Here is a 57,671-nt window from a genome sequence, read left to right as displayed (position 1 = left end):
TACCGGACGGCCTCGCTGCAGCATGGGCAACTCGTCAGCGTCAGCGGCGACCGTGTCGATCTGGGGATCCTCGCCGAATTCAGTCGCGCGCTGCCTCTGCCGCCGCGTTTGCTGAATAATCTCTTACGCTTCAATCCACGCGGACTCGTGGCGAACTATGTGATCGAGGTCGAACGCGGCAAACCGGAGTCGGGCGAAGCAGGCGTCGAACACCCGCCAAGCGGCGCCGAGCCGATCGAGCGCTATCGTTTCAAGGGCGATCTGCAGGGCATCAGCGTCGCCGCGCAGGAACCGCCGCCGGGGCTCACCCCATTGAATCACCCGCGCGCGGGTATTCCCGGTATCGAAAATCTGTGGGGCAGCGTCGACGCCGACGAAAATCACGGCACCGCCATACTCAACACCTCCAACGTCGCAATTACGCTGCCGGGGGTATTCGACGACCCGCGCCTGAAACTCGACCGTCTGCATGGCCGGGCAGACTGGACCATCACGCCGAAGGCGCCGGGCGAAAATCACCCTGCGTTCACCGTCAAGCTGGCCGACTTCGGCATCTCGAACGCGGACGCCGATGCCACCGCCACCGCCAATTACAGCAACCCGGGCCATGGGCGCGGCTCGCTCGACCTGAAAGCCGACTTCCAGCGCGCGCAGGTCACGCGCATCGTCCGCTATCTGCCCACCAGCATCAGCGAAAAGCTGCGCATCTACCTGGGCCACGGGCTGCAAGCCGGTGTATCGCGCGGCGCGACGATCGAAATACATGGCGATCTGACCAAATTCCCCTACTCCCGTGCGCCTGACGCCGGCATCTTCCATATCGTCGCGCCGTTCAAGGGCGGCAAGTTCGACCCTTCGCCGTACCCGCCGCGCAAGATGAAGAACGGCACACCGAACGTGTGGCCGCCGCTGGATGGCATCGACGGCGTGTTCGAACTCAAGCAGAACCTGCTGCGCTTCGACATTGACCGCGCCCATTACAAGCAGGTTGCACTGACCAGGGTGAACGGCAAAATCGACGATCTCGGCACTAAGGCGTCCAACCTCGTCATCGATGGCAACGGCCGGGGGCCGCTTGCGGACATGCTCGACTACGTCAACGAAAGTTCGCTCGGCATCATGGCCAAACATGAGACCGAGAAAGTGCGGGCCGAAGGGTCCGCGTCGCTGGCGCTCAAACTGACCGTGCCGCGCACGCCGCAGCCGCATATCGGTGTGGAAGGCGCGGTCGGCTTCCAGAACAATCGCCTGACTGTCGACAACGTGCCGCCGTTGTCGCAACTGAACGGCAAGGTGCGCTTTACCGAACATACCGCGCAGGTCGACCGGCTCTCGGGCCAGTTCCTCGGCGGCGACGTGCACGCGAACGGCGGCCTGAAACAGGACGGCACGTATGCGCTCGACCTCGGCGGCCACATCGCGGTCGACGCCGCGCGTGGCCTGAATCTGCATGGCCCGGCGGCGCAAGTGCTGACGCGCATGAGCGGCAGCGCGCCCTATGCGCTCAACGTGCGCGGCGCCAAGGGGCGGTTGCCGCAGGTCACGGCGAACTCCGATCTGAGCGGCCTCGCACTCGACTTCCCTGCGCCGTTCAACAAACCGGTCGGCACGCCCATGCCGCTGCACTTCGCGGTCAGTCCGTCCACCGACGCGAGCGAAGCCGGCCTGGAACGCGCCGACCTCACTTTCGGCCCGATCGCCGCCACTTACTTGCTGCGTTACCAGCCGAAAACGCCGCCGACGGTCGTGCGCGGCGCGATCGGCGTCAATAAGCCCGCCGACTTGCCGTCCGACGGCGTGATCGCCGCCGTCGATGTCGAAGCGTTCGACGCCGATGCCTGGCGCGCGCTTGTCACGCAGATGCGCAACAAGGATGCGCCAACGCCTGCGCCCGCAGCCGCCGCAGCCGCGCCGGCTGTGCCGAATCCGACCCTCGCGCAGTTCCTGCCGAGCCGCTTCGCGTTGCACGTCGGCACGCTGACGCTGCTCAAGCGGCACTGGGACAGCGTGATCGTCGGCGCGTCGCACGCGGACAATAAATGGCAGGCCAATATCGCCTCAAACCAGGTGTCGGGTCACGTTTCCTGGCTGCCGGGCGCGAACAAGGAATCTCCTGGCACGTTGCAGGCGCGCTTTGCTCGTGTAGTGATTCCGTCGGCCACCGACAAGGACCTGCTCGGCCAGGCCATGTCGGCGCCGGCGCAGAACATGCCGTCAATCGATCTGGTGGTCAACGAGTTGATCGTGCGCGATCGCGACATAGGCCGGCTTGAAGTGGACGCGCACAACTTCGAAGAAGACGGCGTGCCGGTCTGGCAACTCGACAAGCTCGACATCACCAACCCCGCCGCCACGCTGACCGCCACCGCAAACTGGCGTACTTCGACCGGCCTCGGCAACAGCGCCGACGAAACAACACCGCGCCGTACCGTGTTCGATTTCAAACTCGATATCAAGGACGCCGGCGGGCTGCTGGAGCGCTTCGGCCAGCCGCACACGCTCAAGGCCGGCAACGGCACGCTGTCGGGCAAGGTGGTGTGGCGCGGCGGCCCGACCACCATCGACTATCCGACGCTCAACGGCAATCTGGCCGTCGACCTGCGCCATGGTCAGATTCTCAAGGTCGACCCGGGCGTCGCGAAACTGCTGGGCGTGCTTAGCCTGCAAAGCCTCGCGCGCTTCGCCACCCTCAATTTCCGCGACGTGGTCGGCGAAGGGCTGCCATTCGAACGCGTCACCGGCACGGGCCAGATCCACAATGGCATTGGCCGCACCGAGAACTTCGAGATGGTGACAGCGCCGGCCCGCGCTGAAATGAAGGGCTCGGTGGATCTGGCGCAGGAAACCCAGGATCTGCACGTGCAGATCGTGCCAACCGTCAGCGCCGGCGCCGCCGTGATCGCCGCGACCGTGATCAATCCGCTACTCGGGCTCGGCGCGCTGGTGGCCGATCTGGCGTTCAGCAAATCGGTCTCCACGGCGTTTGCGCGCGAGTACGCGATCACCGGTCCGTGGTCGAAACCGCACATCGAGCGGGTGAAGAGCGATCGCGGTAAGATGGACGCTCCAGCTTCGACCGTGGAAGCGCACTGAGCTCGATCCGATCCTGTGTTTGATCAGAAGAGCGCCGTGGCGCGCCGCAGGCCCAAGCCAGTCTTGAACGACGTATGCGGTGCCAGCGGTTCGCGCCGCCGCCTTGCCGGGAGTTTTTCGAAACGCTCATGAGCGAAACACACGTCTTTTCATCCTCGTCCACCGCCTCGCCCAATGCGGCGTCCAGCGGGTCTTCCGAAAGCCCGTTCCGGGTTGCCGCGCTGCAAATGGTGAGTACGCCGGATCGCGAACGCAATCTGGCTGAAGCAGAGCGCCTGATCGCCGAAGCCGCCGCCGACGGCGCGCAACTTGTCCTGCTGCCCGAATACTTCTGCTTCATGGGCTTCAAGGACACGGACAAGCTCGCCGTGCGCGAGCCCTACCAGGACGGCCCGATCCAGCGCTTTCTCGCCGACGCCGCGCGCCGCCACAAGCTATGGGTGATCGGCGGCACCTTGCCGTTGATGTCGCAGGAACCGGCGCGCGTGCTGAACACCACGCTGGTGTTCGACCCGCAAGGCAACGAGGCCGCGCGCTACGACAAGATCCATCTGTTCAACTTCGAAAAGGGCGAGGAATCGTTCGACGAGGCGCGCACCATCTGCCCCGGCGGCGAAGTCCGCACCTTCGAGGCGCCGTTCGGCCGGGTCGGCCTGTCGGTCTGCTACGATCTGCGCTTTCCTGAGCTTTACCGGCGCATGGGCGACTGCGCGCTGATCGTGGTGCCGTCGGCATTCACCTACACCACCGGCCGCGCGCATTGGGAAATGTTGCTGCGCGCCCGGGCGGTCGAAAACCAGTGTTACGTGCTGGCCGCCGCACAGGGCGGAAAACATGAAAACGGCCGCCGGACATGGGGCCACAGCATGCTGATCGACCCGTGGGGCGAAATCGTCGCGGTGCGTGACGAAGGCGCCGGCGTGGTCGCCGGCAATCTCGAGCGTGCGCGCATCGACGAAGTGCGGCAGAGCCTGCCCGCCTGGCGTCACCGCGTGCTGAGTTGCTGATGTGTTACCTGACATTGAAAGTGCGGCGCCTGTCACTCATATAGTGATCGTGGTGCTAACCGAATCCTTCGTATCGAGCAGAACATACTTCGCATGAACATCATCGAACCCGGTATCCGTAATCTCGCCACCGCCAAGGACATCCTCCTGACGCCCTACGGTCTCGACGAATCCCTGCTGACCCGCACGCTCGCCGAAATCTTCACGCACAAGATCGATTACGCCGACCTGTACTTCCAGTACACGCGCAGCGAAGCGTGGAGTCTCGAGGAAGGCATCGTGAAGTCGGGCAGCTTCAGCATCGACCAGGGCGTTGGCGTGCGCGCCGTGTCGGGCGACCGCACGGCCTTCGCCTATTCGGACGACCTGTCGCCCGAAGCGATCCGCCAGGCGGCGCTCGCCACCCGTTCGATTGCCAAGGCGGGCGGCGGCAAGCAGAAGATCAAGGCGGCCTCGTCGCTGACCGGCATTGCCGGGCGCGATCTGTACCTGCCGTCCGATCCGCTGCATTCGCTCGACGCAACCGCCAAGGTCAAGCTGCTCGAGCGCATCGAAAAGATGGCGCGTGGCCGCGACCCGCGTATCCAGCAAGTCATGGCAGGCCTCGCCGGCGAATACGACGTGGTGCTGGTGGCGCGCAGCGACGGCGGTTTTGCAGCCGATATCCGTCCGCTGGTGCGTGTGTCGGTCACGGTGATCGCCGAACAGAACGGCCGCCGCGAAATCGGCAGCGGCGGCGGCGGTGGCCGCTTCGACTACGGCTACTTCACCGACGAAGTGCTGTCGAGCTATGTCGACGACGCGGTGCATGCCGCACTGGTGAATCTCGACGCCCGCCCGGCTCCGGCCGGCGCAATGACCGTCGTGCTCGGACCGGGCTGGCCGGGGGTGCTGCTGCACGAAGCAATCGGTCACGGCCTTGAAGGCGACTTCAACCGCAAAGGATCGTCGGCGTTCGCGGGTCGAATCGGCGAGCAGGTTGCCGCCAAGGGTGTCACGGTGGTCGACGACGGCACGCTGCCGAATCGCCGCGGCTCGCTGAACATCGACGACGAAGGCAATCCAACCCAATGCACGACGTTGATCGAAGACGGCATCCTGAAGGGCTACATCCAGGACACGCTGAACGCGCGCCTGATGAAAATGCCGGTCACCGGTAACGCGCGCCGCGAGTCGTACGCCGCCCTGCCAATGCCGCGCATGACCAACACGTACATGCTCAACGGCGACAAAGACCCGCAGGAAATCATCGCGTCCGTGAAGAACGGCTTGTACGCGGTGAACTTCGGCGGCGGCCAGGTCGACATTACGAACGGCAAGTTCGTGTTTTCGGCGTCCGAGGCGTACATGATCGAAAACGGCAAGGTCACCTACCCGGTCAAGGGCGCGACGCTGGTCGGCAGCGGCCCGGAATCGCTCAAGTTCGTCAGCATGATCGGCAACGACATGAAGCTCGATTCGGGCGTCGGCGTGTGCGGCAAGGAAGGCCAGAGCGTGCCGGTGGGCGTCGGTCAGCCGACGCTGCGCATCGACCGGATGACGGTCGGCGGTACCGCCTGATTTCGATGTAGACGCATACTTCGTGCACGCAATGCGCAAAGTATGCGGATTTACCGCATTTTTGTACCTTGCAGCTTGCCAGCCCAGCTTGCCCGGGTTATAAAGTCATTCACCCTTTTTGACCAGCGACCTATTTCGCCATGTCCGCCAAGTTTTACTTTTACTTTTTTTGGCATCTCAGACCGCTGGCGGATCGAGAGGGGTGTTAGTGCACGCAAGACACCCAGAATTCACGAAAACCGCCAGCTAGCCTGGCGGTTTTTTTTCGCCTCACGTCTTTGAAATTTTTGCCGTTGAAATCTTTTTGATTGTTGTTCGCCGTGGCATCGCTGCCTGATTGCCGTCTGATCGCAGCCTTCATTGCCCGCGCGAACACGCTACGACCGATTCAGGAGAACAAGCATGCCCCCGCACAACACCGACGATGTCCGCATCCGCGAATTGAAAGAACTCACGCCGCCCGCTCACCTGATCCGCGAATTCGCTTGCGACGAAACGGTGTCCGACGTGATCTACAACTCGCGCAACGCGATGCATCGCATCCTGCACGGCATGGAAGACCGTCTGATCGTCATCATCGGACCGTGCTCGATTCACGATACGAAAGCGGCGATGGAATACGCCGGGCGTCTAGTCGAACAGCGCAAGCGCTTCGCCGGCGAACTCGAAATCGTGATGCGGGTGTACTTCGAAAAACCGCGTACGACGGTGGGCTGGAAGGGTCTCATCAACGACCCGCATATGGACAATAGCTTCAAGATCAACGACGGCCTGCGCACCGCGCGCGAGTTGCTGCTGCGTATCAACGAACTCGGCCTGCCGGCCGGCACCGAATACCTCGACATGATCAGCCCGCAGTACATCGCCGATCTGATCTCATGGGGCGCAATTGGCGCGCGTACGACCGAATCGCAAGTGCACCGTGAACTGGCTTCGGGACTGTCGTGCCCGGTCGGCTTCAAGAACGGCACGGACGGCAACGTCAAGATCGCCGTCGACGCGATCAAGGCCGCCTCGCAGCCGCACCATTTCCTGTCCGTCACCAAGGGTGGCCACTCGGCGATCGTCTCGACCGCCGGCAACGAGGATTGCCACATCATCCTGCGCGGCGGCAAGACGCCGAACTACGACGCGGACAGCGTCAATACGGCATGCGCCGATATCGGCAAAGCGGGTCTCGCGGCGCGTCTGATGATCGACGCAAGCCACGCCAACAGCTCGAAGAAGCACGAAAACCAGATTCCGGTGTGCGCGGATATCGGCCGCCAGATTGCTTCGGGTGACGAACGGATTGTCGGTGTGATGGTGGAGTCGCACCTGATCGCGGGGCGTCAGGATCTGCAGGAAGGCTGCGCGCTGACATACGGCCAGAGCATCACCGATGCGTGCATCGGTTGGGATGAAAGCATCGCTGTGCTGGAAGGTCTCGCCGAAGCGGTCAAGCAGCGACGTGTGGCGCGCGGCAGCGGCAACTAGAACGTCGCTTCGCGCCCCTGCGCGATTGCTGAAGTTGGCTCAACGAAAACCCGGCTCAAGCAGCCGGGTTTTTTATTAGCCGAACGGACGAATGGTGCGCCATGCGCCGCCTCTGTACCGTAACAACTCGTTGCCGGGTCGGATACGACTTGACCAGGCTGGGTGTTGCGTATAATATTTTGTACACGAAGGGCGGCTATGGAGCAGGAAAAAGAACTCCGCTGGATGGGCTCCAGCTATTGCGATTTACTCGCCTTTCCCGAAGAACCGCGTCGTCGGGCCGGATTTCAGCTTGGCAAGATTCAGGCAGGACTGGACCCCGACGATTGGAAGCCGTTTGATTCGATCGGCGCTGGAACACGCGAGATTCGCATCAAGGAGGCTGACGGTATTTACCGCGTGATGTATGTCACCAAGTTCGTGGAGGCGTTGTATGTGCTGCACTGCTTCCAGAAGAAAACGCAGAAGCTGGGGCCGCAGGATAGAAAGATTGCCGAGATGCGGTACCGCGCCATTATTAATGATAGGAAAACTTAGCAAATGACGATCGACACGAAAATCCGTCACGTAACAAAGCCTGGCGCGAACCTGTTCCTCGAACTCGGTTTCTCCGCCGCAGAGGCGAAGCGCTTGCACGCGGCGTCGCAGAAACAGATCAACGACACGCGGCTGCTCAAGGAGCAGTTGATGACCGAGCTGTCCAGCTGGATAGAACAGCATCATCTGAAGCAGGCTGAGGCGGCTGAGATTCTGATGGTGTCGCGTCCGCGCGTGTCAGATGTGGTCAACAAGAAGACCACCAAGTTCACTATCGATACCCTGGTCGAAATGATGAGCCGGATCGGCAAGCCGGTCACCCTGGCTGTCGGGTAAAGCGCACGCACGCCCTCGCGTGCTTTCACACGTAGCTCGCCATGCGTCCTCGCTTCACTGCACCACGCCTGAACCGAACACTTCGGTATGAATCCGCGCAGCATCCACACCGAGCGTGGCCAACGCCTCGCATTGCGCGCGCATGAACGGAACCGGCCCACAGATGTAGTAATCCGCATCGGAAACGATCACCTTGCCGGCGACTTTCGCGAGATCGAGGCGGCCTTCGAAGTCGTAGTCGGTACCAGCGCGATCACCTGCTTCAATGGCTTCGTAGAACACCGCACGCGTCACGTTGGGATGCACCGCAACCGTATCGTTCAGCCACTGCCGGAACGCATGCACGCGGCCATTGCGGCAGGCGTGCACGAAGCTCACATCGCGCTCGCTCCGATCGGCGAGTAACGTGGACAGCATCGAGGTCATTGGGGTCACGCCTACGCCGCCGCTCATCAGCACCACGGGCGTCGTCTTTTTGCGGTCCAGCGTGAAATCGCCCGTTGGCGCGCTGACGTGCACCACCGCGCCCACGTCCACATCGTCGTGCAAGAGATTCGATACATGGCCGGGCGCCGTGTCTTTGTGACCGGCCTCGCGCTTCACCGAAATCCGCAGCCAGTTACCGTTAGGTGCATCCGACAAGCTGTACTGCCGCGGCTGATCGACGCCGAGTTTATCCACGAAACGCTTCACGCTCAGATATTGGCCTGGCTCGAAGTCGCAGGCCGGCGAGCCGTCGGCGGGCGTCAGATAGAAAGATGTGATTTCATCGCTCTCCACTTCCTTGCGCGCAATCCTGAACGGCCGGAAGCCGCTCCACGCCGCACCTTCGTAGAGCTTTGCCTCCGCGCCGATGAAAATATCCGCGAGCTGCCCATACGCGACTTCCCATGCGCCGAGCGTCTCCTGATCGACTGCGTCGCCGAGTACATCGACCATTGCGCCCAACAGGTGGCGTCCGACGATCGGATACTGCTCCGGCCGGATATTCAGACTCGCGTGCTTATGAGCGATTCGCGAGACGGTCGGTCCCAGCGCACCGAGGTTGTCAATATTGGCGGCATACGCATACACCGCCTTCGCCAGCGTTTCCGGCTGATTGCCGCTCGTCTGATGAGTCTGGTTAAACACATTCTTCAACTCAGGATGGTGCGCGAACATGCGCTTGTAGAAGTGTTTGGTGATGATCGTGCCGTGCACGGCAAGCACGGGAACGGTGGCTTTGACGCGGGCGATCTGGTCGGCGGTGAGAGCGGTCATAAAACTTCCCCTTAAAGATTCATTTACAATACCTTTTTAAGGGGAAGTTTTATCCCGGACAGATTGTCGCAGCGCTTAAGGGACTAAAACGCGGACTAAAACGTGGACCAAAGCGCGGCGTTAGCCGGCGCCGCGATCGTGCTGCCATAACACGTCGCTGCCGCCGTCCGCGCGATTGAGCACGCGCGCGAGCACGAACAGCAGGTCGGACAGCCGGTTCACATACTGGCGCGGTGCTTCATTGACAGCCTCGCCTTCACCGAGGGCGACGATCGACCGTTCGGCACGCCGGCACACCGTGCGGCACACGTGCGCAAGCGCGGCCGCGCGCGAGCCGCCCGGCAGAATGAATTCCTTCAACGGCGGCAGGGTCGCGTTGTAATCGGCCAGCCAGTTGTCGAGTTGGCCAAGATGCTTGTCGGTAATTATCGTATGGCCGGGGATGCAGAGTTCGCCGCCAAGATCGAACAGGTCGTGCTGAATCGCCACCAGCGCTGCCCGCACGTTGTCGGGCAGCATTTCGCACAGCAGCACGCCGAGATTCGAATTGAGTTCATCGACGTCGCCGATTGCCGCGATACGCACGCTGTCTTTGCGCACGCGGCGGCCGTCGCCGAGACCGGTGGTGCCGTCGTCGCCCGTACGGGTAGCGATCTTGCTCAAGCGATTGCCCATGGTGTCTCCGATCCATTCATTCAGTGACGATGCGCCAACGCGGCGCCGGTGAGTCCATCCAGCGAACCCGGCAAGTCAGCCAAGGGGGGTCACCGCGTTAGCCACCGCGTTTATCCATATTGCGCGCATCGTGGGGTCGCCGCCATTATAAAAGCGGGGAGCCGCCTCCGACGCCGGTCCGTGGGCGATCGGCGTAAAATGAAACACAAGCTGCAGAACAGCTCCGCCCCAATATCAGGAGACATGCGTGAATCATCCCGTGCCGCCGGCCCCGCTACGCCGGCCGTTTCCCGCCGAGTTGCTGACTGCACTCAAAGCCGCTTTCGGCGAACGCGTGTCCACGGCAGAAGCCGTACGCGCCCATCATGGCCGCGACGAATCGCCGTTCGATCCCCAACTGCCCGACGCCGTCGTATTCGCGCGCAATACGGAAGACGTGCAAACCATCGTCAAGCTGTGTGGCCAGTACAACGTGCCGATCATTCCCTACGGTAACGGTTCGTCGCTCGAAGGACATCTGCTGGCGGTGCAAGGCGGTGTGTCGATCGATCTGTCGGAAATGAACCGCGTGTTGTCGATCAACGCCGAAGACCTGACCGTCACGGTCGAACCCGGCATCTCGCGCAAGCAGTTGAACGAAGCGCTGCGCGACACCGGCCTGTTTTTCCCGATCGATCCGGGTGCTGACGCGAGTATCGGCGGCATGTCGGCTACGCGCGCCTCCGGTACCAATGCCGTACGCTACGGCACGATGCGCGAAAACGTACTCGGGCTGACGGTGGTTCTCGCCGACGGCCGCGTGATCAAAACCGGCACGCGCGCGCGCAAGTCGTCGGCCGGTTATGACCTCACACGTCTGTTCGTCGGCTCGGAAGGCACGCTCGGCGTCATTACCGAAATCACCGTCCGGCTGTATCCGCAGCCGGAGGCGGTCTCGGCCGCGGTCTGCACGTTCCCGTCGATGGGCGATGCGGTGCGCGCGGTCATCGAAACGATTCAGATGGGCGTACCGATTGCGCGCGTCGAGTTCGTCGACTCGCTCGCGATCCGCTCGATCAACCGCCATTCGAATCTGACCTTACGTGAAGCGCCCACGCTCTTCTTCGAATTCCACGGCACCGAAGCCGGTGTGAAAGAGCAAGCCGAACTGGTGCAGGAGCTTACCGCGCAGAATGCCGGCGAAGATTTCGAATGGGCGACCCGGCCGGAAGACCGCAGCCGTCTGTGGAATGCGCGTCACAACGCCTATTTCGCGATGCTGCAACTGAAACCCGGCTGCCGCGCCGTCACAACCGATGTCTGCGTGCCGATCTCGCGTCTCGCGGAATGCGTGGTGGAAACCGAGCAGGATCTGAAGGCGTCGCCGCTGCCCTGCCCGATCGTCGGCCATGTGGGCGACGGCAACTTCCACGTCGCGATCCTGATCGACCCGAACAAGCCTGAAGAGCTCGTCGAAGCTGAGCGCCTGAACCGTCGCATTGTGCAGCGCGCGCTGCGCATGGACGGCACCTGCACGGGCGAGCACGGTGTCGGTCTGCACAAGATGAACTTCCTGCTCGAAGAACACGGTGAAGCCGCCGTCGACACGATGCGCTCCATCAAGCATGCGCTCGATCCGCGCAATCTGATGAACCCGGGCAAGATCTTTTCCTGGGCAGCTTGAGGCGTCATCAAGACCGGGATACGGCAGTGGCGACGCCGGCTGCCGTATCACCCGGCTTGACCGGGCACGCAGGGTGAAAGACACGAGGAGACAAGTCATATGAACGCACCCGTCGAACTGACGGCCGAAGTTCTCGCCCAGCGCCAGCGCGAAGTCGTGCAGGCGCTGATGGCCGTGCTGCCAACCCACTGTCTGCTGTATCGCGAAGAAGACACTGTCGCCTACGATTGCGACGGCCTCGCCGCCTATCGGCGTCTGCCGCTCGCGGTCGCATTGCCCGAGACGGAATCGCAGGTGCAGCGCATCGTGCAGATCTGTCATCGGCTCGATGTGCCGATCGTGCCGCGCGGCGCGGGCACCGGTTTGTCCGGCGGAGCGATGCCGATTCGTCACGGGGTGGTGGTGTCGCTCGCGCGCTTTCGCAAGATCGTCGAAGTCGATTCGTACGCCCGAACCGCCACCGTGCAACCGGGTGTGCGCAATCTGTCGATTTCCGAAGCCGCCGCGCCGTATGGCCTTTACTACGCGCCCGATCCATCGTCGCAGATCGCCTGCACGATCGGCGGCAATGTCTCCGAGAATTCGGGCGGCGTGCACTGTCTCAAGTACGGCCTCACCGTGCACAACGTGCTGCGTGTACGCGCCGTGACGATGGAAGGCGAAATCGTCGAATTCGGTTCGCTCGCGCCCGACGCGCCAGGGCTCGATCTGCTCGCGGTGCTGATCGGCAGCGAAGGCATGTTCGCAATCGTCACCGAAGTCACCGTCAAGCTGATTCCGAAGCCGCAAACGGCACAGGTCATCATGGCCAGTTTCGACGACGTCGTGAAAGGCGGCAACGCGGTTGCTGGCATCATTGCAGCGGGCATCATTCCGGCTGGCTTGGAGATGATGGACAAACCGGCTACGCGCGCCGTCGAAGAGTTCGTCAAAGCCGGCTACGACCTCGACGCGGCGGCAATCCTGCTGTGCGAATCGGACGGCACGCCGGAAGAAGTGGCCGACGAAATCGTGCGCATGACCGCGGTGCTGCGCGAACAGGGCGCAACGCGCATCCAGATTTCACGTTCGGAAAACGAACGGCTACGCTTCTGGTCCGGGCGCAAGAATGCGTTTCCGGCAGCAGGCCGCATCTCGCCTGACTACTACTGTATGGACGGCACCGTGCCGCGCCGCAGTATCGGACCGTTGCTGGCGCGCATTGAAGTGATGGAGAAGAAATACGGCTTGCGTTGCATCAACGTATTCCACGCCGGCGACGGCAATATGCACCCGCTGATTCTGTTCAACGGCAACGATAAGGATGAGTGGCACCGGGCCGAAGCCTTCGGTTGCGACATTCTCGAAACGTGCGTCGAACTAGGCGGCACGGTGACCGGCGAGCACGGCGTGGGGATCGAGAAAATCAATTCGATGTGCGTGCAATTTTCACCCGAGGAGCGCGACGCGTTTCACGCGGTCAAACGCGCCTTCGATGCGCCGGGCTTACTCAATCCCGACAAGGGCATTCCCACCCGCGCCCGCTGCGCCGAATACGGCAAGATGCATGTGCGCGGCGGTCTGCTGCCACATCCGGACCTGCCGCGGTTCTAAGGCGTCTGCGGGCTTGCCCGCGCACCGCGCGGCTGGGGGCGCCTATGACGGGGGCGCGCCGCCGCGCCGCCTATTCCCCCCGCCCGGCGCAGTTCCTTCACCCCGCTCTTACTGCTCCCACGCCTCTCCGACGCACCGCGCATAGCCCGCGCTGGCGCTTCTTCCCAGCTCCCACCCTGATTACCCGATGCGGGTCCGCTCCGGGTTGCCAGCGCGCCGCCGCCCGGTACAATCAATCGAAACACAACGAAGCAGGACACCATGGAAGAGGACGACATCGTCGCCGTTTGGTCTGAACGCGTGCGTTCAGCCAGCGCCGAAGGGCGCACACTGCGCATCCGTGGCGGCGGCACCAAAGACTGGTACGGTCAGACGCTGGAAGGTGACATCCTCGACACGCGCGCTTATCGCGGCATCATCGCCTACGATCCGGCCGAACTGGTCATCACGGCGCGCGCGGGCACGCCCCTGCTGGAGATCGAGGCCGCGCTGGCCGAACACGATCAGATGCTCGCCTTCGAGCCTCCACATTTCGGGCCGCAGGCTACCTTCGGCGGCTGCATCGCGGCAGGCATCGCCGGCCCGCGCCGGCCGTCCGCCGGTGCGGCGCGCGACTTCGTGCTCGGCGCGGTCATCATGAACGGCCAGGGCCAGAAGCTGCATTTCGGCGGCCAGGTGGTGAAGAACGTCGCCGGTTATGACGTCTCCCGTTTGATGGCGGGCTCGCTGGGCACCCTCGGACTGATCCTCGAACTGTCGGTCAAAGTGCTGCCGCTGCCGCAAGCCGAAGCCACGCTCAAATTCGATATGAACGGCACGGACGCGGTCCGCAAGCTCAATGAATGGGGCGGCCGTCCGCTACCGATCACGGCGAGCGCATGGCGCAACGGCACGCTGGCCGTGCGCATGGCCGGCGCGGAAGCCGCGGTCAAAACGGCGCGCACCGCGCTCGGCGGCGAAGTCGTCGATGCCGTTGAGGCGGAGCGCTTCTGGGCCGGCCTGCGCGAACAGACCGACTCTTTCTTTTCTGCCATCCCGCCGAAGGCCGCACTGTGGCGCCTAGCGCTGCCGTCGATCACCGAGCCGCTGCAATTACCCGGCGCACAACTGATGGAATGGGGCGGCGGCCAGCGCTGGTGGATCACCGACACCGACGCGCAAACCGTGCGTATCAGCGCCAAACAGGCCGGCGGCCACGCCACGATTTTCCGTACCGGCCACGGCTACGACCGCAGCGCCGGGGTGTTCACACCGCTGCCCGCACCGCTGATGAAAATCCATCGCGGCCTGAAAACCGCCTTCGACCCGGCCCGCATCTTCAATCGCGGCCGCCTCTACCCCGACTTCTGAGCGACGCGATGCAAACCAACCTCGCGGACTTCATTCGCAACACGCCCGATGGCGACGAAGCCGACGCCATCCTGCGCAATTGCGTGCATTGCGGTTTCTGCACCGCAACCTGTCCGACGTATCAGATACTGGGTGACGAACTCGACGGCCCGCGCGGTCGCATCTATCTGATCAAGCAGATGGTGGAAGGCGCCGAGGTCACGCGCAGCACTCAGGTCCACCTCGACCGCTGCCTCACCTGCCGCAGTTGCGAGACCACCTGCCCATCCGGCGTGCAATACGGCAGGCTGGTCGAGATCGGTCGCAAGATCACTGAGGAAAAAGTCACGCGCCCGCTCCGTCAGCGGATGGTGCGCCGACTGCTCGCGAGCTTCGTGCCGAACAGCGCGCTGTTCACGCCGGTCATGCGCCTCGGTCAGCACTTCCGCCCGCTCCTGCCCAGAAAACTGCGCGACAAGGTGCCCGCGCGGCAGCGTCCGCTCGAATGGCCAACCGCGAAACATCCGCGCAAGATGCTGATGCTCGCAGGCTGCGTGCAACCGTCGATGATGCCGAACGTCAACGTCGCGACGGCACGGGTGTTCGATGCACTCGGCGTGGAAACGTTGATCGCGCCCGAAGCAGGCTGTTGCGGTGCGATCCGTCTGCACCTGGGCTACAACGACGAAGCGCTCGACGACCTGCGCGCCAACATCGACGCGTGGTGGCCGTATATCGAACAAGGGGTGGAAGCAATCGTGATGAACGCGTCCGGCTGCGGCGCGACGGTCAAGGAATACGCGCATCTGCTGCGCAACGATCCCGCGTATGCAGAGAAGGCACGCCGCGTGACCGAGCTGACGCGCGACGTCGCGGAGATCCTGCCGGAGTTCGAAGAGGCGCTCGTCGCCGTGACGCGCCGCCGCGCGATCCATACGGTGGCGTTCCATCCGCCGTGCACGTTGCAGCACGGTCAGCAGGTGCGCGGCAATGTCGAACATCTGCTGGCGGCACTCGGCGTAGAAGTGCGCCTGCCCGCCGACAATCATCTCTGCTGCGGCTCGGCCGGCACGTATTCGCTGACGCAGCCCAAACTCTCGTACGCGCTGCGCGATCAGAAACTCGAGCGGCTGCAGGCGCAGGAGCCGCAAGTGATCGTGTCGGCGAACGTCGGCTGCATTGCGCATCTGCAAAGCGGCACGTCGACGCCGGTCGCGCATTGGATCGAACTGGTGGAACATATGCTGTCCGCCTGAGGCGCTCCATTTTTGACGCAAGCGTGGCACGTGCTTGCTGCCCGTCACGGTGTCCGCCTTCGCCGCGCCTGCCGCAGGCCGCCACCCAGTTTTGCAACGGAGTTCGCGACCCGGTTGGCCACATTGCCGATCTGGCCACAACGGCATGAAGCGGTGGCATCCGTATAATTCACACATTGTCTTTCGCTGGACTTCCGGTTCTGCCCATGCCCGATCTGATCCACAACCTCGAAGCGGTGCAGCAGCGCATCGCCCTCGCCGCGCACGTGGCCGGACGCGATGCGCGTTCGATCACCCTGCTCGCCGTCTCGAAGACGTTTCCAGCCGAAGACGTGCGCGCCGCCTACTCAGCCGGCCAACGCGCGTTCGGCGAAAACTACGTACAGGAAGCCATCACCAAAATCGAAGCGCTGGCCGATCTGCGTGCGACGCTCGAATGGCATTTCATTGGGCCATTGCAATCGAACAAGACGCGGCCGGTCGCCGAGAGCTTCGATTGGGTGCATTCGGTCGACCGCCTGAAGATCGCGCAGCGGCTGTCGGAGCAGCGCCCGGACAACCTGCCGCCGTTGAACGTGTGTCTACAGGTCAACATTAGCGGGGAAGCGTCGAAAAGCGGCGTGAGCATTCCCGAGGCCGTCGAGGTCGCGCAGGAAATCGCCGCGCTGCCGAAGCTGAATCTGCGCGGTCTGATGGCGATTCCGGAACCGGCTGGCAATATCGAGGAGCAGCGTGTGCCGCATCGGCAACTACGCGAGCTGTTCGAGCGCCTGCGCAATGACGGCCTTGAACTCGATACGCTCTCCATGGGCATGTCGAGTGACCTCGAAGCCGCCGTGCTGGAAGGCGCGACGATCGTGCGCGTGGGCACTGCGATCTTCGGCGCGCGAGATTACTCTAACTGACCGTTTCGCGCCTTTCTTTCCTTTCCTGACGCCTCACGGGACTTCTTTCGGAACATCATGAAAATTGCTTTTATTGGCGGTGGCAACATGGCCGCCGCGTTGATCGGCGGCCTCATCAAGCGCGGCGTCGCGCCCGCTGACCTATACGCGATCGATCCCAACGAAGACGTGCGCAAGCGCAATGAACAGCAATTCGGCATCAAGACCGGCGCGGCCGCGGACGCCGCGCTCGCACCGTACGACGCCGTCGTGCTGGCGGTGAAGCCGCAGATCCTGAAGAGCGTCGCCGAGGCACTGGCGCCGCATCTGAAGGCCTCGCAACTGGCGATCAGTATCGTCGCGGGCATTCGCATGGATGACATGTCACGCTGGCTGAACGGCCACGCGCGCATCGTACGCGTGATGCCGAATACGCCAGCGTTGATCGGCATGGGCGTGACGGGTCTCGTGGCAACTGGCAGCGTCGACGAAGCAGGTCGCGCGCTCGCATCGCAAGTGTTGGGCGCAGTCGGCCAAACCGTCTGGTTCGACGACGAAGCGAAGATCGATGCCGTCACCGCGATCTCGGGTAGTGGTCCCGCTTACGTGTTTTATTTCATCGAGGCGTTGCAGGAAGCCGCGCGTCAACTCGGCATGGATGAAGCACAAGGCCGTGCGCTGGCAGTCGCGACCTTCACCGGCGCGGCGCAACTGGCCGCGAACTCGGACGAGCCGCCGAGCCTGTTGCGCGAACGTGTGACGTCGAAGGGCGGCACCACGGCGGCCGCGCTGACGTCGTTCGATGCAAGCGGGATCAAGGACGCGATCGTGCGCGGCGTGCTCGCCGCCGATGCGCGCGCCAAGGAAATGGGCGACGAGTTCGGCAAGCTGTAAGCGCGGTGTGAAGCCGGCGCTTCAGCAGCCGGGAGCAGAGTGACGCAGATGAACGGACCGCCTCGAATCGAAACGAATCGAGGCGGCGTCGCAGCGCAAGTGACCTGCAGAAGAAACGCGGAAGTATTGAGGGCCAGCCACCGCGCGAAACAGGCGCGGAAGAATTAAAAGGACGCCGCCGCGTAGTGCGCAGCAATGCCGACAAACAGTGCCCCACCCAGCCAGTTGTTATGGCGGAACGCCGCGAAGCATGCCATCCGTTCGCGGTTTCGGATGAGCGTGTAGTGATAGATCGCGCAGCCCACTGCTGCCGCCCATCCGATCCAATACAGCACGCCGAAACCGAGCATCACGCCGATGCCGGCGTAAATCCCCAGCGTCGCCGCATAGCAGAGCATGATCGCCGCTACGTCGAAGCGGCCGAAGGTCAGCGCCGAGGTGCGGATGCCGATCTTGATGTCGTCGTCACGATCGACCATCGCGTATTCGGTGTCGTACGCAACCGACCAGAACACGTTGGCCAGCAACATGACCCAGGCGAGCATCGGCACGTGATCCTGAATCGCGGCAAACGCCATCGGAATGCCGAAGCCGAACGCAATGCCAAGGTAGGCCTGCGGAATCGCAAAGAAGCGCTTCGTGAACGGATACGAACCGGCGACGAACAACGCCGCCACCGATAGCTCCTTGGTCAGCGTATTCAGCGGCAGAATCAGCAGAAAGGCCAGCAGCGACAAACCGGTCGCCAGCGCCACCGCTTCCCATGCCTTGATTTTGCCCGACGTAATCGGCCGGTTTTCCGTGCGCTTCACGTAGCGATCGAAGTCGCGATCCGCGTAGTCGTTGATCGCGCAGCCCGCCGAGCGCATCAGCACCGTGCCCACCGTGAAGATCACCAGCAGCGGCCACGAAGGGTGACCGGCGGATGCGATCCACAGCGCGTTAAGCGTCGGCCACAGCAGCAGCAGGCTGCCGATCGGCTTGTCCATGCGGACGAGGCGCAGATACAGGGGAAGTCGGGCGAACATGGCGAATTCGGTGAAGTGCAGACGGTGCCGCTATTTTACGGGATGCGCGCAACAGGCCGCCTCCAGGCCGGCGAGACTGCCATGCTGAGCGCCAAAACCGAGGCCGCTGCGGGAACCACGATCGAGCCGACAACCCGCGCCACAAAAGACAAAGCCTCCCGCAAAGGGAGGCTTTGTTCACGCTGCCATTCAGCGCGACGCTCAGGCGCCGCGCTGAAATCCGGGGCACTACGCCCGGACATCAAGGCATTTAAGCCAACATCGAGCGCAGCATCCACGCCGTCTTTTCGTGCGTTTGCATGCGTTGCGTCAGCAGGTCGGCGGTCGGCTCGTCGTGGGCGGCTTCCGTCGACGGGAAAATCGCGCGCGCGGTACGCACCACGGCTTCCTGGCCCTCCACCAATTGGCGGATCATTTCTTCCGCAGCCGGCACGCCGTCCGCTTCCGGAATCGACGACAGCTTCGCGAATTCCTTGTAACTGCCCGGCGCATGCACGCCCAGCGCGCGAATACGTTCAGCGATCGAATCGACCGCGAGCGCCAGCTCGTTGTACTGCGTTTCGAACATCAAATGCAGCGTATTGAACATCGGACCCGTCACGTTCCAGTGGAAATTGTGGGTCTTCAGGTACAGCGTGTAGGTGTCGGCGAGCAGACGCGACAGACCTTCTGCAATCTTCTTGCGATCCTTGTCGCTGATCCCGATATTGACGTGCTGTACGGCTTCTTTCTTGGCCATGACGACTCCTTTGAAGAGTGATACGAACCGGTCGGCAAAGTGACGGTGTGCGGCTGGCAAACCCGGCACAACGAACGTCCGCCAGTTTATCTTAGAAAGCAGCTGCGTTCGTGTGACGCGTGGTCGCTTGCCGCACCCACGGCCTTGTGCCCGTTCACGCGCCGAACGCGTGTTGCAGGGCTTGCGCAACGATCACCACGAGCCCGCTCGAGACGATCGCGAAGCCCACTATCTTGCGCAGCATCAAGGCCTGCCGCTGTTGCGCGCCGCGTGCGGCCGCCGAGCCGCCAATGGTGGACATCATCATCTGGATCATGATCGTGGTCTCCCGATTCGTATCAATACTGGCGGGGCGCCGATGCACCCCGTCCTACATCAATTCACTTCAACTGCTTACTTCTTGCCGCCTTCAGCGAGGGCGGCGATCGCGGCGATCACGCCTTCCGCATAGGCCGGATCGGCGCGGCGGAAATGCTCGATCTGACGCGCGACGATCTCGTGCGGCACACCGTTGATATGGCGTGCGATGTTGCCAAACAGACGCTGACGTTGTGCCGCATCGAAGAGCGCGAACAACATACCCGGCTGCGCGTAGTAGTCCTCGTCCACGCGATGATCGTAGCGATCGACCGCACCCGCTGCGAGCGGCGGCTCCGACGCGTTGGTGTCCTGCGCGAAGTCACCCAGGCGGTTCGGCTCGTAATTCAGGTTGCCGCCGAGGTTACCGTCGGTGCGCATCGCACCGTCGCGATGAAACGAATACGGGCTCGCCACACGCGACGCATTCACCGGAATCTGATGGTGATTGATACCGAGGCGGTAGCGCTGCGTGTCGCCATACGAGAACAAACGGCCTTGCAACAGACGGTCCGGCGAGAAGCCGATACCCGGCACCACGTTAGCCGGCGTGAATGCTGCCTGCTCCACGTCCGCGAAGTAGTTCGCCGCGTTGCAATTCAACTCGATCGTGCCCACGTCGATCAACGGGTAGTCCTTCTGCGACCACACCTTTGTGATGTCGAACGGGTTGAAGCGATAGTTCGCCGCTTCAGCTTCCGGCATCACCTGGATGGCGAAACGCCATTTCGGGAAATTGCCAGCATCGATGTTGCCGACCAGATCGCGTTGCGCGCTTTCACGGTCTTGTGCGACGACTTGTGCCGCTTCGGCATCCGTAAAGTTCTCAATGCCCTGCATCGATTTGAAGTGGAACTTCACCCAGAAACGCTCGTTGTTCGCGTTGATGAACGAGTATGTGTGCGAACCGAAGCCGTGCATCTGGCGGTAGTTCTGCGGGATGCCGCGATCGCTCATCAGGATGGTGACCTGATGCAACGACTCCGGATGACGCGACCAGAAATCCCACGCCGCGACATTGCTGCGCATGTTGGTGTACGGGTCGCGCTTTTGCGTATGGATGAAGTCCGGAAACTTCAGCGGATCGCGGATGAAGAACACCGGCGTGTTGTTGCCGACCACGTCCCAGTTGCCTTCTTCCGTGTAGAACTTGATCGAGAAACCACGCACGTCGCGTTCAGCGTCGGCGGCGCCGCGTTCGCCTGCTACCGTCGAAAAACGCATAAAAAGCGGCGTGTCCTTGCCGACCTGGGCGAACACCTTCGCCTTCGTGTAACGCGAGACGTCGTGCGTGACCTTCAGCGTGCCGAATGCGCCCGACCCTTTGGCGTGAACGCGACGTTCCGGAATCACTTCGCGGTCGAAATGAGCGAGTTTTTCGAGCAGCCAGACGTCTTGCAGAACGACCGGACCGCGCGCACCGGCGGTCATCGAATTCTGGTTGTCGGCGATGGGTGCGCCGGCTGCATTGGTGAGCTTACGTTCGGACATGCGTGACTCCTGGGTGACTTTTATCGGAAACAGAATGTGGTAAGAGGCACGGCGTGCTGATGCCTATGGCTTAAGCGGACAGAGCCCGATCGACCAGCAAGGACAATGCAACCGTGCGCATGCTGCTCACCGAGGCGGCGAAGGTGCCGGTAGTTACACGAGGGGATTGGGCGGCGACGGTTTGGATTTGCTGCGAGTTCGATTGCGTCATGATTTCCTCCGGGTCTTATGGGATCGGGCGATCCATGGAGGAAACTATATCAACCCTATTGAATTTACGTGGTTGATTAATTTTATCTATTCGATAGGGATTACGACTATCGGCGCCTTGAGCGGTCGCCGGACCGGCCGCCGACGGTATACGGCGGGCCGGCTTAGAGCGTGGGAAGCGCTCTTAATTGACTGCGAGGGGCAGATCGAGCTTTTTGACGCCCGTCAGATCGCAAGCGTTGATGGCATCGCAGATGGCTTCGATAGCGGGCATCCGCGTGAAACTCTTGCGCCAGGCGAGCACGACGCGGCGATCCGGTACCGGCTCATCAAAAGCGACGTAGCTGAGCAGGCCCGCGTCGATACCGCCCGCATGGGGCTTGACCTCATGCACCGACATGCGCGGCAGCACGGTAATGCCGACGCCGCTCGCCACCATATGACGAATGGTTTCCAGCGACGAACCTTCGAACGTCTTCTGAATGCCGTCCGCGTTCTGCGAGAAGCGCATCAGTTCAGGGCAAACGCCCAGCACGTGGTCACGGAAGCAGTGGCCGCTGCCGAGCAGTAGCATGGTTTCCTGCTTCAGATCCTCGGCGTCGATCTTCGCGCGATTTTCCCACGCGTGACCGGACGGCAGTGCGACGACAAACGGTTCGTCATAGAGCGCGCGTTGCATCAGGCCCGTTTCCGGAAACGGCAACGCCATGATGGCGACGTCGATTTCGCCCTGCTTGAGCAGTTCGATCAGCTTGATCGTGTAATTTTCCTGCAGCATCAGCGGCATCTGCGGGACGCGCTTGATCATCTGCTTGACGAGCGTAGGCAACAGATACGGCCCGATCGTATAGATGACGCCGAGGCGCAACGGCCCAACCAGCGGGTCTTTGCCCTGTTTCGCGATCTCTTTGATGGCGAGCGTTTGTTCGAGGACGCGCTGAGCTTGCGTGACGATCTGTTCGCCGATCGGCGTGACACTGACTTCGCTGGTGCCGCGTTCGAAAATCTGCACGTTGAGCTCGTCTTCGAGCTTTTTGATTGCCACCGACAGGGTCGGCTGGCTGACGAAACACGCTTCGGCGGCCCGGCCGAAGTGCCGCTCGCGGGCAACCGCGACGATGTATTTCAATTCGGTGAGCGTCATTGGGGGACCAATCAGTGCGATGAGTTCGATAGGTTCTAGTTATACACCTATAGGGTCGGTTCGCCAACCTTTTGGTCTTTAACTGCCGCCAAAGGCATGACCCTAAGCCTTCAGATATTGCTCTCGCGTCCCGAGCCAGCGGGCCAGATGCTGCATTACCACGTCGGGATACTGCTCGAGCAAAGCCGCCGCGGCCTCTCTGGCCGGCTCGATTAGCCACTGATCGTTCTCGAGATCGGCAAACCTCAACATCGCCGCGCCCGACTGCCTCGCGCCCAGAAACTCCCCTGGACCGCGAATCTCAAGGTCGCGCCGCGCGATTTCGAATCCGTCGGTTGTTTCCCGCATGGTTTGCAAGCGCGCCCGGGCCGTCATCGACAGCGGCCCGGAGTAGAGCAACACGCAAACCGAAGCCGCGCTCCCGCGCCCCACCCGCCCACGCAACTGGTGCAACTGCGCGAGGCCAAACCGCTCGGCATGCTCGATCACCATCAGCGACGCATTCTGCACATCCACGCCCACTTCGATCACCGTCGTCGCCACCAGCAACTGGACCTCGTTGCGCGTGAACGCGTCCATGACCGCAGCCTTCTCCGCCGGCGCGAGACGTCCGTGCACCAGACCGACATTCAACTCGGGCAATGCGGCCACCAGCGTCTCGTAGGTCTCCACCGCGGTCTGCAACTGCAAGGTCTCGCTTTCCTCGATCAGCGGACACACCCAGTACACCTGCCGCCCCGTCAGCGCGGCCTCGCGCACACGGCCGATTACCTCTTCGCGCCGCGCGTCGGAGACGAGCTTGGTCAGAATCGGCGTGCGCCCAGGCGGCAGTTCGTCGATGGTCGAGACGTCGAGGTCGGCGTAATAGGTCATCGCCAGCGTGCGCGGAATCGGTGTGGCGGACATCATCAATTGATGCGGCTGGAAATCGCGCGCGCCGTCGGCCGCGTTCCGCGCCTTGGCGCGCAAGGCGAGACGCTGCGCCACGCCGAAGCGATGCTGTTCGTCGACGATCACCAACCCCAGCCGCGCGAACTCAACCGCGTCCTGAATGATCGCGTGCGTGCCGATCACGAGTTGCGCCGTGCCGAGCGCCGCGGCTTCGATCGCGGCACGCTTTTCCTTCGTCTTCAGGCTGCCGGCGAGCCACGCGACGCTCACGCCCAGTGGCTCCAGCCAGCCGCGCAATTTGCGCGCGTGCTGCTCGGCGAGGATTTCGGTCGGCGCCATCAGCGCGGCCTGGTAGCCGGCGTCGATCGCTTGCGCGGCGGCCAGCGCGGCGACGATCGTCTTGCCGCTGCCGACATCACCTTGCAGCAGCCGCTGCATCGGATGAGGCTGGGTCAGATCGAGCGCGATCTCGCCGCCCACGCGCTCCTGTGCCGCTGTTAGCGAAAACGGCAGCGCCTTTAACAAACGCGCCACCAGCGCCGAGTCGTCGCCCAGCTTCCGGCGCGGCATGGCCGGTGCCGCACGCGTGCGTCGTTCGTCATGCGCGCGCTTCAACGACATCTGCTGCGCCAGCAATTCCTCGAACTTGATCCGCACCCACGCCGGATGCGTGCCGTCGATCAACGCGGTCTCGTCGGATTGCATACCCGGGTGATGCAGCGTGCGCACGGCGTCCATCAGCGCCGGCACGCCGAGCGGCTGCAAATAAGCTTGCGCGATCGGCTCGGGCAGCAACTCCGGCAACGAGGTGCGCGACAACGCGTTGTCGATCGATTTGCGCAGGTACGCCTGCGTCACGCCCGCGGTACTCGGATATACCGGCGTCAATGCCTGCGGCAGCGGCGTGTCTTCGTCGACCACGCGTACCGCCGGATGCACCATCTCCATCCCGAAGAAGCCGCCACGCACGTCGCCGCGCACGCGCAGCCGCGCGCCGATCGCCATCTGCTTGACCTGCGAACCGTAGAAATTCAGAAAGCGAAGGACGAGCTCGTCGCCGGCGTCGTCGCGCAGTTTCACCAGCAACTGGCGACGCGGACGATAGGCGATCTCGTTGTCGAACACCACGCCCTCGGTCTGCGCAATGCCGCCCGGCAGCAGATGCCCAATCGGCGTCAGCGAGGTCTCGTCTTCGTAGCGCATCGGCAGATGCAGCACCAGATCGATGTCGCGTGTGAGGCCGAGTTTGGCGAGCTTGTCGACGGGTTTGGCCGCGGGCTTGGCGCTGGCTTCGGCAGCAGGCTTCCTGGTGGCTTTGCCAGCGGGTTTGCCCGCGGGCTTGCCACCGAATGGGTCAACCATTTCGCCTTCACGCACGGCCTTGTCGCTCTCTGGCGCGACACTCGCGCCGAGGTCGGTCAAGTCTGCCGCCGCTGCTTTGCCCCGCGAGACACGGCGCTTCGGCTCGGCGCTCACTTCATCGGTGGCGGAGGGCAATCGGCGTTCGGACAAAGGCATGGGTTGCTTCGCAAGTACAATATCGGCTGTCAAAGGTGTCGCCGCCAACCAGCGCGCGGGCTCGCGGGCCGCTTTGGCGTCCCGCAATCATAGCCGCCCGGCTCCGGCTTCGGCTCAATTCAGTCCCAATTCGCTTCCAGTCGTCCGCATGTTTACGCTTTCCGATTTCGATTTCGATCTGCCACCTGAGTTGATCGCGCAAGTGGCGCTGCCCGAGCGCAGCGCCAGCCGTCTGCTCGAAGTGGCCAACACCGCCGATGCCGCTGGCACGGCGCGCCTGATCGACCGCCGCTTTGCCGAGCTGCCCGAATGCATCGCGCCCGGCGATCTGCTGGTCTTCAACGATACCAAAGTCCTGAAGGCACGCTTCCTCGGCCAGAAGGCCAGTGGCGGCAAGATCGAAGTGCTGGTAGAGCGTCTGACCGGCGAACGCACCGCGCTCGCGCAGATCCGCGCGAGCAAGAGCCCGCAGCCGGGCACGACGATCCGTCTAGCCGATGCATTCGACGTGACGGTCGGCGAACGCGTCGAGCCGTTCTACACGCTGCATTTCCCCGACGACTGCCTGACGCTGATCGAACAATTCGGCCGCCTGCCGTTGCCGCCGTACATCGAGCACGATCCCGACGCGACCGACGAAACCCGCTACCAGACGGTCTTCGCGCAAAACCCGGGCGCAGTAGCCGCGCCCACCGCCGGTCTGCATTTCGACGACGCGCTGCTGGCGCGGCTCGATGCTCGCGGCGTGGAGCGCGCGACGCTAACGCTGCACGTCGGCGCGGGCACCTTCCAGCCGGTGCGGGTCGAGAATCTGGCCGAACACAAAATGCACAGCGAGTGGTACCACCTGCCGCAATCGCTCGCCGACAAGATCGCGGCGACGCGTGCGCGCGGCAACCGCGTGGTCGCGGTAGGCACGACGTCGATGCGCGCGCTCGAAGCCGCGGCGCGCGATGCTGAAGCCGCCGGACGCCCGCTCGGCGCGGCCAGCACGGAAACCGACATTTTCATCACGCCTGGTTATAAATTCCGCGTGGTCGACCGGCTAGTGACCAATTTTCATTTACCGAAGTCGACGTTGCTGATGCTGGTGTCGGCGTTCGCCGGTGTCGAGACGATTCGCGAAACGTACCGGCACGCGATCGAGGAGCGTTATCGCTTCTTTAGCTACGGCGACGCGATGCTCCTTACGCGGCGCGAGGTCTGAACCGTTTTCTGTCGCAGGGCGATATACCGTGCGACAGCGTTGCGCGCCGGCAGCGCGCGCGGTAGTCTGCCGCTCCTTGCTGTGTTGACGCAGCGGCAGTCGTTGCCGCCTTTCTGTGCTAGCGCACACCGGCAGATCGATGCTGCGTCCTGAGTTTTCTTTACCCAGCCGCCGTGCCCTACCCGGCGGCATTTCAACGTTGCGCCGGACTGTTTTCCGGTAGCACAGGAGTTATTTCATGACCGAAGGTCATACCCACGATACAAGCGGTGCCTGCAATACCTGCGCAAGCACCCCCTCGCGCCCTGACAACGGCCTCAAATTCGAACTGCTCGGCACCGACGGCCAGGCGCGGCGCGGCCGCGTCACGCTGAATCACGGCGTGGTCGAAACGCCGATCTTCATGCCGGTCGGCACATACGGCACGGTGAAGGCGGTCCAGCCGCGCGAGCTCGAAGAAATGTATGCGCAGATCATTCTCGGCAACACTTTCCACCTGTGGCTGCGCCCGGGCCTGGAAACGATCGAGGCACACGGCGGCCTGCACGGCTTCATGGGCTGGAAGAACCCGATTCTGACGGACTCGGGCGGTTTTCAGGTCTTTTCGCTCGGCGATCTGCGCAAGATCACCGAAGATGGCGTCACGTTCGCATCGCCAATCAATGGCGACAAGCTCTTCCTGTCGCCGGAAGTGTCGATGCAGATCCAGAAAGTGCTGAACTCGGACATCGTCATGCAGTTCGACGAATGCACGCCGTACGCGACCAACAACGTGCCGACTTCGCATCAGGAAGCCGCCGACTCGATGCGCATGTCGATGCGCTGGGCCAAGCGCTCGATCGACGAATTCAACCGCCTCGACAACCCTAATGCCCTCTTCGGCATCGTCCAGGGCGGCATGTTCGAAGACCTGCGCGACGAGTCGCTGGCGGGTCTCGCGGAGATGGATTTCCACGGTCTCGCAATCGGCGGCCTGTCGGTCGGTGAGCCGAAAGAAGACATGATGCGCGTGCTGAATCACATCGGCCCGAAGCTGCCGGCCGACAAACCGCACTACCTGATGGGCGTCGGCACACCGGAAGATCTGGTGGCGGGCGTCGCCGCCGGCGTCGACATGTTCGACTGCGTGATGCCGACCCGGAACGCACGCAACGGCTGGCTCTTTACCCGTTTCGGCGACATCAAGATCCGCAATGCCGCGCACAAGAACTCGCTGCGCCCGCTCGACGAGCAATGCGGTTGCTACACCTGCCGAAATTTCACCCGCGGCTACCTGCACCATCTGCATCGTGTAGGGGAAATCCTCGGTGCACAGTTGAACACGATCCACAACCTGCACTACTACCTGGAACTGATGCAGGAAATGCGCGACGCGATCGACGCAAAACTGTTCGAGCTCTTCCGCAAGCGCTTCCACGAGAACCGCGCGCGCGGCATCGACTAGCCGTCGATCGGCAATCAGCTGACGAATTTGCCGGAGGAATCCGTCCGCTTCGCGCAGAAAACCTTACAATTAACTTTCGAGCATGGCAAAAAAGGCTTTAAACGGTTGATCGCAAAGCCGATTCGCCGCGCCGACCCTTGTCTGGCCGGTGGTAGAATAACCGGCTGATTTTTTTGATTGTTTTGATTTATAACGGAGAGACCAACGTGTCGTTCATTACCGATGCCTTTGCCCAAGGCACAGCAACAGGTGGCATTGAATCGAACCTGATGAGCTTCCTGCCGCTGATCCTGATGTTCGGCGTGCTGTACTTCATCATGATTCGCCCGCAAATGAAGCGCCAGAAGGAACATCGCAACATGCTCTCCGCCATGGCGAAGGGCGACGAAGTGGTCACAAATGGCGGCATCGTCGGCAAGGTGACCAAAGTGGGTGAAGCTTACGTCGGCGTCGAAATCTCGGAAGGCACGGAAATCACCGTGCAAAAAGCGTCGGTTACGACGATTCTCCCGAAGGGCACGATCAAGTCGCTGTAAGGCCTGCTCCCTCGCGTCCGGCGCGGCCTCGCCGGCGGTTCTCGCAGAACAACGCTGAACTGCCCGCGCTCATCGCCGGACGCATCGCTTCCAAGCCAACCTTCCCGTTGGACCACTCATGAATCGTTACCCCCTCTGGAAATACGCCGTGATGCTGGTGGCTCTGGTCATCGGCCTCGTGTACACGCTGCCCAATCTGTTCGGCGAAGCGCCGGCGGTGCAGGTGTCGAGCGGCAAGGCAACGGTCAAGCTCGACTCGACCACGCTGTCGGCAGTCGAAGCGGCGCTTGCTGCCAATCAGATCAAGCCTGACGAAGTCACGTTCGACAATTCGTCGACCAATGCGAACATCCGCGTGCGCGTGCCCGACACCGACACGCAGTTGCGCGTGAAGGATCTGCTGCAGAAGTCGCTGAACAGCGACCCGACCGATCCGCAGTTCGTCGTTGCGCTGAACCTGCAAAGCGCGTCGCCGCGCTGGCTGACCGCAATGCATGCGCTGCCGATGTACCTCGGTCTCGATCTGCGCGGCGGTGTGCACTTCCTGCTGCAGGTCGACATGGCAGGCGCGCTGAACAAGAAGCTCGATTCCGACGCTTCGGATGCGCGCACCATGCTGCGTGACAACAACATCCGCGACGGCGGCGTAAACCGCGTCAACCAGACGGTGGTGATCAATTTCGCCGACCAGGCCACGGCGGACGCCGCGACCAAGCAACTGGGCCGCGGCATCGGCGAACTCCAGTGGGCCTCGCAAGCGAACCCTGACGGCGGTGTGCAACTGGTCGGCACGTTCACGCCGGCGGTGCAGAAAGCCGTGCAGGACGCCGCGCTCAAGCAGAACATCACCACGCTGCATAACCGCGTCAACGAACTCGGCGTGGCCGAGCCGGTGATCCAGCAGCAAGGCTCAGACCGTATCGTCGTCGAACTGCCGGGTGTGCAGGACACGGCGAAGGCCAAGGACATCATCGGCCGCACGGCAACGCTCGAAGCGCGCCTTGCCGATCCGGTGAACACGCATCCGAATCCGTCCGATCCGGTGCCGCCGGGCGACGAGCTGTTTACTCAGGGCAACCAGACGCCGGTGCTGTTGCGCAAGCAGATCATCTTCACGGGTGACCGCATCATCGACGCGTCGGCAGGTTTCGACGAACATCAGCGTCCGTCGGTCAATATCCGTCTCGACTCGGCGGGCGGCCGCGCGGTGCGCAGCGTCTCGCGCGACAACATCGGCAAGCCGATGGCCATGGTGCTGTTCGAGAAGGGCAAGGGCGAAGTCCTGACGGTGGCGACCATCCAGTCGGAACTGGGCGACCGCTTCCAGATCACAGGCCAGGCCACGCCACAAGGCGCCGCCGACCTCGCGCTGCTGCTGCGCGCCGGTTCGCTGGCTGCGCCGATGGACATCATCGAAGAACGCACGATCGGCCCGAGCCTCGGCGCGGACAACATCAAGAAGGGCTTCCACTCGGTGGTGTGGGGCTTCGTGGCAATCGCCGTCTTCATGATTGCGTACTACATGCTGTTCGGCGTGATCTCGATGATCGGCCTCTCGGTCAACCTGTTGCTGCTGATCGCCGTGCTGTCCATGTTGCAGGCCACGCTCACCCTGCCGGGTATCGCGGCTATCGCGCTCGCGCTCGGTATGGCCATCGACGCGAACGTGCTGATCAACGAACGGGTGCGTGAAGAACTGCGCAACGGCGCGCCGCCACAACTGGCGATCCAGAACGGCTACGCGCATGCATGGGCGACGATTCTCGACTCGAACGTCACCACGCTGATCGCCGGTCTCGCGCTGCTCGCCTTCGGCTCCGGCCCGGTGCGCGGCTTCGCGATGGTCCACTGTATCGGTATCCTGACTTCGATGTTCTCGGCCGTGTTCTTCTCCCGCGGCGTGGTCAACTTCTGGTACGGCGGCAAAAAGAAGCTCAAGTCGCTGGCGATTGGCCAGGTGTGGCGTCCGCAGCCGCAAGGTATCGACGGCGCCGCGGCCTACTTCGGTAACGACGACGCTGCGACCGACACAGCACGAGCCGTCGCCGCGGCTAGCGCCAAGCCCAAGGCCAAAGCTGCGGCCCAGGCACGTGCCAAGCCGACCGTGCGCCGCCGCGACGCGTCCAATACGCCGCAGAAACCGGGTTCATCCCGCTGAGCCCCGGAGAACTAGACCATGGAATTTTTCCGCTTTCGCAAAGACATTCCGTTCATGCAGCGTGCGTTGATTTTCAACGCAATCTCGCTGCTGACGTTCCTTGCCGCCGTGTTCTTCCTGCTGCATCGCGGGCTGCATCTGTCGGTGGAATTCACCGGCGGTACCGTCATCGAAGTGCAGTATCCGGGTGCCGCGCCGCTCGAACCGGTGCGCGGCACGCTCAACAAACTCGGCTACCCCGACGCGCAAGTGCAGAACTTCGGCACCTCGCGCGACGTGCTGATCCGTCTGCCGCTCAAGCAGGGCTACACGTCGGCGCAACAGAGCGATCAGGTGATGGGCGCGCTGAAGGGCCAGGATCCGCAGGTGCAGTTGCAGCGCGTCGAGTTCGTCGGGCCGCAGGTCGGCAAGGAACTCGCTACCGACGGCCTGATGGCGCTGGCCTGTGTGGTGGTCGGCATCGTGATCTACCTGTCGTTCCGCTTTGAGTGGAAATACGCGGTGGCCGGCGTGATCGCGAACTTGCACGATGTGATCATCATTCTCGGCTTCTTCGCGTTCTTCCAGTGGGAGTTCTCGCTGTCGGTGCTGGCGGCGGTGCTCGCGGTGCTCGGCTACTCGGTGAACGAGTCCGTCGTTATCTTCGACCGGATTCGTGAAACCTTCCGCCGCGAACGCAAGATGACCGTGATCGAGGTGATCAACCACGCGATCACCAGCACGATGTCGCGCACGATCATCACCCACGGCTGTACGCAGATGATGGTGCTGTCGATGTTCCTGTTCGGCGGCCCCACGCTGCACTACTTCGCTCTGGCGCTGACGGTCGGTATTCTGTTCGGTATCTATTCGTCGGTGTTCGTCGCAGCGGCGCTCGCCATGTGGTTCGGCGTGAAGCGTGAAGATCTGGTGAAGGACAAGAAGGAACGCACCGATCCGGACGATCCAAACGCAGGCGCGCAAGTCTGATCTTGCTGTCGACGCGTCGCAATGAAAAAAGGCCGGTTCTCTCGAACCGGCCTTTTACGTTTACCGCCTTTGCCGCGCCGCACTGCTCTGCCCTGTCTCGCTGTTCTCGCGTCCTACACGCTCGCCGAGCCCTGTCGCGCAGCGGGATAACGCGGCAAGATATTAGCGGAACCCAAGCTTGCGCCGCGCCGCCATCAGCGCCACGAGGCTAATGGCCGCGGCAAAAATCATGTAGTAGCTCGGCGCGGCCTTCGAACCCGTGAAGCTGATCAGCCACGCGATGATGAACGGTCCAAAGCCGCCGAAGATCGTCACGGCGATGTTATAGGCCAGCGACATGCCGGTCGTACGCGTCTGCACCGGGAACATCTCGGAAAGCAAACCCGGCAGCGCGGCGAAGTAACCTGTCATCAGAAAGCCGAACACGATCTGCAACACCATCAGCGTGCCGAAGGTCGGATGCGCGACCAAATACACGAACGCCGGATTGATCAGCACGAGAAGCAGGAGTGCCGATATCAGCATGATCGTTGTGCGCCCATGGCGGTCCGACAGATGGCCGACCAACGGCGAAAACACCATCTGGATCAAACCGGTCAGCGCAATCGCCGCGAACGCGACCGAAGGCGCCAATCCCAACTGCTTCACGCCGTAGGTCGGCATGAACAGCACCAGATACGTCGACACCGTACCGAGCACCACCACGCCGATCGCAATCACGAGGCTTAGCTTCTGGCTTGTGAAAGTGTCGCGCAGCGGCGTCGTGGTGGTTTCCGCTGCGAGAAACTCAGGCGTTTCGTCGAGTTTGGTGCGGATGTACCACGCCACCGGCCCGATCAGAAGACCAAAGAAGAACGGCACGCGCCAACCCCACGAGCCCATCTGCTCAGGCGAAAGCTTGCCGGTCAGCAGCACGCCGAAGCCGGCCGCGAGCAGCGTGGTGAGCCCCTGGCTCGCGACCTGCCAGCTCGCGAAGAAACCACGCCGCCCCGGTACATGTTCCGCAAGAAAAGCCGTGGCGCTGCCGAACTCGCCACCCGCCGAAAAGCCTTGCATCAGACGCGCCGCCACGAGAATCACGGGCGCCGCAATGCCGATGCTTTGATACGTCGGCAGCACCGCGATGATGAGCGTGCCGCACATCATCAGCAGGATCGACAGCGTGAGCGCCGCCTTGCGTCCGGCGCGGTCGGCGTAAGCGCCGATCACGATCGCGCCGAGCGGCCGCATGAAGAACGACACGCCGAAGGTGCCGAGCGTCAGCAGCAGCGAGACCGTGTCGTTACCCGCCGGGAAAAACAGCTTCGCGATGATGACCGCGAAAAAGCCGTACACCACCAGATCGAACCATTCCAGCGCGTTGCCGATCGAGGCGGCGACCACCGCGCGCCACGAATTCTGCCGGCTCCCCGCCAGGCTTGCCGCTGTTGTTGCATTCATGCAGATCTCCAATGCGCGCTAAATATTATTAACGTAGGCTTAACGCTCCCACTTTGCCGAACTGGATGCGCGCACAGCCAATACGGCGTCAGCGCTCTATGTACCTGAAAAATTAAAACGAGGCGAGCGACAAATAGACGATGGCCACGGCGTAGGGCTTCCGGCGCGTCGAGCAGACAATAAAAAACCGCTTCATCGCCAAAGCGAATGAAACGGTTTTTTTGTTGCGGCGCAACGGCAGCGCTGCGAGCGGCCTTAAATACGAGTGCGTAAAACGCTCATTAAAGCGTTTATTGCTTGATGCCCTCAGATTGAATATGCAGCTTGGTATCCATGCTGAAACCGTACTTCGCGCCGAAATCCATGCCGTAGTCGGCCCGGCTGAAATGAGCGCTCGCTTCCACGCCGCACACTTCGCGTTTGAGCACCGGGTGCTGCATGCACTTGAACGAATCGATCTTCAGATTCAGTGGCTTGGTCACGCCACGAATCGTCAGGCTGCCGACCACTTCGACTGGCTTATCGCCGTCGAACTTGATATCCGTGCCTTTGTAGGTCACCGACGGATACTTGGCCACGTCGAAGAACGCGTCCGTCTTCAGATGCTCGTCGAGCTTGCTGTTACCCGTATCGACCGAAGCCGGGTCAACCGTGACGTCCACCGTGCCGGTTTTCGCCGCGCGGTCGAGCGTGACCGTGCCGGAGCTCTTGGTGAACTTGCCGCGCCACACCGAAAGGCCGCCGAAGTGATCCGCTTCGAAGCTCGGATAGGTGTGGGTCGGGTCGAGCTGATAGGTATCGGCAGCAGCAAACGCGCCGAGCGAGAAAGAAGAAACCAGTGCGCCGACGGCGATCAACAGGGAAGTTTTCAATTCATGCTCCTTTGTTCTGGAAGGAAAGCTGCTGCGCCCGAACGGCGGCGCAGCGTACGTCACTTGCGTGCTGCAACGATATGAAACTTGATCACCACTTCATCGGCGACCACTGAGGTGTCTTTCCATTCACCGGTGCCGATGTCGAATTGCGAACGCTTGATCGACAGTGAGCCATCGAAGGTTTGCGTCGCACCCTGCTGGGTGACCATGACCGGCACCACCACAGTTTGCGATTTACCCTTGATGGTCAGCTTGCCGGTGACCTTGAACTGGTTGCCGCCGGCCGGCGCGATCGCGCTCGACACGAAAGTTGCAGTCGGGTAGGTCTTCGCGTCGAACCAGTCCTTGCCGCGCACCTGGTCGTTGTAGCTTTCGTCGCCGAGATCGTAACTGCCGACGTCGATGCTGAGCTGCGCACTGCCGTCAGCCGGCTTTGCCGGATCGAACTTCACTTGTGCGGTGAATTTACCGAATTTACCTTCCACCGGCACGTTCATCTGTTTCGACGTTGCCGTCACCGAGCTCTTCGAGACGTCGACCTGCGCGAGCGCACTGCCGGCGGCTGTCAGCGAGGCCGCCGCAAACGCGGCGAGCATGTAGCGATAAAACGAAACTTTCATGGTTATCCTTATTTGATGAAAGGGAGCATGCGCGACAGCAGGCCGTCGCGGTCCAGCCATTGATGCTTGAGCGCCGCCGCGACGTGCAGCGCGACCAGCACGAGCAACGAGTAATTCAGCGTGATGTGGACGTTTTTCAGCAACTCCTTGAGATGCGGGTCCGGCGCGATCAGGCGCGGCAGCGGGATCAGTCCGAGGTACACCACCGGCACATTGGCCGCCGAGCTATACAGATAGCCAGATACGGGAATCGCGATCATTAGCACGTAGAGCAGCAGATGCATGAGATGCGCGGCGCCGCGCTGCCAGGACGGCATGCGACGCGGCAGCGGCGGGGCCGCGTGGGTGGCGCGCCACAGAATGCGCAGCACGGCGAGCGCGAACACCGTCACACCGATCCATTTGTGCCAGGAGAAGTAGCGCAGCTTGGTGGGCGTGAAGCCGGGGATGTCGGTCATCACCCAACCGAGCGCGAAGCCGCACACGATCAGCAACGCGATCAGCCAGTGAAAGGCGATGGCCGTCCGCGTGTACGACTCCCGGCCACCGAAAGAAGGATTGAGTGCCATGACAGGTCAGCGCAAGTTAAGAGAGGTTAACGGCGCAGCCGGCCCTGCTATTCCACGCTGCCAATGCATGTTGCATCGTGCGAGTCGATAGAAAGCATGGCGGCCGCAGCACACGTCAAGGCCGCCATGCTACCGCAAGCGGAAAAAGCTGGCTTCGTCGGCCCGAAATGCAGCCAGACAGAAAGATTCCCCGCGTGCAGAACGGTATTGAACAATTGGGGACGGAATCTGTCAGAGTCCGTTAATTGTGTGCAAGACTAGTCCTGATGCCGGCGCCGCCTGCCCCACCGCGGCGCCAGGCGCAATGGCCTACCCAGCGGCGAAGCGCGTTTGGTACTATTGCTCCACGTTTTCTGCAGCGCGGCCCTAAAATCGGCATCGCACGCCTCCCCTCATGTCGTTAGCCCTTCTGCCGTATGGAACATGACAACCTGATCGCGTGCCATGAATGCGATACGCTGTTCCGCAAGCCCCGGCTTGTCGGGCGAGCGGTCGCGCGCTGTCCCCGCTGTGGCGCAACGCTCTATCGTGGCGTCTCCCGCAAGCTCGACAGTATCTGTGCAATGACGCTGGCTGCGCTGATCACCTTCCTGATCGCCCAGGGCTTCCCGATCGTCGAGCTCGAAACCAACGGCATCACCTCGCAGACCACGCTGTTCGGCGCGCTCGTCGCGCTGTGGGGCGAGGACATGCAGATCGTCGCGGTCATGGTGTTCTGCTCGACCATCCTGTTCCCGCTGACCGAGCTGGTCGCGCTGCTCTATGTGCTAATCCCGCTGCGCGCCGGCTACGTGCCGCCCGCCTTCAACGGCGTGTTGCGCGCCGTTCAATTCGTGCGGCCGTGGGGCATGATCGAAGTGTTCATGCTCGGCGTGCTGATCACCATCGTGAAGATGGTGAGCCTCGCGCGCGTGATTCCCGAAGCAGCGCTGTTCGCCTTCGGTGTGCTGACGCTGATGTTCGCCGTGGTTGTCACATTCGACCCGCGCATTCTATGGGACCTCGCCGACGAACTGGGCGCGCGCAGCCAGAGACCGCTGCCGCGCACCTCAGCGGACAGCGCGGCGGTTGCCGTCAGTTCGCTTGACGACCCCGCGGTCCAATCCGCATTGCCGCCGGCAGCGCCGCATCAGGGATGAGCGCACGATGAAATACGTCACCGCGAAACGCGCGGGTCTCGTCTCCTGTCATGCGTGCGGGCGCGTCGAGCCACGAATCCGCTCCGTCACACCGCAGCACTGCAGCCGTTGCGGTGCCGTCCTCCACGTGCGCAACCCCGATAGCCTGATGCGCACCTGGGCGCTGCTTATCGCAGCGGCCTTGCTGTATATTCCCGCGAACCTTCTGCCGGTCATGCACACAGCGTCGCTGCTCGGTTCGGAAGACGACACCATCATGAGCGGTGTCGTGTACTTCTGGACCTCGGGCGACTGGCCGCTGGCCGTGATCGTGTTCATCGCCAGCATCATGGTGCCCATGCTCAAACTGAGTGTGCTGGTGCTGCTCACCGCCACCGCGCAGCGCCGCTCGCGCTGGCGGCCCGAGCAACGCACCACGCTCTACCGGATGGTCGAACGGATCGGTCGCTGGTCGATGCTCGACGTATTCGTCGTCACGCTGACCGTCGCGCTGGTACGTTTCAAATCGCTTGCTGTGATCACGGCCGGACCCGGCGCGATTGCCTTCGGTTCAGTGGTGATTCTGACGATGATGGCATCCATGCAATTCGATCCACGGCTCATCTGGGACAACGTGGAAGGCAGCACTCAAAAACCTCAGGACCTCAACCATGACTAGCCCGCAAGGACCGACGCCCGCCTCCGATGCGCCGCGCAACGATTCGAACGGACCCAGACTGCCGCCCCAACTGCCGGATCCCGACATCGAGCCGCGCAGCCGCTGGCTGCCCTCGCTGGTCTGGGTGATTCCGCTGATCGCCGCGCTGATCGGCCTCGCGCTCGTGATCAAGTCGGTGACCGAAAAAGGCCCGACCATCACGATCACGTTCGTCAGCGCCGAAGGCCTCGAGCCCGGCAAGACCAAGGTCAAGTACAAGGACGTCGACGTCGGCTCGGTGAAGACCATCACGCTGTCGAAGGATCTGTCGCACGTGCTGGTTCAGGTGCAGCTCACCAAGGAAGGTGAAGACTTCGCGGTGAAGGATTCGCGCTTCTGGGTGGTGCGCCCTCGCGTCGGCGCGAGCGGCGTGTCGGGACTGACCACACTGCTCTCGGGTGCGTACATCGGCGCGGATGCCGGCCATTCACCGGACACCGAGAAAAACTTCGTCGGCCTCGAAACACCGCCGCCGATTACGGGCGACCAGAAGGGCCACCAGTTCATTCTGCACGGCGAGTCGCTGGGCTCGATCGACATCGGCTCGCCGATTTTCTATCGGCGCGTGCAGGTCGGTCAGGTGGTCGGCTTCTCGCTCGACAAGGACGGCACAGGTGTGACGATGCAGGTATTCGTGTCGGCGCCGTTCGACCAGTATGTCGGCACCAATTCGCGCTGGTGGCATGCGAGCGGCGTCGATCTGCGGCTCGACTCGAGCGGCTTCAAGCTGAATACGCAGTCGCTTGCGACGGTGATCGTCGGGGGCCTGTCGTTCCAGTCGCCGCCGGGCCAGAGCGTGGGCGCGCAGGCACCAAACAACATGACGTTCCGCCTCGCCCCAGATGAATCTGACGCGATGCGCGAACCGGACGGCGTGCCGTTGCGGGTGGTCATGAACTTCAATCAGTCGTTGCGTGGGTTGTCGGTCGGCGCGACGGTCGATTTCCGCGGCATCGTACTGGGGCAGGTGACCAACATCGGCATCGATTACGATCCGAAGACACGCAGTTTCACGATGCCGGTAACGATGAACCTGTATCCGGACCGCCTCGGCAAGCGCTTCCGCGAAACCGCGCCGACGCCGGGCACCCTGGCGGGTCAAAGCCTGCTGCAACAGCTCGTCAAGCATGGCCTGCGCGGCCAGTTGCGCACGGGCAACCTGATTACGAGCCAGTTGTATGTGGCGCTCGATATTTTCCCGAAAGCGCCACCGGCTACGGTTGACGTAACGGGCGATCCGCTCGAGTTGCCGACCATTCCGAACTCGCTCGACGAACTGCAGGTGCAGGTTGCCGACATTGCGAAGAAGCTCGACAAGGTACCGTTCGATCAGATCGGGACGAACCTGAACAGCGCATTGAAGAATGCCGACCAGCTGTTCACGCGACTCGACAAGGAAGTCGTGCCGGAGGCGCGCGACACCCTGGCCGCGGCGAGGCAGACCTTCGGTTCGGCCGAGGCGACGTTGCAGCAGGACTCGCCGTTGCAGTCGGATGTTCATCAGGCGTTGCAGGAACTGACGCGCACATTGCAGTCGCTGAATGCGCTGTCGGATTATCTGGAGCGTCATCCGGAATCGCTGTTGCGCGGTAAATCAGGAGATAAACCATGATGTTTGCCCGGCTCCCCCGCCCGCCGCGCGGGTTCTTGCGCGGTGCTGCCTGTGTTGGCGTTCTGGCCGGATTGCTGACGATGGCGGCGTGTTCGTCGCCGTCGAGCCGGTTTTATACGCTCGGCGCGGATGGTGCGTCTGCCGGCTCGGCAGCGCCGGTTAGCGCTCGAACGACGGCGGCACCGGCGTGGCTGATTGAAGTCGCGCCGATCGATGTACCGCCGCAAGTGGCGAAGAATCAGCTTGTTGTCCAGACGGGACCGACGCAGGTCAAGGTGCTCGAACAGGAGCGTTGGGCTTCGTTGCCGGGTGACGAGATTCGGCGGGCGTTGTCGACCAGCCTTACGCAGCAGTTGGGTACCATCGATGTGTACGGCACGGCTTATCCGGATGGGACGCCTGTGTATCGGGTCAGCATGAATGTGCAGCGGTTCGAGTCATGGCCGGGGTCGCATGCGTTGATCGATGCGGTTTGGAGTGTGAGGGCTGTACGTAGTACGGCTGTGATGACCTGTCGGAGTGTGGTGAGTGAGCCGGTTAGCGGCGGCTATGACGCGCTTGTTGATGGACATCGGGCCGCGTTGCAGCAGATTGCCGGGCAGGTGGCTAGCGCTGTGCAGGCCATGGCCTCTGCTGCTCCCAAGGGTGCCTCGGCCGGCAAAGCGGCGGATTTTGTCGTGCCGGCGTGTCCTTCTGCTATTGCAGCTGCTGCGAGTAGTTGACGGTTTTGTTTGCCCTGCGGGCGCCTGGTTGTTTGGGGGCGCTTCGCGGGGGTGATGTTTTCGGTTGTGGGCTTTGGGTGGTGACCTCGCGGTGTTGGCCTTTCCTTGATTTGGTTGCCTTGGCGGTGCTTTGTCTGTTTGCCTACGGCTTTGGCCTTTCCTTGCTTTCTTAGTGGTCTATTAGCGTTCGCCCCTGTGCGGGGCGGCACTTACTTTCTTTGCCGCCGCAAAGAAAGATAAGCAAAGAAAGCGGCTCGCACCGCTAATTCTTAAGCGGGTCCCCCGCACAGCCACGGTGGTGGTGCATCTGGAATCTGTGTCCTCGCGCATTCGGCATAAGTGACAAGGCCGTCATTCTTCCGGCGGCGCTGCGCGCCGACGCGGTAGTTCATCAAACCATGCGCTATTGCCGATGCCCAGCTCGCCCCAAAATCATCCGGCGTTTTCACTACAGCCGATGGCGCCCGCTACGCGAAGCAAAACCATGGGTTTGCGCGGTCAACCCTTCCGGCGAGCACGCAGTGCGAGGCGGGAAGTATGACTGCCTTGTCACCAAGGTCAAATGCGCGAGGACACAGATTCCAGATGCCCCACTACCGCAACTGCGCGGGGGACCCGCTTAAGAATTAGCGGTGTGAGCCGCTTTCTTTGCTTATCTTTCTTTGCGGCGGCAAAGAAAGTAAGTGCCGCCCCGCACAGGGGCAAACGCTAATAGACCACTAAGAAAGCAAGGAAAGGCCAAAGCCCAAAGAATCCAGATCAAGGAAAAGCCAACCCCACAGGCGCACAGACACCAAGCGCCGCGCAGACAACCCGATCAACGAAAGCCCACCGCCGTAGGCATACAAACGAACAAGCGCCGCAGGCAGCAACCCCGTAGGGTACAAAACAAAATGTTCACTTCCATCAAAAGATTCATAAAAAAATGGCGCGCCTCCCGCGACAGCGGCCACCAACTAGACGCGCTACTAGCGATCGCCGACAAGACAGCGCCATACCCAGACCGCAGTGAATGGCTGATCGAACTCGCCCACTGGATCCACCGCGGCCGCGCGGTCCAGGCCGAGCAACTCGACAACACCGTCGAAAGCAACCCATCACGCTCAACCCCAGCGCACACCAGAATCCGCTATCTCCTCCACGTGCTGGACCGTAACCCCACCTGGAAGGCCAACGTCGCCGGCATTCTCCGCGCGCTGCTCCGCGAAAGCGACGGCCTCTCGCTTCTCTGCGATGCAGGCATGCCCGTGCACTCAGGCTTCTTCGGCGCACTCTTCGAGCGCCTCGAAGCCGCACTGATCCCGCCCGCGCCGAACCGGCGCGACCTGAGAGCAATCGTCACGCTGATGTTCGCCCAGGAGCGCGATGCCGAATGGATCGCCAATCTGCCGACCGATCTGCTCACCCGCATCCGCGCCCTCTTCGACTACGAAGAGGACGACAGCGAACAACGCGACACCACCCCGTTCTCGCTCGACCTGCTGGCCGCCCTGCACAACCTCACCTGCCAGATCAGCTCGACCGGTCTGTCGCAGACTGTCCGCAGCCGCCTCGGCGAAGTGGACATCCGCAATGCCAGCGATGTCCGCGTCGCCATGGAAAAGCAACCGTTCTACCGGCTCACGCGCGCCATGCTCGCCGTCGAAGCGGCCCATCAGGCAGTCGGCGCAGGCGCCCCGCAAGACAAGCTGCTGCATGAGGTCAACTATCTGCGCGCGCTGCTCGACGAATGCCGCAACGCCACCGATAACGTCTTCGCCCATCTCTACCGCAACGGCGTCAGTGTCGATATCGTGTTCCAGGTCGAACGGATGCGCATGCGCATCGTGCGCGCGGAGCATCTGCTGAATGCCTGGATGACGCAGGACGATCCGCACGCTGGCGCGCGTCTCACCGCCGAACTGGTGAACGCCAATCACGCGAGCCAGAGCGTCGCGCATCTCGTGCGTAGCAATTTCTCGTTGCTGGCGCGCAAGGTCGTCGAGTACAGCGCCGATACCGGCGAGCACTACATCGCGCGCGATCGCGCCGAATACCTGAAGATGATGCGCATGGCGGCCGGCGGCGGGCTCGTTACCGTCGTCACGGTCTGCGTGAAATTCGCCATCACCGGCATGCATTTGCAGTCGATGCTCGAAGGCCTGCTCGCCGGCATCAACTACGCGGCCAGCTTCCTGCTCATGCACTTTCTGCACTTCTCGCTCGCCACCAAACAACCGGCCATGACCGCGCCCACGCTCGCCCGCGAACTGGACGACGTCGGCACGCCGGCTGGTGTCGACAGCTTCGTGAGTTCGGTGACCGCATTAATGCGCACGCAGGCCGCCGCGGTGCTCGGCAACGTTCTACTGGTCTTTCCTGTGTGCTTCGGCGTGCAATTGTTGTGGCATGCGCTGTTCAACGCCAACATCATTTCGCCCGAGAAGGCGCACGTCACACTGCACTCGTTCTCGCTGATGGGACCGACGCCGTTCTATGCCGCGCTGACTGGTGTGTTGCTGTGGTCATCGAGTTTGCTGTCAGGTTGGGCGGACAACTGGTTCGTCCTGCATCGCGTGGCCGATGCGCTCGCCTATAACCGGCGCCTGCGCATGACGCTCGGCGCGGCCGGCGCCGCCCGGCTCGCGGCGTTTTGCCGCTCGAATGTGGCGGGCGTCGTGGGCAATATCACGCTCGGCCTGATGCTCGGGCTCGTGCCGGCGATCCTCACCGCCTTCGCCTTCACGTTCGAGGTGCGTCACGTGACGCTCAGCGCCGGCTCGATCGGCGTGGCGCTCGGCGTACTCGGCATGGACGCGTTGAAATTGCCGGAGCTGTGGTGGGCGGTCGCAGGCGTCGGCAGCATGGCGATCCTCAACGTGGCCGTGAGTTTCGCGCTCGCCTTCTACATGGCGGTGAAATCGCGCGACCTGCGGCGCAATGCAGTGCGCTCGCTGCGTGGCGCGATCTGGCAACGGGTATTCCGGCATCCGCTGGAGCTGGTATGGCCGGCCAAAGCGGCGCCACACCCCGACCGCGTACAATAGCGCCTTATCTAACGCCTTCCGGCAACCTCAATGTCCTTCGATTTCTTCCTTCCCTGTCCGCGCGGTCTTGAAGCCTCGCTCGCCACCGAGCTCGCCGAAATTGCCGCGAAGCACCTGAACGGCGCGCCGTTCACGGCCGGCGCGCAAGTGCCCGGCGGCGTGCATTTCCGCGGAGGCTGGGCCGCCGGCATGGCCGCCAACCTGCACTCGCGCCTCGCGAGCCGCGTGCTGCTGAAAATCGCGCATCGGCCCTATCGCAGCGAACAGGACGTCTATGCGCTCGCGGTCGAACAACGTTGGGAGCAGTGGTTCTCGGCGAACGAAACACTGCGCGTGGACGTCACCGCGATCAAATCGCCGCTGCGCAGCCTCGAATTTACGACGCTGCGTGTCAAGGACGCCATCTGCGACCGGCTGCGTGAAGTCAGCGGCGCGCGTCCGAGCATCGACACCGCCATGCCCGACGTGCGCGTGTTCGCGTTCCTCACCGCCACCGATTGCACGCTCTACCTCGACACCTCCGGCGATCCGCTCTTCAAGCGGGGCTGGCGCCTCGACAAGGGCGCGGCGCCGCTGCGCGAGAATCTCGCGGCGGGCATCCTGCGTCTGACCGGCTGGACCGCCGGCATGCCGCTGTACGACCCGATGTGCGGCAGCGGCACCTTCCTCGCGGAAGCCGCGCAAGTGGCGCTGAATATCGCGCCAGGCGCGGAGCGCCGCTTCGGTTTCGAAAAGCTCAAGCAATACGACGCCAAGACCTGGCAAACGCTGAAGGCCGCCGCGCTCGACGCGAAGCACGCCGCGCGCAATTCGCGCGCCGATCTGCAGATATTCGGCAGCGATATTTCCGGCGATATGCTCGACAAGGCGCGGGCGAACTTCCAGCGCGCCGGTCTCCCGTCAATCCCGCTCAAGCAGGTCGATGCGCGCGGAATGACGGCACCGTCTCTGGATGCCGGCATCCTCGTCGCCAATCCGCCGTATGGCGAGCGGATCGAAGTGCGCGGCCGCAACGCGCGGGGCGAAATCCGCGAAGGCCGCGCCACGCGTGAAGGCCGCGACGACGAAAGCTTCCACCGGGCTCAGGAAGAAGCACCGGACAGCGAATTTTTCCAGTCGCTCGGCGATGCGCTGAAGCAGCGCTTCACTGGCTGGCACGCGTTCATCCTGACGTCGGATCGCAAGCTGCCGGGCCAGCTGCGCCTGCGCGAATCGACCAAGACGCCGCTCTTCAACGGTGCACTCGAATGCCGGCTGTTCCGCTTCGACCTGATCGCAGGCAGCGTTCGTCAGCGGCCGCAAAACAACGACACGCCGGCAGCTTAAGCCGGCGCAGAGCAGCATCAAAAAAGCCGCGGATCCAGGTCCGCGGTTTTTTTCGCCGATATCTCGGTGATCGGCCGGCGTCGGGGGCCTACATGCTGGCATCCCGACTTCTCCGTTCTTTTGTTCGCCTCCGCCGCACCATCGTCCGCCACGCCCTTTTTCCACATCAGCCAACCCCTACTGACACTACGCTGTCAGTAGCCCCCACGCACACTCCTCCTCACGCCATCCGGCGCTTTGCACGGCTTACCGCCATCCACAGGAGAGTGTCATGTCCGCATCATCATCCAAAGTTGTTGCATGGTTCGAGATCCCGTCGGTCGATTTCGAACGCGCTGTCCGCTTTTACGAAACCGCCCTCGACGTCAAACTGAATCGTCAGGAAATCGGCGGCCAGCCGATCGCTATCTTCGGCTACGAGGAACCGGCCACCGGCGGCGCGATCGTCCATAGCCCGTCGATGAAACCGACCAACGACGGCGTGCTCGTCTATCTGAACGCGCAACCGAACGTGGACGCCGTGCTCGCCCGCGTCGAGCAGGCCGGCGGCAAGACCGATGGTCCGGTGATCAAGCTGCCGCAGGACATCGGCTACATCGCGTTCTTCACCGACACGGAAGGCAACCGCCTCGGTCTGCACTCGCGGACCAACGGTTAACTCGCGGCGCGGCGGCCGGCAGGCGCCGCGCGAAACGCCGACCGGAGCGCGACATGCGGCGCTATCATCGCGGAACTGTCCCCGTCCTTTTCTACAAGACGCCCACGATGACGCGCCGCGCCGACCGCCTGTTCCAGATCGCCGAACTGTTACGCGGACGGCGTCTGACCACCGCGCAACAACTCGCCGACTGGCTGAATATCTCGCTGCGCACCGTCTATCGCGACGTGCGCGATCTGCAACTATCAGGCGTGCCAATCGAAGGCGAAGCGGGCATCGGCTATCGCTTGAGCCGCGCGGCGAGCCTGCCGCCGCTCACCTTCACCGCCGATGAACTCGCCGCACTCGCAGCAGGCGCGCGAATGCTCGAATCGTGGGGTGGCGCCGGCTTCGCGAGTGGCGCGCGCGGGGCGTTGGCGAAGATCGCTTCCGCGATGCCCGCCGACAAGCGCGCAACGCTCGAACGTCTGGCGATCTTCGCGCCGTCGTTTCACATCAAAGCGGATTTTTCGGCGAAGGTGGACGCGCTGCATCGGGCGATCGACGCGCGCCAGGTGGTGAGCTTTGCCTATACCGATGCGAATGGCGCAGCGACCGAGCGGCGCGTATGGCCGCTTGCACTGGCTTATTGGGGCGCGCGCTGGACACTCGGCGCGTGGTGTGAATTGCGGAGCGATTTCCGCAATTTCGGACTGGAGAAAATCCAGAATCTTCAGGCGCTCGAACCGTATCCGGATCGGGAAGGCAAACGGCTGGCGGATTGGCTGCGGCACGTGAACGCCAAGCCACGGTGACGATGCGGATGCGGATGCGGAGCGGATGCATAAGCGACGGTTCGCCGCCCGCCACGAGGCAAGCCGCGAACCGCCGAGGTACGTTACTCCACCGCCTTCACCATATCCTCGATCACCTTCTTCGCGTCGCCGAACACCATCATCGTCTTGTCCATGTAGAACAGGTCGTTGTCGAGACCGGCGTAGCCCGCCGCCATCGAACGTTTGTTCACGATGACGGTACGCGCCTTGTACGCCTCGATGATCGGCATGCCCGCGATCGGCGACTTCGGATCGTTCTTCGCCGCCGGGTTCACCACGTCGTTCGCCCCGAGCACCAGCACCACGTCGACCTGACCGAACTCGCCGTTGATATCGTCCATTTCGTAGACCATGTCGTACGGCACTTCGGCTTCGGCGAGCAGCACGTTCATGTGACCCGGCATCCGCCCGGCCACCGGGTGAATCGCATACTTCACCTCGATGCCCTTCTCGACCAGCTTGTCGGTCAGCTCCTTCAACGCATGCTGGGCACGCGCGACGGCCAGACCGTACCCCGGCACGATCACCACGGTTTCGGCGTTGCCGAGCATGAATGCCGCATCGTCGGCCGAACCGGATTTCACCGGACGCTGCTCCGCCGACCCACCCGCCGCCGCCGCACCCGCCTCATTACCGAAGCCGCCGAGAATCACGTTGAAGAACGAGCGGTTCATCGCCCGGCACATGATGTACGACAGGATCGCACCGGACGAACCCACCAGCGAGCCCGCGATGATCAGCATCGGATTGTTCAGCGAGAAGCCGATGCCCGCCGCCGCCCAGCCCGAGTACGAGTTGAGCATCGACACGACCACCGGCATATCCGCGCCGCCGATCGGGATGATGATCAGCACACCGAGCACGAACGCGATCAGCGTCATGATGATGAACGGCAGCCACGATTGCGTGAGAAAGAAGATCACGCCGAAGCCGAGCATGCCGAGCGCGAGGAACAGGTTGATCAGGTGCTGTCCTGCATAAACAACCGGTGCGCCCTGGAAGAGCCGGAACTTGTACTTGCCCGACAGCTTGCCGAACGCTATCACCGAACCGGAGAACGTGATTGCGCCGACGAACGTGCCGATGAACAGCTCGACGCGATTACCGTACGGCAGGAAGCCCGGAATCGCATTCTCCGGGTCGACCAGGCCGAAGGCGGACGGCTCCGACACCACCGCATACGCAATACACACGGCGGCAAGACCGATCAGCGAGTGCATCGCCGCGACCAGTTCCGGCATCTTGGTCATCTCGACGCGCGCCGCGACGAACGCGCCGATCGCGCCGCCGATCACCAGCGCGACCAGCAGCAGGCCGAGCCCTAACCCAAGATTCGAGCCGAGCGCATTCGCCTGTTTGACGATCAGCGCGATGGTGGTGAGGATCGCAATCGCCATCCCGACCATGCCGAAGGTATTGCCGATACGCGCTGTCTTCGGATTCGACAGCCCTTTGAGCGCCTGGATGAAGCAAACCGACGCGACCAGATAAAGCAGCGTGACGACGTTCAGACTCATTACGCGTTCCCCCCGGCCGTCTTGTCCGCAGTTTTGCCACTGATGAGCTTCTTCGGCTCTTTCTTCCTGAACATCTCCAGCATTCGCCTCGTCACGAGGAATCCACCGAACACGTTCACCGCCGCGAGCGCGACGGCCAGCGTGCCGAAGAACTTGCCGGTCGTGCCCAGCGTGAGGCCCGCGGCCAGCATCGCGCCGACGATCACGATCGCCGAAATCGCGTTGGTCACGGCCATCAGCGGCGTGTGCAGCGCGGGCGTGACGTTCCAGACGACGTGGTAGCCGACGTAGATCGCCAGCACGAAGATGATCAGGTTGATGACGGTATGGTTGATGACTTCCATCGCCGCTCTCCTATGTAGGGGTTTGCTTCAGGCCTTGCGCGTGACTTCGCCGTCACGCGCAAGTAGCGTGGCCGCGACGATGTCGTCTGCGAGATCGATGTTCAGGGCGCCTTCCTTGGTGATGATCAGCTTGAGGAAGTCGAGCAGGTTGCGTGCGTAGAGGGACGACGCGTCCGCGGGCACCATCGAGGCCAGGTTCGTATAGCCGACGATCTGCACTCCGTGTTTGATCACGACCTTGTCGGCCTCGGTCAGCGGACAGTTACCGCCGTGCTGGCCTTCATATTCGGCGCCACGCCCTGCCGCGAGGTCCACCAGCACGGAGCCGGGTTTCATCGCCTGCACGGTTTCCACCGAGATCAGCGTCGGCGCGGCCCGGCCCGGGATCAGTGCGGTGGAGATGACGATATCGGCCTGTTTCGCCCGCTCGTGGACCAGTGCCGACTGACGAGTCAGCCACGACGGCGGCATCGGCCGGGCATAGCCGCCGACGCCCTGCGCGGCTTCGCGCTCCTCGTCGGTTTCGTACGGGACATCGAGAAATTTGGCGCCGAGCGATTCGATCTGCTCTTTCACCGCCGGACGCACGTCGGACGCTTCGATCACGGCGCCCAGGCGCTTGGCCGTCGCGATCGCCTGCAAGCCGGCCACGCCCGCGCCGAGAATCAGCACACGGGCCGCTTTGACGGTACCTGCCGCGGTCATCAGCATCGGCATGAAGCGGGGATAAAGCGTGGCCGCCAGCAGCACCGCTTTGTACCCGGCGATGTTCGCCTGCGAACTCAGGACGTCGAGGCTCTGCGCACGCGTGGTGCGCGGTGCGGCCTCCAGAGCGAACGCGGTGACGCCCGCTGCCGCGAGTTTTGATGAGTTTTCGGTATTAAAAGGATCGAGCATGCCCACCAGCGTCGCGCCTCGTTTGAGCAGCGGCAGTTCGGCATCGGTCGGGGACTGGACCTTGAGGAGGAGTTCGGCGCCAAACGCGGTGGCTGCGTCGACGATTTCCGCGCCGGCCGCTGTAAAGGCATCGTCAGGAAAGCTCGCGCCGGTGCCGGCGCCGCTCTGGATCGTGACCCGGTGGCCCTGGGTCACATACTTCCTGACCGTTTCGGGCGTCGCGGCGACGCGGGTTTCGTGCGCGCGCGTCTCAGCTGGCACTCCGATGTGCATCGTTGTTCCTCCTCGACTTCCTGTTTTACGACAGATGCGCCGACGAGGCACGCCGGCTTGCAAGTGCAACGGCTAACCGCGTCACTTTAACCGAAACCTGGGGGTGTGCCGAAATCGGGGACAATCCGGGGGTCTTCGCCCAGCGGGCGCCCCTACCCGCCCCTACCCGTCCATACCGGCCGCCGCCCGCTTCCCGGCAGCCCCGGCCCATAAACGGTAAAATGCGCACCCATGAAACCGGAATCCTGGCTGCCGCACGTCACCGTTGCGGCCATCGTCGAGCGCGACGGGCGTTTTCTCGTGGTCGAGGAACATACCGCCGACGGCCTGCGTCTGAACCAGCCCGCCGGCCATCTGGAGGCGGGCGAAACGCTTCTGGAAGCGGTCATCCGCGAAGCGCTCGAGGAAACCGCGCATCCGTTCACGCCTGAGGCGCTGGTCGGTATGTATATGACGCATTTCGAGCGGCCCGGCAGTGAGGGCGTGACGTATTTGCGCTTCACCTATTGCGGCACGAGCGGCGCAGCGGATGCAGAGCGCGCGCTCGACTCCGACATCGTCCGCACGCTGTGGATGAGCGCCGACGAATTGCGCGCCTGCCCCGAACGGCATCGCACGCCGCTCGTCATGCAATGTCTGGACGATTACCTCGCCGGACGGCGTTTCCCGCTCGACTTCGTGCACACGCATTCGGTCGGGCAGAAACAGGCGTAAGCAGGCCTGGCCCGGCCTAATCAGTCACAAACGGGCCTGAGCCGTCATGAGCGGCCAACCAGGCGACCGGGCAACACGGTCAACCCACGATCAATGAAGTCACGCAGTACCCAGTGAGCACCTTATGAGCAAGCAGAAAGTCGTAGTAGGCATGTCGGGCGGCGTCGATTCGTCGGTTACCGCGTGGCTGCTGAAGGAACAGGGCTACGACGTGGTCGGCCTGTTCATGAAAAACTGGGAAGACGATGACGACAGCGAGTACTGCTCCACGCGGCAGGACTGGATCGACGTCGTCTCGGTCGCGGACCTGATCGGTATCGATGTCGAAGCGGTCAACTTCGCCGCCGAATACAAAGACCGCGTGTTCGCTGAGTTCCTGCGCGAATACTCGGCCGGCCGCACGCCGAATCCGGACGTGCTGTGCAATGCCGAAATCAAGTTCAAGGCCTTCCTCGATCACGCAATGTCGCTGGGCGCGGAAACCATCGCGACCGGCCACTACGCCCGCGTGCGCGAGAACAACGGCCGCTTCGAACTGCTGAAGGCCTTCGATCATACAAAGGATCAGTCGTACTTCCTGCATCGGCTGAATCAGGCGCAGTTGTCGAAGACGCTGTTTCCGCTCGGCGAGATTCCGAAAACCAAAGTCCGCGAGATCGCCGAACAGATTGCACTGCCGAATGCGAAGAAGAAAGATTCGACCGGCATCTGCTTCATCGGCGAGCGGCCGTTCCGTGACTTCCTGAACCGCTATCTGCCGACCCAACCCGGTCCGATGAAAACCACCGACGGCAAAGTGGTCGGCGAACACATCGGCCTCGCGTTCTATACGTTCGGGCAGCGCAAGGGCATTGGCCTCGGCGGCAGCAAGGACGGCAGCGGCGAGCCATGGTTCGTCGCCGGCAAGGATATTGCGTCGAACACACTGTATGTCGCGCAAGGCCACGAGCATCCGTGGCTGCTGAGCCATACATTGAGCGCGGGCAATACGAGCTGGGTGGCGGGTGAAGCGCCGGCCGACGGTTTTGCCTGCGGCGCGAAAACCCGTTACCGGCAAGCGGATGCACCGTGCACGTTCAGTGCGGCTGCAAGTGCGGCTGCAGGTGCGACGGCCAGTAATACAGGTGCCGGCGAAGGCCTTTTCGAACTGAATTTCGACGCCGCCCAATGGGCTGTCACACCAGGGCAATCTGCGGTGCTCTACGATGGCGACGTGTGTCTCGGCGGCGGCATCATCGAACACGCGGTAACCGGACAACCAACGGTGCGCCCGCCGCAAAAGGCAGCGCTGCTAACCGCCCGTTGAACCAAAAGTTTTATCCGTGCGGCAACGCCTGGCGTCGCCGCACGCGCTTCACCTTCATGTCTCAACTTCAGGCTTCACCCGCGCGTTCATCTTCGAACCGCAGCTAGCTTCACCATAACAAGCAGGTGTTCGTTTCCCTTCGCGGCGGATTCCGTCTGCGCCGACAGCGTCGACGATCCCTCCGCGACGATCCTCACTGCACTGGAGTCCCCATGTTTTCTCGACGTTATCTGGCGATGTGGTGCGCAGTCGTGCTGCTCGCCGTCTGTGCGGCGCTCGCCGCGACACATCACCTTTCGTGGTTCTGGATCATCGTGCCGGTGGCGCTCGTCGCGCTGGGCCTGTTCGACCTGACGCAAGACCGCCACGCGATTCTGCGCAACTATCCGCTGTGGGGCCACTTCCGCTTCCTGTTCGAATTCATCCGCCCGGAAATCCGCCAGTATTTCGTCGAAGGCGATACCGACGAAAAGCCGTTCTCGCGCGCGCAACGCAGCATCGTCTATCAGCGCGCGAAGAACGACGTGGATAGCCGTCCGTACGGCACGGAGCTCGACGTCAAAGCCGTTGCGCACGAATGGATCAGCCATTCGCTCGCGCCGACCACGCTCGATAACCACGACTTCCGTATCGTCGTCGGGCCGGACCGCGCACTGCCTTATTCGATGTCGATCTTCAACGTCTCCGCGATGAGCTTCGGCTCGTTGTCGGCGAACGCGATCATGGCGCTGAACCTCGGCGCGAAGAAAGGCAACTTCGCGCACGACACGGGCGAAGGCTCGATGTCGAAATACCACCGCGAACATGGCGGCGACATCATCTGGGAAATCGCCTCCGGTTACTTCGGCTGCCGTAACGACGACGGCACCTTCAGCGCGGAGAAGTTCGCGAAGCAGGCCGCCGAGCCGCAAGTAAAGATGATCGAGGTCAAGCTCTCGCAAGGCGCCAAGCCCGGTCACGGTGGCGTGCTGCCGGCCGCGAAAATCACGCCGGAGATTGCCGAGACGCGCGGTGTACCGATGGGTCGCGATTGCATCTCGCCCGCCACCCACTCCGAATTTTCGTCACCGCGCGGCCTGCTCGAATTCGTCGACCGTTTGCGCACGCTGTCCGGCGGCAAGCCGACCGGGTTCAAGCTGTGCATCGGGCATCCGTGGGAATTTTTCGGCATTGCGAAGGCGATGCTGGAGACGGGGATTCTGCCGGACTTTATCGTGGTCGACGGCGCGGAAGGCGGCACGGGCGCAGCGCCACTGGAGTTCACCGATCACGTCGGCGTACCGTTGCAGGAAGGACTGCTGCTGGTGCACAACACGCTGGTCGGCATCGGCTTGCGTCAGCGCATTCGCATCGGCGCGAGCGGCAAGATGATTACCGCATTCGACATCACGAAGACGCTTGCGATCGGCGCGGATTGGGTCAACGCGGCGCGCGGTTTCATGTTCGCGGTCGGTTGCATCCAGGCGCAGACCTGCCACACCGGCCGCTGCCCCACGGGCGTCGCAACACAGGATCCGGTGCGTCAGCGTGCTTTGGTGGTTCCGGACAAGGCCGACCGCGTATTCAACTTCCATCACAACACGCTGCATGCGCTGAAGGAAATCATTCAGGCCGCGGGGCTCAAGCATCCGGCGGAACTGCGCGCGCATCACATCGTCCGGCGCGTATCGTCGCATGAGGTGCAGTTGATGTCCGAGCTGTTGAAGTATCTCGATCCGAACGATCTGCTGAACGGCAACTATCGCTACACGTTGTACGGGAAATATTGGCCTTTGGCGCAAAGCGATTCGTTTGCACCGAAAGTCGAACTGGCCGCGACGTAATCCGGCTGCCGCGATGATCGGCTTATGAGTCGATCATCGTGGAGTCTTAGGTTTTGACGGCGAATTCCTGCAGAAAAATAAGAATCCTTGAGAGCTCGTCTCATATACAAGGACAGCGGCGGACCGTACATTTGCGTGGTCTCTTTTCCCGCTCAATGTCCATGGTTACACCCTCCTTTGTTCCACTGCCGCTCGGCGAGCACACGCAACTCGTCCAGACTCGCCATGGCTGGATGCTCGCCAATCCGAACGACTTCTATCTCGGCCGCGCACTCATCGAATACGGTGAATGCAGCGAACTCGAATCTGCCGTGTTGCGGCAGTTGCTGGTGCAGCCGGGCATCGTCGTGGAAGTTGGTGCGAATATCGGCGTACATACGATCATGCTGGCCCGTGAGGCGCAGGCGCGCCGCCAGGTGCTGGTCGCATTCGAGCCGCAGCCTGTGATCTTTCAGAACCTGTGCGCGAATCTCGCGGCCAACGGTGTACGTAACGTGCTGGCCTGGCCGTATGCGTGTGGGGCGGCTGCCGGGACACTGCATTTTGCGCAGCCGGACTATGACGCGCCGGGCAATTTCGGCGGCGTGTCGATGCAAACGGAGGCGGCGGCGAACACGCTCCCGGTTCCGTGCGTCCGGCTAGACGATGTGCTGCGCTCACATGTCGTGGGCCTGCTGAAGCTCGACGTCGAAGGATTCGAGTTGAACGCGCTGCAAGGGGCGGAGGAAACGATTGCCCGCTCGCGGCCTGTGATTTATGTGGAGAACGACCGGCTCGATCGGTCACAGGCGTTGATCGAGTGGTTGTGGTCGAAGGAATACCGATTGTGGTGGCATTTGCCGCCACTCTTCAACTCTGAAAATTTCTTTGGGCGAACGGAGAATATTTATGGCCGTGTGGTGTCGTGCAACATGCTCGCACTGCCGCGGGAGTTGGAGATGGAGATCGATGGGTTTGTCGAGGTGACGGATTCGGGAGCGCATGCGTTGATGGGGTTGAGCAGTTAGCCGATGAACGCATCCTGAGGCGCAAACGACAAAGGGCCACTTTAAGCGGCCCTTTGTCGTTTAAAGAGCGCGCCAGGTTCGTCCGGCCCCACCAAAACGGACGCCCCCCTCCCTTTCCGTTAAAATCTACGGTTTAGCACTTCGCTCCACGGCCACCTCGCGCGCCCCGGCGTTTGCGGCGCGGCCCTATGCCCGAAAGGCACTTCATGCTCACGTTTCAGCAAATCATCCTGACACTGCAGTCCTACTGGGACAAGCAGGGTTGCGCGTTGCTCCAGCCGATCGACATGGAAGTCGGCGCGGGCACGTCCCACGTCCATACTTTCCTGCGCGCAATCGGTCCGGAACCGTGGCGAGCCGCCTATGTGCAGCCGTCGCGCCGCCCGAAAGACGGCCGCTATGGCGAGAACCCGAACCGTCTGCAGCATTACTACCAGTATCAGGTCGTGCTGAAACCGGCGCCGGAAAACATCCTCGACCTGTACCTCGGCTCGTTGGAGGCGCTCGGCTTCGATCTGAAGCAGAACGACGTGCGTTTCGTCGAAGACGACTGGGAAAATCCCACGCTCGGCGCGTGGGGCCTCGGTTGGGAAGTGTGGCTGAACGGCATGGAAGTGACCCAGTTCACCTATTTCCAGCAAGTTGGCGGTCTGGATTGCAAGCCGGTGCTGGGCGAAATCACTTACGGTCTCGAACGTCTCGCCATGTATCTGCAGAAGGTCGAGAACGTTTATGACCTCGTGTGGACCGAGTGGGAAGAGCAAGGTCCGAACGGCCCGGAACTCCGTCGCCTGACTTACGGCGACGTGTACCACCAGAACGAAGTCGAACAGTCGACGTACAACTTCGAGCATGCGAACGTCGATCTGCTGTTCACGTTCTTCAACAGCTACGAAGCGGAAGCGAAACGCATGATAGAAGCGCAGATCGCGCTGCCCGCTTATGAACTGGTGCTGAAGGCCGGCCACACGTTCAATCTGCTGGATGCCCGCGGTGCGATCTCCGTCACGGAACGCGCGGCGTACATTGGCCGGATTCGCGCGCTGTCGCGTCTGGTCGCGCAGGCTTACTACGACTCGCGCGAAAAACTCGGTTTCCCGATGCTGGGTAATCCGGTGCATGGCGTGCCCGGCCTGACGACCGACGCGCAAGATGCTGCGATGCCCGCGTGGGCGCCGCCGCTCAAAATCGAACGCAAGATCGATCCGGACTGACGAGAACATCAAGAAATGACTCAACCCCATCAAGCTACCCTGCTCGTCGAGCTGCTGACCGAAGAACTGCCGCCGAAAGCGCTCGCGCGCCTCGGCGACGCCTTCGCCGAAGGCATTGCGCAGCGCCTCGCGGCGCGCGACCTGGTCGAAGGCGAACTGTCGTTCGAACGTTATGCAACGCCGCGACGCCTTGCCGTCACGATTCGGAACGTGCGTTCGGTCGCGCCGGAAAAACACGTGCGCGAAAAAGTGCTGCCGGTTTCCGTCGCGCTCGATAAAGACGGCCAGCCCACTGCGCCGCTCGCCAAGAAACTGGCCGCGCTCGGCTTCCCCGATTTCTCGGTGAACGATCTGGAACGCGCGCAGGACGGTAAGGCCGAAGCCTTCTTCCTGCGCTACGCCGCGCCGGGCGCCACGCTTGCCGAAGGTCTGCAAACCGCGCTCGACGAAACGCTCGCCAAGCTGCCGATCCCAAAGGTGATGACGTATCAACGCCCGGACGGTACCAATGTGCAGTTCGTGCGTCCGGTGCATCGCCTGACTACGTTGCACGGCGAACAGGTCGTGCCGGTCACGGCATTCGGCATCGATGCCGACGACACCACACTCGGCCATCGCTTCCTGTCCGAAGGCTTCGTGCAGATCCAGCACGCGGATTCGTATGCCGACACGCTGTTGCACAAAGGCCGCGTGGTCGCGAGTTTCGCCGACCGCAAGGAAACCATTCGCACGCATCTGCTCGCGCAAGCCGACGGCGACCAGGTCGTGATGCCGGAATCGCTGCTGGATGAAGTGAATTCGCTGGTCGAATGGCCCGTGGTCTACGCCTGCCGTTTCGAGGACGAGTTCCTGCAAGTGCCGCAGGAATGCCTGATCCTGACGATGCAGACGAACCAGAAATACTTCGCGTTGACGGATGCGAACGGCAAGCTGCGCTCGCGCTTCCTGATCGTGTCGAACATCGAAACGGCAACGCCGGGCGATATCGTCGAAGGTAACGAGCGCGTGGTGCGTCCGCGTCTGGCCGATGCAAAATTCTTCTTCGAGCAGGACAAGAAGAAACCGCTCGCCGATCGCGTGCCGCTGCTCGCGAACGTCGTGTATCACAACAAGCTGGGGTCGGCGCTGCAACGCGTCGAGCGCGTCGAAGCGCTGGCCGGCGCGATTGCCGAACTGATCGGCGCAGATGTGGCGCTCGCGAAACGCGCTGCGCGTCTCGCCAAAGCCGATCTGATCACCGACATGGTCGGCGAATTCCCCGAGCTGCAAGGCACGATGGGCACGTACTACGCGCGCCACGACGGCGAGCCGGAAGAAGTCGCGCTGGCGTGCTCGGAACACTATCAGCCGCGTTTCTCCGGCGATGCATTGCCGACCACGGCAACCGGCACCGTCGTCGCGCTCGCCGACAAGCTCGAAACGCTGGTCGGTATCTGGGGCATCGGTCTGCAACCGACCGGCGAGAAAGACCCGTTCGCGCTGCGCCGTCACGCGCTGGGCGTGCTGCGGATTCTGGTCGAGAAGCAATTGCCAGTCGATCTGATCGAACTGCTGCGCACCGCTCACGCGCAATTCGCCGCTGTGCCGGGTGTCGCCGATTCGACCCAGGCGATCTACGAATTCAGCATGGACCGTCTGCGCGGTCTGCTGCGCGAGCGTGGCTACGCGCCGGGTGAAATCGACGCGGTGCTGGCACTGAACCCCGCGCGCCTCGACGACATCGTCGCGCGTCTGGATGCGGTGCGCGAATTCGCGGCGCTGCCGGAAGCGGCATCGCTCGCGGCAGCCAATAAGCGCATCTCGAACATCCTGAAGAAATCGGAAGGTTCGGCGACCGGCGGCGTGCAGGTTGCACTGCTGACCGAAGCGGCCGAAAAAGCCTTGTACGCACAACTCGAACAGGTTGCACCGCGCGTGCAATCGCAGCTCGCCGCACGCGAGTACACGGGCGCGCTCACCGCGCTCGCCGCGTTGCGCGAACCGGTCGACACCTTCTTCAACGATGTGATGGTCAACGCCGAAGATCCGGCGTTGCGCGCCAACCGTTTGGCCTTGCTCGGCGCGCTGCATCAGCAGATGAATTGCGTCGCCGACATTTCCCGACTCGCCGCCTGAGCACCGCGCCATGCCGACCAAAAAAGTGGTGATCCTCGACCGCGACGGCGTGATCAACGTCGATTCCGACGCGTTCATCAAGTCGCCGGACGAATGGGTCGCCCTGCCCGGTTCGCTCGAAGCGATCGCGCGGCTGAGCCAGGCGGGTTATCGCGTTGCTGTCGCGACCAACCAGTCGGGCATCGGCCGCGGTCTCTTCGACATGAACGCGCTCAATGCAATGCATCTGAAAATGCATCGCATGGCGGCGGCGGTCGGCGGTCGTATCGACGCGGTGTTCTTCTGCCCGCATACGGCGGAAGATCATTGCGAATGCCGCAAGCCGAAGCCCGGCATGCTGAAGATGATCGCTGAACGTTTCGAAGTCGATCCGCAGAATACGCCGGTGGTCGGCGACGCAATGCGCGACCTGCAAGCGGGCGCGTCGCTCGGACATCCCACTCATCTGGTGCTGACCGGCAAAGGCCGCAAGACGCTCCAGGCCGGCGACCTGCCCGAAGGCACGCGCGTGCACGACGACCTGCGCGCGTTCGCACTCGACTTCCTTTCCGCCGCTCATGAGTGACGCGCATCACGCGCGTCCGCAACCCTCACCGACCACGCCGATGCGCTTCATTCGCTCTTTGCTGCTGCTGATCTACTTCGTGCTCTTCACTGTGCCGTACGCGACCGCGTGCTTCATCGCGTTTCCGTTCATGCGCGCCGACAATCGCTACTGGATGGCGGCGGGCTGGTGCCGCGCCACGCTCCACACGGTGCGCTGGCTGAACGGCATCCGCTACCGGATCGAGGGCTATGAGAATCTGCCTGACGGCCCTGCCGTGCTGCTGTCCAAGCATCAATCGGCATGGGAAACGCTGGCGTTTCCGGCGCTGATGCCGCGGCCGCTGTGCTACGTGTTCAAGCGCGAGCTGCTGTTTGTACCGTTCTTCGGCTGGGCGCTCGGCATGCTGAAGATGGTTCACATCGATCGCAAGGAAGGCAAGTACGCGTTCGATTCGGTCATCAAGCAAGGCAAGGCGCGCATGGCCGAAGGCGCCTGGGTCATCATGTTTCCGGAAGGCACGCGCACGCCGACCGGCAAGCAAGGCAAGTACAAAACCGGCGGTGCGCGTTTCGCGATTGCGACCGGCGCGCCAGTCGTGCCGATCGCGCACAACGCCGGACGTGTGTGGCCGCGCAACTCGTTTCTCAAATATGCGGGTATAGTCACAGTGTCGATCGGCAAGCCGATCGACACGACGGGGCTCACGCCCGACGAAGTGAACACGCGCGTCGAAAAGTGGATCGAAGCTGAAATGCGTCGCCTCGATCCTACCGCGTACCGCGCGGCGGAAAGTACTTCCGCCGCCGCACCAATCTGACGCGCCCGCGCCCTCGAAGGCGCATTTGCGCGAAGCCGAATCCGATGCAGAAGTCTCCTACGTCGCAGCCCGCTGCGGCGCTCGATAACCGGCAGCTCGATCTCCCGCTCTTCGCCGAGCCGGGGTCGACGTCGTCGTCCCCTTCACCTTCGGCAGGCTCGCAGGGCGGGCAGCAGCCGGCCGTGCCGCTCGCGCCGGACGGCAGCAAACTGCGCAGCCTCACCATCGGTTCGCGCACGCTGCACTATGTGCTGAAGCGTTCGGCACGCCGTTCGATCGGCTTTGCGATCGACAGCACCGGCCTGATGATTACCGCACCACGCTGGGTCACGCTCGCCGATAT

At 62.6% G+C, this 57,671-nt stretch carries 50 protein-coding genes (2 of these 50 cut by a window edge); 34 read left to right on the top strand and 16 right to left on the bottom strand.

Annotated features, from left to right (window positions below):
• From PQQ52_RS22560 to PQQ52_RS22535, 6 genes are all read left to right on the top strand, one after another.
• A protein-coding gene (locus PQQ52_RS22560; protein ID WP_408216063.1) for a YhdP family protein crosses the window boundary here: on the top strand, positions 1-3,093 show its 3' portion. 1,110 nt of this gene lie to the left of the window's left edge; 3,093 of the gene's 4,203 nt are visible here — the last part of the coding sequence; its start codon lies off the left edge, out of view; its stop codon occupies positions 3,091-3,093.
• A gap of 128 nt (positions 3,094-3,221) precedes the next feature.
• On the top strand, positions 3,222-4,100 hold the full coding sequence (locus tag PQQ52_RS22555; protein ID WP_408216060.1) for a carbon-nitrogen hydrolase family protein: 879 nt from the start codon (positions 3,222-3,224) through the stop codon (positions 4,098-4,100).
• Positions 4,101-4,193: 93 nt separating this feature from the next.
• The gene (gene tldD / locus PQQ52_RS22550; RefSeq protein ID WP_408216058.1) at positions 4,194-5,660 is read left to right on the top strand and encodes a metalloprotease TldD; all 1,467 of its coding nucleotides are present in this window, start codon (positions 4,194-4,196) and stop codon (positions 5,658-5,660) included.
• 402 nt (positions 5,661-6,062) lie between these two features.
• Positions 6,063-7,136, top strand: coding sequence for a 3-deoxy-7-phosphoheptulonate synthase AroG (gene aroG, locus PQQ52_RS22545; protein WP_408216056.1), 1,074 nt, complete (start codon positions 6,063-6,065; stop codon positions 7,134-7,136).
• Positions 7,137-7,334: 198 nt separating this feature from the next.
• A complete protein-coding gene (locus tag PQQ52_RS22540) occupies positions 7,335-7,673 on the top strand; it encodes a type II toxin-antitoxin system RelE/ParE family toxin (RefSeq protein ID WP_408216053.1) in 339 nt (112 codons plus the stop codon).
• Positions 7,674-7,676: 3 nt separating this feature from the next.
• Positions 7,677-8,009: a helix-turn-helix domain-containing protein gene (locus PQQ52_RS22535; RefSeq protein WP_325046909.1), complete on the top strand. Its 333-nt coding sequence runs from the start codon at positions 7,677-7,679 to the stop codon at positions 8,007-8,009.
• A 54-nt stretch (positions 8,010-8,063) separates the two neighbouring features.
• Here the strand turns inward: PQQ52_RS22535 and hmpA are convergent, their stop codons facing one another.
• A complete protein-coding gene (gene hmpA / locus PQQ52_RS22530) occupies positions 8,064-9,269 on the bottom strand; it encodes an NO-inducible flavohemoprotein (RefSeq protein WP_408216050.1) in 1,206 nt (401 codons plus the stop codon).
• Positions 9,270-9,389: 120 nt separating this feature from the next.
• The gene (locus tag PQQ52_RS22525) at positions 9,390-9,944 is read right to left on the bottom strand and encodes a cob(I)yrinic acid a,c-diamide adenosyltransferase (RefSeq protein WP_408216047.1); all 555 of its coding nucleotides are present in this window, start codon (positions 9,942-9,944) and stop codon (positions 9,390-9,392) included.
• A gap of 247 nt (positions 9,945-10,191) precedes the next feature.
• Between PQQ52_RS22525 and PQQ52_RS22520 the strand changes: the two genes are divergently transcribed.
• From PQQ52_RS22520 to proC, 6 genes are all read left to right on the top strand, one after another.
• Positions 10,192-11,607, top strand: coding sequence for an FAD-linked oxidase C-terminal domain-containing protein (locus PQQ52_RS22520; protein ID WP_408216044.1), 1,416 nt, complete (start codon positions 10,192-10,194; stop codon positions 11,605-11,607).
• A 99-nt stretch (positions 11,608-11,706) separates the two neighbouring features.
• Positions 11,707-13,200 (top strand): FAD-linked oxidase C-terminal domain-containing protein, encoded by a 1,494-nt coding sequence (locus PQQ52_RS22515; protein WP_408216041.1) that lies wholly within the window; start codon positions 11,707-11,709, stop codon positions 13,198-13,200.
• 261 nt (positions 13,201-13,461) lie between these two features.
• Positions 13,462-14,550, top strand: a complete 1,089-nt coding sequence (gene glcE, locus PQQ52_RS22510) for a glycolate oxidase subunit GlcE (RefSeq protein WP_408216038.1) — start codon at positions 13,462-13,464, stop codon at positions 14,548-14,550.
• Between the two features lie 8 nt (positions 14,551-14,558).
• Entirely contained in the window at positions 14,559-15,785 is a 1,227-nt protein-coding gene (glcF, locus tag PQQ52_RS22505) for a glycolate oxidase subunit GlcF (protein WP_408216035.1), read from the top strand.
• 206 nt (positions 15,786-15,991) lie between these two features.
• The gene (locus PQQ52_RS22500; RefSeq protein WP_408216032.1) at positions 15,992-16,690 is read left to right on the top strand and encodes a YggS family pyridoxal phosphate-dependent enzyme; all 699 of its coding nucleotides are present in this window, start codon (positions 15,992-15,994) and stop codon (positions 16,688-16,690) included.
• 57 nt (positions 16,691-16,747) lie between these two features.
• Positions 16,748-17,563 (top strand): pyrroline-5-carboxylate reductase, encoded by an 816-nt coding sequence (gene proC / locus PQQ52_RS22495; RefSeq protein ID WP_408216030.1) that lies wholly within the window; start codon positions 16,748-16,750, stop codon positions 17,561-17,563.
• A 164-nt stretch (positions 17,564-17,727) separates the two neighbouring features.
• Here the strand turns inward: proC and ubiA are convergent, their stop codons facing one another.
• The 7 genes from ubiA to recG form a co-directional block, all read right to left on the bottom strand.
• On the bottom strand, positions 17,728-18,591 hold the full coding sequence (gene ubiA / locus PQQ52_RS22490; RefSeq protein ID WP_408216027.1) for a 4-hydroxybenzoate octaprenyltransferase: 864 nt from the start codon (positions 18,589-18,591) through the stop codon (positions 17,728-17,730).
• A 250-nt stretch (positions 18,592-18,841) separates the two neighbouring features.
• On the bottom strand, positions 18,842-19,330 hold the full coding sequence (locus tag PQQ52_RS22485) for a Dps family protein (protein WP_280997800.1): 489 nt from the start codon (positions 19,328-19,330) through the stop codon (positions 18,842-18,844).
• Positions 19,331-19,484: 154 nt separating this feature from the next.
• Complete coding sequence (locus PQQ52_RS22480; protein ID WP_408216024.1) at positions 19,485-19,646, bottom strand: hypothetical protein; 162 nt, start codon at positions 19,644-19,646, stop codon at positions 19,485-19,487.
• Between the two features lie 77 nt (positions 19,647-19,723).
• Positions 19,724-21,178: a catalase gene (locus PQQ52_RS22475; RefSeq protein ID WP_408216021.1), complete on the bottom strand. Its 1,455-nt coding sequence runs from the start codon at positions 21,176-21,178 to the stop codon at positions 19,724-19,726.
• 70 nt (positions 21,179-21,248) lie between these two features.
• Positions 21,249-21,389, bottom strand: a complete 141-nt coding sequence (locus tag PQQ52_RS22470; protein WP_408216019.1) for a hypothetical protein — start codon at positions 21,387-21,389, stop codon at positions 21,249-21,251.
• 183 nt (positions 21,390-21,572) lie between these two features.
• Positions 21,573-22,532 carry a hydrogen peroxide-inducible genes activator gene (locus tag PQQ52_RS22465; RefSeq protein WP_408216017.1) on the bottom strand — a complete coding sequence of 320 codons (960 nt, stop codon included), beginning with the start codon at positions 22,530-22,532 and terminating at the stop codon, positions 21,573-21,575.
• A 102-nt stretch (positions 22,533-22,634) separates the two neighbouring features.
• On the bottom strand, positions 22,635-24,941 hold the full coding sequence (gene recG / locus PQQ52_RS22460; RefSeq protein WP_408216221.1) for an ATP-dependent DNA helicase RecG: 2,307 nt from the start codon (positions 24,939-24,941) through the stop codon (positions 22,635-22,637).
• Positions 24,942-25,089: 148 nt separating this feature from the next.
• Here recG and queA point away from each other — a divergent pair, with 148 nt between their 5' ends.
• From queA to secF, 5 genes are all read left to right on the top strand, one after another.
• A complete protein-coding gene (gene queA, locus PQQ52_RS22455; protein ID WP_408216014.1) occupies positions 25,090-26,148 on the top strand; it encodes a tRNA preQ1(34) S-adenosylmethionine ribosyltransferase-isomerase QueA in 1,059 nt (352 codons plus the stop codon).
• A 238-nt stretch (positions 26,149-26,386) separates the two neighbouring features.
• Complete coding sequence (gene tgt / locus PQQ52_RS22450) at positions 26,387-27,592, top strand: tRNA guanosine(34) transglycosylase Tgt (protein WP_408216011.1); 1,206 nt, start codon at positions 26,387-26,389, stop codon at positions 27,590-27,592.
• A gap of 206 nt (positions 27,593-27,798) precedes the next feature.
• Positions 27,799-28,128: a preprotein translocase subunit YajC gene (gene yajC, locus PQQ52_RS22445; protein WP_169486259.1), complete on the top strand. Its 330-nt coding sequence runs from the start codon at positions 27,799-27,801 to the stop codon at positions 28,126-28,128.
• Positions 28,129-28,246: 118 nt separating this feature from the next.
• Positions 28,247-30,286 carry a protein translocase subunit SecD gene (gene secD / locus PQQ52_RS22440; RefSeq protein ID WP_408216009.1) on the top strand — a complete coding sequence of 680 codons (2,040 nt, stop codon included), beginning with the start codon at positions 28,247-28,249 and terminating at the stop codon, positions 30,284-30,286.
• 18 nt (positions 30,287-30,304) lie between these two features.
• The gene (secF, locus tag PQQ52_RS22435) at positions 30,305-31,255 is read left to right on the top strand and encodes a protein translocase subunit SecF (protein WP_408216007.1); all 951 of its coding nucleotides are present in this window, start codon (positions 30,305-30,307) and stop codon (positions 31,253-31,255) included.
• Between the two features lie 162 nt (positions 31,256-31,417).
• Here secF and PQQ52_RS22430 read toward each other — a convergent pair whose 3' ends face one another.
• The 4 genes from PQQ52_RS22430 to PQQ52_RS22415 all read right to left on the bottom strand — a co-directional run bounded on the left by PQQ52_RS22430 (position 31,418) and on the right by PQQ52_RS22415 (position 34,759).
• Positions 31,418-32,695, bottom strand: a complete 1,278-nt coding sequence (locus tag PQQ52_RS22430) for an MFS transporter (RefSeq protein ID WP_408216004.1) — start codon at positions 32,693-32,695, stop codon at positions 31,418-31,420.
• 290 nt (positions 32,696-32,985) lie between these two features.
• On the bottom strand, positions 32,986-33,555 hold the full coding sequence (locus PQQ52_RS22425; RefSeq protein ID WP_408216219.1) for a YceI family protein: 570 nt from the start codon (positions 33,553-33,555) through the stop codon (positions 32,986-32,988).
• Positions 33,556-33,626: 71 nt separating this feature from the next.
• Positions 33,627-34,190 carry a YceI family protein gene (locus PQQ52_RS22420; RefSeq protein WP_408216001.1) on the bottom strand — a complete coding sequence of 188 codons (564 nt, stop codon included), beginning with the start codon at positions 34,188-34,190 and terminating at the stop codon, positions 33,627-33,629.
• Positions 34,191-34,198: 8 nt separating this feature from the next.
• On the bottom strand, positions 34,199-34,759 hold the full coding sequence (locus PQQ52_RS22415) for a cytochrome b (protein ID WP_408215998.1): 561 nt from the start codon (positions 34,757-34,759) through the stop codon (positions 34,199-34,201).
• A gap of 416 nt (positions 34,760-35,175) precedes the next feature.
• Between PQQ52_RS22415 and PQQ52_RS22410 the strand changes: the two genes are divergently transcribed.
• The 8 genes from PQQ52_RS22410 to PQQ52_RS22375 all read left to right on the top strand — a co-directional run bounded on the left by PQQ52_RS22410 (position 35,176) and on the right by PQQ52_RS22375 (position 44,733).
• Entirely contained in the window at positions 35,176-35,898 is a 723-nt protein-coding gene (locus PQQ52_RS22410) for a paraquat-inducible protein A (protein WP_408215995.1), read from the top strand.
• Between the two features lie 7 nt (positions 35,899-35,905).
• On the top strand, positions 35,906-36,556 hold the full coding sequence (locus PQQ52_RS22405) for a paraquat-inducible protein A (protein ID WP_408215992.1): 651 nt from the start codon (positions 35,906-35,908) through the stop codon (positions 36,554-36,556).
• Positions 36,549-38,207 carry a PqiB family protein gene (locus tag PQQ52_RS22400; protein WP_408215989.1) on the top strand — a complete coding sequence of 553 codons (1,659 nt, stop codon included), beginning with the start codon at positions 36,549-36,551 and terminating at the stop codon, positions 38,205-38,207. The genes PQQ52_RS22405 and PQQ52_RS22400 overlap by 8 nt, the downstream gene beginning before the upstream one ends.
• Complete coding sequence (locus PQQ52_RS22395; protein ID WP_408215986.1) at positions 38,204-38,929, top strand: PqiC family protein; 726 nt, start codon at positions 38,204-38,206, stop codon at positions 38,927-38,929. Before PQQ52_RS22400 ends, PQQ52_RS22395 begins: the two co-directional genes overlap by 4 nt.
• A gap of 893 nt (positions 38,930-39,822) precedes the next feature.
• Positions 39,823-41,955 carry a site-specific recombinase gene (locus PQQ52_RS22390; protein WP_408215984.1) on the top strand — a complete coding sequence of 711 codons (2,133 nt, stop codon included), beginning with the start codon at positions 39,823-39,825 and terminating at the stop codon, positions 41,953-41,955.
• A gap of 30 nt (positions 41,956-41,985) precedes the next feature.
• Positions 41,986-43,281: a THUMP domain-containing class I SAM-dependent RNA methyltransferase gene (locus tag PQQ52_RS22385; RefSeq protein WP_408215981.1), complete on the top strand. Its 1,296-nt coding sequence runs from the start codon at positions 41,986-41,988 to the stop codon at positions 43,279-43,281.
• Between the two features lie 271 nt (positions 43,282-43,552).
• Positions 43,553-43,939 carry a VOC family protein gene (locus PQQ52_RS22380; RefSeq protein WP_408215978.1) on the top strand — a complete coding sequence of 129 codons (387 nt, stop codon included), beginning with the start codon at positions 43,553-43,555 and terminating at the stop codon, positions 43,937-43,939.
• Between the two features lie 53 nt (positions 43,940-43,992).
• Positions 43,993-44,733 (top strand): helix-turn-helix transcriptional regulator, encoded by a 741-nt coding sequence (locus PQQ52_RS22375; RefSeq protein ID WP_408215975.1) that lies wholly within the window; start codon positions 43,993-43,995, stop codon positions 44,731-44,733.
• Positions 44,734-44,816: 83 nt separating this feature from the next.
• On the opposite strand, the gene PQQ52_RS22370 is transcribed toward PQQ52_RS22375, so the two are convergent.
• Genes PQQ52_RS22370 through PQQ52_RS22360 form a run of 3 tightly spaced genes read right to left on the bottom strand, consistent with a single transcriptional unit; the run spans position 44,817 to position 47,785 of the window.
• Complete coding sequence (locus PQQ52_RS22370) at positions 44,817-46,271, bottom strand: NAD(P)(+) transhydrogenase (Re/Si-specific) subunit beta (protein ID WP_408215973.1); 1,455 nt, start codon at positions 46,269-46,271, stop codon at positions 44,817-44,819.
• Complete coding sequence (locus PQQ52_RS22365; RefSeq protein WP_408215970.1) at positions 46,271-46,615, bottom strand: NAD(P) transhydrogenase subunit alpha part 2; 345 nt, start codon at positions 46,613-46,615, stop codon at positions 46,271-46,273. The genes PQQ52_RS22370 and PQQ52_RS22365 overlap by 1 nt, the downstream gene beginning before the upstream one ends.
• Before the next feature lie 27 nt (positions 46,616-46,642).
• Positions 46,643-47,785 carry a Re/Si-specific NAD(P)(+) transhydrogenase subunit alpha gene (locus PQQ52_RS22360; RefSeq protein WP_408216216.1) on the bottom strand — a complete coding sequence of 381 codons (1,143 nt, stop codon included), beginning with the start codon at positions 47,783-47,785 and terminating at the stop codon, positions 46,643-46,645.
• Positions 47,786-48,016: 231 nt separating this feature from the next.
• On the opposite strand from PQQ52_RS22360, the gene PQQ52_RS22355 reads away from it, so the two are divergent.
• From PQQ52_RS22355 to PQQ52_RS22315, 9 genes are all read left to right on the top strand, one after another.
• A complete protein-coding gene (locus PQQ52_RS22355; protein ID WP_408215967.1) occupies positions 48,017-48,499 on the top strand; it encodes an NUDIX hydrolase in 483 nt (160 codons plus the stop codon).
• Positions 48,500-48,623: 124 nt separating this feature from the next.
• Positions 48,624-49,805: a tRNA 2-thiouridine(34) synthase MnmA gene (gene mnmA, locus PQQ52_RS22350; RefSeq protein ID WP_408215964.1), complete on the top strand. Its 1,182-nt coding sequence runs from the start codon at positions 48,624-48,626 to the stop codon at positions 49,803-49,805.
• A 212-nt stretch (positions 49,806-50,017) separates the two neighbouring features.
• The gene (locus PQQ52_RS22345) at positions 50,018-51,628 is read left to right on the top strand and encodes an FMN-binding glutamate synthase family protein (RefSeq protein WP_408215961.1); all 1,611 of its coding nucleotides are present in this window, start codon (positions 50,018-50,020) and stop codon (positions 51,626-51,628) included.
• 161 nt (positions 51,629-51,789) lie between these two features.
• Positions 51,790-52,635, top strand: coding sequence for an FkbM family methyltransferase (locus PQQ52_RS22340; protein ID WP_408215959.1), 846 nt, complete (start codon positions 51,790-51,792; stop codon positions 52,633-52,635).
• A 206-nt stretch (positions 52,636-52,841) separates the two neighbouring features.
• Positions 52,842-53,849: a glycine--tRNA ligase subunit alpha gene (gene glyQ, locus PQQ52_RS22335; RefSeq protein WP_169490305.1), complete on the top strand. Its 1,008-nt coding sequence runs from the start codon at positions 52,842-52,844 to the stop codon at positions 53,847-53,849.
• A 15-nt stretch (positions 53,850-53,864) separates the two neighbouring features.
• On the top strand, positions 53,865-55,964 hold the full coding sequence (gene glyS / locus PQQ52_RS22330) for a glycine--tRNA ligase subunit beta (protein ID WP_408215957.1): 2,100 nt from the start codon (positions 53,865-53,867) through the stop codon (positions 55,962-55,964).
• A 10-nt stretch (positions 55,965-55,974) separates the two neighbouring features.
• A complete protein-coding gene (gmhB, locus tag PQQ52_RS22325; protein WP_408215955.1) occupies positions 55,975-56,529 on the top strand; it encodes a D-glycero-beta-D-manno-heptose 1,7-bisphosphate 7-phosphatase in 555 nt (184 codons plus the stop codon).
• 40 nt (positions 56,530-56,569) lie between these two features.
• On the top strand, positions 56,570-57,328 hold the full coding sequence (locus PQQ52_RS22320; protein ID WP_408216213.1) for a lysophospholipid acyltransferase family protein: 759 nt from the start codon (positions 56,570-56,572) through the stop codon (positions 57,326-57,328).
• Positions 57,329-57,372: 44 nt separating this feature from the next.
• Positions 57,373-57,671: the beginning of a M48 family metallopeptidase gene (locus tag PQQ52_RS22315; RefSeq protein ID WP_408215953.1), read on the top strand. 583 nt of this gene lie beyond the right edge of the window; 299 of the gene's 882 nt are visible here — the first part of the coding sequence; it begins with the start codon at positions 57,373-57,375; the stop codon falls past the right edge of the window.

This window comes from Paraburkholderia sediminicola, from assembly GCF_046030555.1.
Lineage (GTDB): Bacteria > Pseudomonadota > Gammaproteobacteria > Burkholderiales > Burkholderiaceae > Paraburkholderia > Paraburkholderia sediminicola_E.
Note: the sequence above shows the minus strand (reverse complement) of the source record. Positions and strands in the feature narration are given on the sequence as shown.

Excerpts from the sequence above, each read along its gene's own strand:
- PQQ52_RS22555 (WP_408216060.1), top strand. The coding sequence starts at position 3,222 with ATGAGCGAAACACACGTCTTTTCATCCTCGTCCACCGCCTCGCCCAAT.
- tldD (WP_408216058.1), top strand. The coding sequence starts at position 4,194 with ATGAACATCATCGAACCCGGTATCCGTAATCTCGCCACCGCCAAGGAC.
- aroG (WP_408216056.1), top strand. The coding sequence starts at position 6,063 with ATGCCCCCGCACAACACCGACGATGTCCGCATCCGCGAATTGAAAGAA.
- PQQ52_RS22540 (WP_408216053.1), top strand. The coding sequence starts at position 7,335 with ATGGAGCAGGAAAAAGAACTCCGCTGGATGGGCTCCAGCTATTGCGAT.
- PQQ52_RS22535 (WP_325046909.1), top strand. The coding sequence starts at position 7,677 with ATGACGATCGACACGAAAATCCGTCACGTAACAAAGCCTGGCGCGAAC.
- hmpA (WP_408216050.1), bottom strand. The coding sequence starts at position 9,269 with ATGACCGCTCTCACCGCCGACCAGATCGCCCGCGTCAAAGCCACCGTT.
- PQQ52_RS22525 (WP_408216047.1), bottom strand. The coding sequence starts at position 9,944 with ATGGGCAATCGCTTGAGCAAGATCGCTACCCGTACGGGCGACGACGGC.
- PQQ52_RS22515 (WP_408216041.1), top strand. The coding sequence starts at position 11,707 with ATGAACGCACCCGTCGAACTGACGGCCGAAGTTCTCGCCCAGCGCCAG.
- glcE (WP_408216038.1), top strand. The coding sequence starts at position 13,462 with ATGGAAGAGGACGACATCGTCGCCGTTTGGTCTGAACGCGTGCGTTCA.
- glcF (WP_408216035.1), top strand. The coding sequence starts at position 14,559 with ATGCAAACCAACCTCGCGGACTTCATTCGCAACACGCCCGATGGCGAC.
- PQQ52_RS22500 (WP_408216032.1), top strand. The coding sequence starts at position 15,992 with ATGCCCGATCTGATCCACAACCTCGAAGCGGTGCAGCAGCGCATCGCC.
- proC (WP_408216030.1), top strand. The coding sequence starts at position 16,748 with ATGAAAATTGCTTTTATTGGCGGTGGCAACATGGCCGCCGCGTTGATC.
- ubiA (WP_408216027.1), bottom strand. The coding sequence starts at position 18,591 with ATGTTCGCCCGACTTCCCCTGTATCTGCGCCTCGTCCGCATGGACAAG.
- PQQ52_RS22485 (WP_280997800.1), bottom strand. The coding sequence starts at position 19,330 with ATGGCCAAGAAAGAAGCCGTACAGCACGTCAATATCGGGATCAGCGAC.
- PQQ52_RS22480 (WP_408216024.1), bottom strand. The coding sequence starts at position 19,646 with ATGATCCAGATGATGATGTCCACCATTGGCGGCTCGGCGGCCGCACGC.
- PQQ52_RS22475 (WP_408216021.1), bottom strand. The coding sequence starts at position 21,178 with ATGTCCGAACGTAAGCTCACCAATGCAGCCGGCGCACCCATCGCCGAC.
- PQQ52_RS22470 (WP_408216019.1), bottom strand. The coding sequence starts at position 21,389 with ATGACGCAATCGAACTCGCAGCAAATCCAAACCGTCGCCGCCCAATCC.
- PQQ52_RS22465 (WP_408216017.1), bottom strand. The coding sequence starts at position 22,532 with ATGACGCTCACCGAATTGAAATACATCGTCGCGGTTGCCCGCGAGCGG.
- recG (WP_408216221.1), bottom strand. The coding sequence starts at position 24,941 with ATGCCTTTGTCCGAACGCCGATTGCCCTCCGCCACCGATGAAGTGAGC.
- queA (WP_408216014.1), top strand. The coding sequence starts at position 25,090 with ATGTTTACGCTTTCCGATTTCGATTTCGATCTGCCACCTGAGTTGATC.
- tgt (WP_408216011.1), top strand. The coding sequence starts at position 26,387 with ATGACCGAAGGTCATACCCACGATACAAGCGGTGCCTGCAATACCTGC.
- secD (WP_408216009.1), top strand. The coding sequence starts at position 28,247 with ATGAATCGTTACCCCCTCTGGAAATACGCCGTGATGCTGGTGGCTCTG.
- secF (WP_408216007.1), top strand. The coding sequence starts at position 30,305 with ATGGAATTTTTCCGCTTTCGCAAAGACATTCCGTTCATGCAGCGTGCG.
- PQQ52_RS22430 (WP_408216004.1), bottom strand. The coding sequence starts at position 32,695 with ATGAATGCAACAACAGCGGCAAGCCTGGCGGGGAGCCGGCAGAATTCG.
- PQQ52_RS22420 (WP_408216001.1), bottom strand. The coding sequence starts at position 34,190 with ATGAAAGTTTCGTTTTATCGCTACATGCTCGCCGCGTTTGCGGCGGCC.
- PQQ52_RS22415 (WP_408215998.1), bottom strand. The coding sequence starts at position 34,759 with ATGGCACTCAATCCTTCTTTCGGTGGCCGGGAGTCGTACACGCGGACG.
- PQQ52_RS22410 (WP_408215995.1), top strand. The coding sequence starts at position 35,176 with ATGGAACATGACAACCTGATCGCGTGCCATGAATGCGATACGCTGTTC.
- PQQ52_RS22405 (WP_408215992.1), top strand. The coding sequence starts at position 35,906 with ATGAAATACGTCACCGCGAAACGCGCGGGTCTCGTCTCCTGTCATGCG.
- PQQ52_RS22400 (WP_408215989.1), top strand. The coding sequence starts at position 36,549 with ATGACTAGCCCGCAAGGACCGACGCCCGCCTCCGATGCGCCGCGCAAC.
- PQQ52_RS22395 (WP_408215986.1), top strand. The coding sequence starts at position 38,204 with ATGATGTTTGCCCGGCTCCCCCGCCCGCCGCGCGGGTTCTTGCGCGGT.
- PQQ52_RS22390 (WP_408215984.1), top strand. The coding sequence starts at position 39,823 with ATGTTCACTTCCATCAAAAGATTCATAAAAAAATGGCGCGCCTCCCGC.
- PQQ52_RS22385 (WP_408215981.1), top strand. The coding sequence starts at position 41,986 with ATGTCCTTCGATTTCTTCCTTCCCTGTCCGCGCGGTCTTGAAGCCTCG.
- PQQ52_RS22380 (WP_408215978.1), top strand. The coding sequence starts at position 43,553 with ATGTCCGCATCATCATCCAAAGTTGTTGCATGGTTCGAGATCCCGTCG.
- PQQ52_RS22375 (WP_408215975.1), top strand. The coding sequence starts at position 43,993 with ATGCGGCGCTATCATCGCGGAACTGTCCCCGTCCTTTTCTACAAGACG.
- PQQ52_RS22370 (WP_408215973.1), bottom strand. The coding sequence starts at position 46,271 with ATGAGTCTGAACGTCGTCACGCTGCTTTATCTGGTCGCGTCGGTTTGC.
- PQQ52_RS22365 (WP_408215970.1), bottom strand. The coding sequence starts at position 46,615 with ATGGAAGTCATCAACCATACCGTCATCAACCTGATCATCTTCGTGCTG.
- PQQ52_RS22360 (WP_408216216.1), bottom strand. The coding sequence starts at position 47,785 with ATGCACATCGGAGTGCCAGCTGAGACGCGCGCGCACGAAACCCGCGTC.
- PQQ52_RS22355 (WP_408215967.1), top strand. The coding sequence starts at position 48,017 with ATGAAACCGGAATCCTGGCTGCCGCACGTCACCGTTGCGGCCATCGTC.
- mnmA (WP_408215964.1), top strand. The coding sequence starts at position 48,624 with ATGAGCAAGCAGAAAGTCGTAGTAGGCATGTCGGGCGGCGTCGATTCG.
- PQQ52_RS22345 (WP_408215961.1), top strand. The coding sequence starts at position 50,018 with ATGTTTTCTCGACGTTATCTGGCGATGTGGTGCGCAGTCGTGCTGCTC.
- PQQ52_RS22340 (WP_408215959.1), top strand. The coding sequence starts at position 51,790 with ATGGTTACACCCTCCTTTGTTCCACTGCCGCTCGGCGAGCACACGCAA.
- glyQ (WP_169490305.1), top strand. The coding sequence starts at position 52,842 with ATGCTCACGTTTCAGCAAATCATCCTGACACTGCAGTCCTACTGGGAC.
- glyS (WP_408215957.1), top strand. The coding sequence starts at position 53,865 with ATGACTCAACCCCATCAAGCTACCCTGCTCGTCGAGCTGCTGACCGAA.
- gmhB (WP_408215955.1), top strand. The coding sequence starts at position 55,975 with ATGCCGACCAAAAAAGTGGTGATCCTCGACCGCGACGGCGTGATCAAC.
- PQQ52_RS22320 (WP_408216213.1), top strand. The coding sequence starts at position 56,570 with ATGCGCTTCATTCGCTCTTTGCTGCTGCTGATCTACTTCGTGCTCTTC.